Annotated in this window: 50 protein-coding genes; 18 read left to right on the top strand and 32 right to left on the bottom strand. The window is 72.5% G+C overall.

From position 1 onward, the window contains the following. Window positions 1-295 precede the first annotated feature (295 nt). Both AB0G28_RS28765 and AB0G28_RS28770 read left to right on the top strand, forming a co-directional pair. Entirely contained in the window at window positions 296-1969 is a 1674-nt protein-coding gene (locus AB0G28_RS28765) for a hydrogenase maturation protein (protein WP_361095611.1), read from the top strand. Between the two features lie 153 nt (window positions 1970-2122). Then, a complete protein-coding gene (locus AB0G28_RS28770) occupies window positions 2123-2608 on the top strand; it encodes an MFS transporter (RefSeq protein ID WP_361095614.1) in 486 nt (161 codons plus the stop codon). 377 nt (window positions 2609-2985) lie between these two features. On the opposite strand, the gene AB0G28_RS28775 is transcribed toward AB0G28_RS28770, so the two are convergent. Beyond that, the gene (locus tag AB0G28_RS28775) at window positions 2986-5934 is read right to left on the bottom strand and encodes a BTAD domain-containing putative transcriptional regulator (RefSeq protein ID WP_361095617.1); all 2949 of its coding nucleotides are present in this window, start codon (window positions 5932-5934) and stop codon (window positions 2986-2988) included. Window positions 5935-6212: 278 nt separating this feature from the next. Here AB0G28_RS28775 and AB0G28_RS28780 point away from each other — a divergent pair, with 278 nt between their 5' ends. Next, entirely contained in the window at window positions 6213-7427 is a 1215-nt protein-coding gene (locus AB0G28_RS28780) for a hypothetical protein (RefSeq protein WP_361095620.1), read from the top strand. A 209-nt stretch (window positions 7428-7636) separates the two neighbouring features. Here AB0G28_RS28780 and AB0G28_RS28785 read toward each other — a convergent pair whose 3' ends face one another. Continuing rightward, window positions 7637-9685 (bottom strand): tetratricopeptide repeat protein, encoded by a 2049-nt coding sequence (locus AB0G28_RS28785; protein WP_361095623.1) that lies wholly within the window; start codon window positions 9683-9685, stop codon window positions 7637-7639. Window positions 9686-9805: 120 nt separating this feature from the next. After that, window positions 9806-10168 (bottom strand): helix-turn-helix domain-containing protein, encoded by a 363-nt coding sequence (locus AB0G28_RS28790; protein ID WP_361095626.1) that lies wholly within the window; start codon window positions 10166-10168, stop codon window positions 9806-9808. Between the two features lie 448 nt (window positions 10169-10616). Between AB0G28_RS28790 and AB0G28_RS28795 the strand changes: the two genes are divergently transcribed. Continuing rightward, window positions 10617-11189, top strand: a complete 573-nt coding sequence (locus tag AB0G28_RS28795) for a DM13 domain-containing protein (protein WP_361095629.1) — start codon at window positions 10617-10619, stop codon at window positions 11187-11189. Here the strand turns inward: AB0G28_RS28795 and AB0G28_RS28800 are convergent. Beyond that, complete coding sequence (locus AB0G28_RS28800; RefSeq protein ID WP_361095632.1) at window positions 11186-11794, bottom strand: TetR/AcrR family transcriptional regulator; 609 nt, start codon at window positions 11792-11794, stop codon at window positions 11186-11188. The two genes, AB0G28_RS28795 and AB0G28_RS28800, sit on opposite strands and share 4 nt — an antisense overlap. A gap of 94 nt (window positions 11795-11888) precedes the next feature. Between AB0G28_RS28800 and AB0G28_RS28805 the strand changes: the two genes are divergently transcribed. Genes AB0G28_RS28805 through AB0G28_RS28820 form a run of 4 tightly spaced genes read left to right on the top strand, consistent with a single transcriptional unit; the run spans window position 11889 to window position 15147 of the window. After that, window positions 11889-13061 (top strand): acyl-CoA dehydrogenase, encoded by a 1173-nt coding sequence (locus AB0G28_RS28805; protein WP_361095634.1) that lies wholly within the window; start codon window positions 11889-11891, stop codon window positions 13059-13061. Then, complete coding sequence (locus tag AB0G28_RS28810; protein WP_361095638.1) at window positions 13058-14047, top strand: phosphotransferase family protein; 990 nt, start codon at window positions 13058-13060, stop codon at window positions 14045-14047. The genes AB0G28_RS28805 and AB0G28_RS28810 overlap by 4 nt, the downstream gene beginning before the upstream one ends. A gap of 8 nt (window positions 14048-14055) precedes the next feature. Next, the gene (locus AB0G28_RS28815; protein ID WP_361095641.1) at window positions 14056-14787 is read left to right on the top strand and encodes a glucose 1-dehydrogenase; all 732 of its coding nucleotides are present in this window, start codon (window positions 14056-14058) and stop codon (window positions 14785-14787) included. A 21-nt stretch (window positions 14788-14808) separates the two neighbouring features. Continuing rightward, entirely contained in the window at window positions 14809-15147 is a 339-nt protein-coding gene (locus tag AB0G28_RS28820; protein ID WP_361095644.1) for a hypothetical protein, read from the top strand. On the opposite strand, the gene AB0G28_RS28825 is transcribed toward AB0G28_RS28820, so the two are convergent. From AB0G28_RS28825 to AB0G28_RS28925, 21 genes are all read right to left on the bottom strand, one after another. Beyond that, a complete protein-coding gene (locus tag AB0G28_RS28825; protein ID WP_361095647.1) occupies window positions 15137-16153 on the bottom strand; it encodes an MBL fold metallo-hydrolase in 1017 nt (338 codons plus the stop codon). The two genes, AB0G28_RS28820 and AB0G28_RS28825, sit on opposite strands and share 11 nt — an antisense overlap. Further along, window positions 16150-17619, bottom strand: coding sequence for a class I adenylate-forming enzyme family protein (locus tag AB0G28_RS28830; RefSeq protein WP_361095650.1), 1470 nt, complete (start codon window positions 17617-17619; stop codon window positions 16150-16152). Before AB0G28_RS28830 ends, AB0G28_RS28825 begins: the two co-directional genes overlap by 4 nt. Beyond that, window positions 17616-17936, bottom strand: coding sequence for an EthD family reductase (locus AB0G28_RS28835; RefSeq protein ID WP_361095653.1), 321 nt, complete (start codon window positions 17934-17936; stop codon window positions 17616-17618). Before AB0G28_RS28835 ends, AB0G28_RS28830 begins: the two co-directional genes overlap by 4 nt. Next, window positions 17929-18306 (bottom strand): nuclear transport factor 2 family protein, encoded by a 378-nt coding sequence (locus tag AB0G28_RS28840; RefSeq protein ID WP_361095656.1) that lies wholly within the window; start codon window positions 18304-18306, stop codon window positions 17929-17931. Before AB0G28_RS28840 ends, AB0G28_RS28835 begins: the two co-directional genes overlap by 8 nt. Continuing rightward, window positions 18299-19546 carry an FAD-binding protein gene (locus tag AB0G28_RS28845; protein WP_361095659.1) on the bottom strand — a complete coding sequence of 416 codons (1248 nt, stop codon included), beginning with the start codon at window positions 19544-19546 and terminating at the stop codon, window positions 18299-18301. The genes AB0G28_RS28840 and AB0G28_RS28845 overlap by 8 nt, the downstream gene beginning before the upstream one ends. Beyond that, window positions 19543-19908, bottom strand: a complete 366-nt coding sequence (locus AB0G28_RS28850) for a nuclear transport factor 2 family protein (RefSeq protein WP_361095662.1) — start codon at window positions 19906-19908, stop codon at window positions 19543-19545. The genes AB0G28_RS28845 and AB0G28_RS28850 overlap by 4 nt, the downstream gene beginning before the upstream one ends. A 24-nt stretch (window positions 19909-19932) precedes the next feature. Continuing rightward, complete coding sequence (locus AB0G28_RS28855; RefSeq protein ID WP_361095665.1) at window positions 19933-21120, bottom strand: ABC transporter substrate-binding protein; 1188 nt, start codon at window positions 21118-21120, stop codon at window positions 19933-19935. 237 nt (window positions 21121-21357) lie between these two features. Next, window positions 21358-21984 carry a TetR/AcrR family transcriptional regulator gene (locus AB0G28_RS28860; RefSeq protein WP_361095847.1) on the bottom strand — a complete coding sequence of 209 codons (627 nt, stop codon included), beginning with the start codon at window positions 21982-21984 and terminating at the stop codon, window positions 21358-21360. Window positions 21985-22046: 62 nt separating this feature from the next. After that, on the bottom strand, window positions 22047-22778 hold the full coding sequence (locus tag AB0G28_RS28865; protein ID WP_361095668.1) for an enoyl-CoA hydratase/isomerase family protein: 732 nt from the start codon (window positions 22776-22778) through the stop codon (window positions 22047-22049). Continuing rightward, window positions 22775-23491: an SDR family oxidoreductase gene (locus tag AB0G28_RS28870; RefSeq protein WP_361095671.1), complete on the bottom strand. Its 717-nt coding sequence runs from the start codon at window positions 23489-23491 to the stop codon at window positions 22775-22777. The genes AB0G28_RS28865 and AB0G28_RS28870 overlap by 4 nt, the downstream gene beginning before the upstream one ends. Beyond that, window positions 23491-24261: an SDR family oxidoreductase gene (locus tag AB0G28_RS28875; protein WP_361095674.1), complete on the bottom strand. Its 771-nt coding sequence runs from the start codon at window positions 24259-24261 to the stop codon at window positions 23491-23493. The genes AB0G28_RS28870 and AB0G28_RS28875 overlap by 1 nt, the downstream gene beginning before the upstream one ends. Further along, the gene (locus AB0G28_RS28880) at window positions 24258-25472 is read right to left on the bottom strand and encodes an acyl-CoA dehydrogenase family protein (protein ID WP_361095677.1); all 1215 of its coding nucleotides are present in this window, start codon (window positions 25470-25472) and stop codon (window positions 24258-24260) included. The genes AB0G28_RS28875 and AB0G28_RS28880 overlap by 4 nt, the downstream gene beginning before the upstream one ends. Window positions 25473-25474: 2 nt before the next feature. Then, on the bottom strand, window positions 25475-26368 hold the full coding sequence (locus AB0G28_RS28885) for a phosphotransferase family protein (protein WP_361095680.1): 894 nt from the start codon (window positions 26366-26368) through the stop codon (window positions 25475-25477). After that, window positions 26365-27549 (bottom strand): acyl-CoA dehydrogenase family protein, encoded by a 1185-nt coding sequence (locus tag AB0G28_RS28890; protein WP_361095684.1) that lies wholly within the window; start codon window positions 27547-27549, stop codon window positions 26365-26367. The genes AB0G28_RS28885 and AB0G28_RS28890 overlap by 4 nt, the downstream gene beginning before the upstream one ends. After that, complete coding sequence (locus AB0G28_RS28895; protein WP_361095687.1) at window positions 27546-28679, bottom strand: thiolase family protein; 1134 nt, start codon at window positions 28677-28679, stop codon at window positions 27546-27548. Before AB0G28_RS28895 ends, AB0G28_RS28890 begins: the two co-directional genes overlap by 4 nt. Continuing rightward, window positions 28676-28942 (bottom strand): OB-fold domain-containing protein, encoded by a 267-nt coding sequence (locus AB0G28_RS28900; RefSeq protein WP_361095690.1) that lies wholly within the window; start codon window positions 28940-28942, stop codon window positions 28676-28678. The genes AB0G28_RS28895 and AB0G28_RS28900 overlap by 4 nt, the downstream gene beginning before the upstream one ends. Window positions 28943-28945: 3 nt before the next feature. Continuing rightward, window positions 28946-29734 (bottom strand): enoyl-CoA hydratase/isomerase family protein, encoded by a 789-nt coding sequence (locus AB0G28_RS28905; protein ID WP_361095693.1) that lies wholly within the window; start codon window positions 29732-29734, stop codon window positions 28946-28948. A 77-nt stretch (window positions 29735-29811) separates the two neighbouring features. Then, complete coding sequence (locus AB0G28_RS28910; RefSeq protein WP_361095696.1) at window positions 29812-30801, bottom strand: acyl-CoA dehydrogenase family protein; 990 nt, start codon at window positions 30799-30801, stop codon at window positions 29812-29814. Further along, window positions 30801-33302 (bottom strand): ATP-binding cassette domain-containing protein, encoded by a 2502-nt coding sequence (locus tag AB0G28_RS28915; protein ID WP_361095699.1) that lies wholly within the window; start codon window positions 33300-33302, stop codon window positions 30801-30803. The genes AB0G28_RS28910 and AB0G28_RS28915 overlap by 1 nt, the downstream gene beginning before the upstream one ends. An 8-nt stretch (window positions 33303-33310) precedes the next feature. Beyond that, entirely contained in the window at window positions 33311-34180 is an 870-nt protein-coding gene (locus tag AB0G28_RS28920) for a branched-chain amino acid ABC transporter permease (RefSeq protein WP_361095702.1), read from the bottom strand. Between the two features lie 77 nt (window positions 34181-34257). Then, on the bottom strand, window positions 34258-35055 hold the full coding sequence (locus AB0G28_RS28925) for an SDR family NAD(P)-dependent oxidoreductase (RefSeq protein ID WP_361095705.1): 798 nt from the start codon (window positions 35053-35055) through the stop codon (window positions 34258-34260). Window positions 35056-35064: 9 nt separating this feature from the next. On the opposite strand from AB0G28_RS28925, the gene AB0G28_RS28930 reads away from it, so the two are divergent. From AB0G28_RS28930 to AB0G28_RS28940, 3 genes are read left to right on the top strand one after another with little or no spacing between them, the layout of a single operon-like run. Then, the gene (locus AB0G28_RS28930; protein WP_361095708.1) at window positions 35065-36105 is read left to right on the top strand and encodes an NAD(P)-dependent alcohol dehydrogenase; all 1041 of its coding nucleotides are present in this window, start codon (window positions 35065-35067) and stop codon (window positions 36103-36105) included. A 38-nt stretch (window positions 36106-36143) separates the two neighbouring features. Then, window positions 36144-36809 (top strand): HEAT repeat domain-containing protein, encoded by a 666-nt coding sequence (locus tag AB0G28_RS28935; RefSeq protein ID WP_361095711.1) that lies wholly within the window; start codon window positions 36144-36146, stop codon window positions 36807-36809. After that, the gene (locus tag AB0G28_RS28940; RefSeq protein ID WP_361095714.1) at window positions 36803-37786 is read left to right on the top strand and encodes a HEAT repeat domain-containing protein; all 984 of its coding nucleotides are present in this window, start codon (window positions 36803-36805) and stop codon (window positions 37784-37786) included. Before AB0G28_RS28935 ends, AB0G28_RS28940 begins: the two co-directional genes overlap by 7 nt. A gap of 95 nt (window positions 37787-37881) precedes the next feature. On the opposite strand, the gene AB0G28_RS28945 is transcribed toward AB0G28_RS28940, so the two are convergent. Continuing rightward, entirely contained in the window at window positions 37882-38250 is a 369-nt protein-coding gene (locus tag AB0G28_RS28945) for a VOC family protein (RefSeq protein ID WP_361095717.1), read from the bottom strand. A 122-nt stretch (window positions 38251-38372) separates the two neighbouring features. After that, complete coding sequence (locus AB0G28_RS28950; RefSeq protein ID WP_361095720.1) at window positions 38373-39578, bottom strand: Ig-like domain-containing protein; 1206 nt, start codon at window positions 39576-39578, stop codon at window positions 38373-38375. A gap of 534 nt (window positions 39579-40112) precedes the next feature. Between AB0G28_RS28950 and AB0G28_RS28955 the strand changes: the two genes are divergently transcribed. From AB0G28_RS28955 to AB0G28_RS28980, 6 genes are all read left to right on the top strand, one after another. Next, window positions 40113-41108, top strand: coding sequence for a DUF2278 family protein (locus AB0G28_RS28955; RefSeq protein WP_361095723.1), 996 nt, complete (start codon window positions 40113-40115; stop codon window positions 41106-41108). A gap of 24 nt (window positions 41109-41132) precedes the next feature. Beyond that, a complete protein-coding gene (locus AB0G28_RS28960) occupies window positions 41133-41687 on the top strand; it encodes a M12 family metallo-peptidase (RefSeq protein WP_361095726.1) in 555 nt (184 codons plus the stop codon). Window positions 41688-41700: 13 nt separating this feature from the next. Next, a complete protein-coding gene (locus tag AB0G28_RS28965; protein WP_361095730.1) occupies window positions 41701-42765 on the top strand; it encodes a hypothetical protein in 1065 nt (354 codons plus the stop codon). Window positions 42766-42830: 65 nt separating this feature from the next. Continuing rightward, entirely contained in the window at window positions 42831-45563 is a 2733-nt protein-coding gene (locus AB0G28_RS28970; RefSeq protein WP_361095733.1) for a hypothetical protein, read from the top strand. Between the two features lie 13 nt (window positions 45564-45576). Continuing rightward, the gene (locus tag AB0G28_RS28975) at window positions 45577-47622 is read left to right on the top strand and encodes a PQQ-binding-like beta-propeller repeat protein (protein WP_361095736.1); all 2046 of its coding nucleotides are present in this window, start codon (window positions 45577-45579) and stop codon (window positions 47620-47622) included. Continuing rightward, window positions 47619-51083: a hypothetical protein gene (locus AB0G28_RS28980; RefSeq protein WP_361095739.1), complete on the top strand. Its 3465-nt coding sequence runs from the start codon at window positions 47619-47621 to the stop codon at window positions 51081-51083. The genes AB0G28_RS28975 and AB0G28_RS28980 overlap by 4 nt, the downstream gene beginning before the upstream one ends. A gap of 99 nt (window positions 51084-51182) precedes the next feature. On the opposite strand, the gene AB0G28_RS28985 is transcribed toward AB0G28_RS28980, so the two are convergent. The 4 genes from AB0G28_RS28985 to AB0G28_RS29000 all read right to left on the bottom strand — a co-directional run bounded on the left by AB0G28_RS28985 (window position 51183) and on the right by AB0G28_RS29000 (window position 53906). Then, a complete protein-coding gene (locus AB0G28_RS28985; RefSeq protein ID WP_361095742.1) occupies window positions 51183-52061 on the bottom strand; it encodes a hypothetical protein in 879 nt (292 codons plus the stop codon). Window positions 52062-52073: 12 nt separating this feature from the next. Next, window positions 52074-52778, bottom strand: a complete 705-nt coding sequence (locus tag AB0G28_RS28990; protein WP_361095745.1) for a hypothetical protein — start codon at window positions 52776-52778, stop codon at window positions 52074-52076. 66 nt (window positions 52779-52844) lie between these two features. Then, window positions 52845-53504: a response regulator transcription factor gene (locus AB0G28_RS28995; RefSeq protein WP_361095748.1), complete on the bottom strand. Its 660-nt coding sequence runs from the start codon at window positions 53502-53504 to the stop codon at window positions 52845-52847. Between the two features lie 69 nt (window positions 53505-53573). Continuing rightward, window positions 53574-53906 carry a response regulator gene (locus tag AB0G28_RS29000; protein WP_361095751.1) on the bottom strand — a complete coding sequence of 111 codons (333 nt, stop codon included), beginning with the start codon at window positions 53904-53906 and terminating at the stop codon, window positions 53574-53576. Between the two features lie 119 nt (window positions 53907-54025). On the opposite strand from AB0G28_RS29000, the gene AB0G28_RS29005 reads away from it, so the two are divergent. Then, complete coding sequence (locus tag AB0G28_RS29005) at window positions 54026-55024, top strand: hypothetical protein (protein WP_361095754.1); 999 nt, start codon at window positions 54026-54028, stop codon at window positions 55022-55024. Here the strand turns inward: AB0G28_RS29005 and AB0G28_RS29010 are convergent. Further along, the gene (locus tag AB0G28_RS29010; RefSeq protein ID WP_361095757.1) at window positions 55014-56741 is read right to left on the bottom strand and encodes a sensor histidine kinase; all 1728 of its coding nucleotides are present in this window, start codon (window positions 56739-56741) and stop codon (window positions 55014-55016) included. The two genes, AB0G28_RS29005 and AB0G28_RS29010, sit on opposite strands and share 11 nt — an antisense overlap. Between the last annotated feature and the right edge of the window lie 129 nt (window positions 56742-56870).

The raw sequence follows: 56870 nt of genomic DNA on the forward strand, positions 1-56870 counted from the left end.
CCGCTCCCCCACCCCGCCCGGCGGGGCTTTCCCTTAGCGTCCACCGGCTTGCGCGCCTTTGGCCGGGCTGGGGCGGTCCCATCGCCGAGCACGAGCCACGAAGAAATATCTCCAAACAATCGTCATAATTGTTTGTTCCGGACGAATAATTCACTCAGAGAAATGGATCAACCAGCCGAAGAGCCCGGTTGGCCGAATGCACTTACACCTTTGGCAGCGTCGCATCCGTCGCCGCTTCGGGTACCGTCGACCGGTCGTATCGTCGACCATTGTCGAATAGCCGGACGGAGGCCCGGTGAAAATTCTGCTGTTGTGCTCGGCGTTCAACGGACTCAGCCAGCGCGCCTGGCTCCACTTGCGCGCCCGCGGCCACCGCGTCGCGATCCGGATCGTGCGCGATCCCCAGGAAATCGCCGCCGCGGCGGTGGCCACCGATCCCGAACTGATCATCTGCCCGTTCCTGCGGCGCCGGGTGCCGGAGGTGGTCTGGCGCCGCTACCGCACGATCGTCATCCACCCCGGCCCGGAAGGGGACCGCGGCCCGTCCGCGCTCGACTGGGCCATCATGGACGCCGAGCCCACCTGGGGGGTGACCGCCCTGCAGGCCACCGGTGACCTCGACGGCGGGCCGATCTGGGGCACGCGGACGTTCCGGATGCCGGCCGATCCGCCGCGCAAGAGCACGCTCTACAACACCGAGGTCACCGACGCCGCGATGAGCCTGATCGGCGAGGTCGTGCGCAAAGCCGGGGACCCCGGGTTCACCCCACGGCGTCAGGACCCCCGGGCCGGCGTGGTCCGCCCCTTGGTCCGGCAGGCCGACCGGGCCTTTTCGTGGGGTGACCCGGCCGACCACATCCTGCGCCGGATCCGCGCCGCGGACGGCCGTCCCGGCGTGCACACCGAGCTGGCCGGGGTGCCGGTCGCGGTGTTCGACGCCCACTACGGGGACGCTTCGCCGGGCGAACCCGGCACCATCGCGGGACGCCGTCAGGACGCGGTCCTGGTCCGCACCGGCGACGGCGCGCTGTGGATCGGGCAGGCGCGGCGGCTGGCGCCCGACGCGACGGTCAAGCTCCCCGCCGCGCTCGCTCTCGGCGGCAGCCTTCCCCGCACGCCGCGGTCCACGATCCCGTCGTCCCTGCGGGAAATCAGCTACCGGCGGGTGGGCAAGGTGGGGTTGGTGCGGTTCGCGTTCTACAACGGCGCGATGTCCACCGCCCAGTGCCGCCGGCTCACCGCTGCCGTGCGCCACGCCGCCGCGCAGGACACCGCCGTCCTGGTCCTGGCGGGCGGCGAGGTGTTCTCCAACGGCCTGCACCTGGGTGTCATCGACGCCCATCCGCATCCGGCGGCGGAAGCGTGGCGGAACATCACCGCGATCGACGACCTCTGCCGGGAAATCATCGCCTGCACGAGCCAGCTGGTGGTGTCCGCGCTCACCGGCGACGCGGGCGCGGGCGGGGTGATGCTGGCCCTCGGCGCGGACAAGGTGATCGCCCGCGACGGCGTCCTGCTCAACCCGCACTACCGGAAGATGGGCCTGTACGGCTCGGAGTACTGGACCTATGTGCTGCCCCAGCGGGTCGGCGACGAAGAGGCGGACCGGTTGACCACGCGCTGCGAGCCGGTCACCGCCGCCGAAGCGGCCGAGATCGGGCTCGTCGACCACCTCGCCGGGAACGACCGCGCGGAATTCGTCTCGGCGGTCCTGGACTACGCCACCGAACTGGCCGCCGGCGGGCAGGCTCTGCTCGACCGCAAACGCACCACCCGGGAAGCCGACGAACAACGCAGGCCCCTGGACACCTACCGGGTCCGGGAGCTCGCCGAGATGAGCCACGACATCTTCGACGACCGCCGCGGCTTCGCCCAAGCCAGGCACGCCTTCCTCACCGGGCAGCCCACCGGCCCGGGCGAACCGCAGTCACCTCGGCTGCCGGATCCACGGCTGGCCCCCGTCAGCTGACCACCGGCGGGGTTCGAAGAGCCGCTTCCGGCCCGCGGCCCGAGCGGGCCGGAAGCGGACGTGTCACTTGCCCTGGCAAACCGTGAAGCCGGCGGGGATGGACGCCGTCAGCGGCTGCGACGACACGCGCTTCCGAAGCTCTACGGTGACCGCATGTACGTGACGCCGTCGCCACCGCATGTCACTCGCCCGGGTGCCTGGTGGCAGGTGTTCGGGCCCGGGGCCGCCGCACTGATCGGATTGTTCATGCTGACCGTGATCTACCGGTTCGACGGCCTGCCGGAGATCCAGCACGCGCTCCACCTGTCCGACCAGGGCCTACTCCTGATCGGGCTGGTCGCCTACCTGGTCGGGACGGCGCTGACGGTGCCCGCCGGCCTCCTGCTCGGCGCCCGCTTCCCCACGGCGGTGACGATCCCCGCGCTCGGCTTCCTGTTCTTCGGCGTCCTGTTGGCCGCCTTCGCCAACGCGGGCGGGCTCCTCATGGCCGGTCGCGCCTTCGCCAGCCTCGGCACCGGCGCCGCCGCCGCGACGGTCGCGCTGATCCTGAAGCTCCGCGAACGACGCGGCGTCGTCCTCGGCGTGACCGCCGCACTCGCCGTGCTCGCCTGCCGCTGGGGCCGGTCATCGGCCGGCTGATTTCCGAAGCGACCGGGTTCCGGACGGTCCGGCTGGCCGCGGGCAAGCGGTAGCCGCGAGGTGCCCGGCGTCGCCGGGCACCTCGACCGCACTAACACCAAAACCAAAGAAAATAAAACACCTATTTCCTTCCGCGTCGCACACGTCTAGAAAATAATTCGAATCGGGATGCAATGGGGGATCCCGTGTTGACGCGGAGGCTAGAGGAGGCATCCCCTCCGGCGCAACCCCGCTCGACGACCTCTACTTACGAACAGTCGTGTCGGTAAGGCCACCCGCGGGATCAAGCCTCTCGATCGTGGTCAACACCTGCATGTTTGACCTTCGGGACACCTAGTGAGAGTGCGCCAACGGTCGGTAATTCACCCTTTAGAGCGCTATGAAGAGTGACGGCCGGGCGGGGCCGGCAGGGCGACCGTGTCCTCGTCACCGACCCGGGCGTCCGGAATGTCGGGGACGGCCGCCAGCTCGGCCAGCTGCCGCTCGACCCGATCGGCGCGGCGGTGGCGTTCCCGGTCGCGGTACAGCCCCGCGGCACGGCTCCAGGCCGTCCGTGCCGGTTCCACTTCGCCCCGGCGCACCAGGACGTTTCCGAGAGCGGTGAGCGCCCGGGCTTCTCCGGTGGCGGTGTGCGACCGCTCGGCGAAGACCACCGCTTCCCGCGCGAACCGCAGCGCCTCGCCGAGCCGGCCTTCGGCGAGGGCCAGGTTGGCCCTCGCGGTGTGCAGCCGCATGACCGCCGTCAGGTCGCGGACCCGTTCGAGGAGGGGAATCGCCGCACGGCAGTGCGCGTGTGCCGCACCGAACTCGGCGAGGTCGGTGTGGACGCCGACGAGTTCGATGTGCGTCTCCACGAGCCCCGGCGCATCACCGAGCTTGCGCCGCAAGAGCAGAGCCTGCTGCAGGTGCTCGAGCGCGCGGAACGGCTGGTCGAGCTCGGCCAGGGTCTTGGCCAGGTTGTGCGCGGCCTTGGCCTGGCGCTCCTCGTCCCCGATCTCGCGGGCGGTGACGGCGCATTCCTCGTACAACGCCGCCGCCTGAGCGAGCCGGCCCGCGTGCCGGTGCCGGTGTCCCATGTTGAGCTTGGCGGAGAGCACGGCGACCGGGACGTCGTGCGCCGTGGCGAGTTCGAGGGCCTGCCGTAGGTGCGTCTCCGCGATCGCGTCGTGCCCGGTGAGCAGGTGGAGGTAGCCGAGGTCGTTGAGGCAGGCCATCCGGGCCAGGTCGTCGCCCGAAGCGGCGGCAGACCGGACGGCGACGGTCAGGGTCGCGATCACGTCGTCGAAGAATCCGAAGCGGTTCAGGATGGGTCCGGTGACGTGCGGAAACCGCCAGGCGAGCTCATCGAGGCCGTGAGCGGCCGCGTAGCCCGCCATCGCCGTGAGGTTCGCGCGTTCGCGCAGGCACCAGCGCATCGCGGCGAGCGGATCGGTGAACCGGTCGGGCCGGCACCCCGGTTCGACGGGCGGCATCTTCGGCGCGCCCTCGCGCGGGTGGACGATCCGGTGCGCGTTGTGGGCGGTGTGCAGGTAGTAGGAGACCATCCGCCGGCGCGGCCCGTCGACCGGTGTGCCCGGCGTGTTCAGCGCGCGGGCGAAGTGGTGGAACAGGTCGTGGATGCGGTAGCGGTCGCCGTCGCCCGGTTGCTGGACGAGGTGGGCCGCGACGAGCAGGTCCAGGGCCCGCCGGCCCTCCGTCACCGGGACACCGGCCGCCGAGGCCAGCACCTCGACGCCGGCTTCGGGCCCGGGATGCAGGCCGAACACCCGGAAAGCCTGCTGCGCGGCCGGTTCGAGGCACTGGTAGGACCACGAGAACGCCAGGTACAGGTTCATCTCTTCGCCGTCGCCGTCGTCCCCGATCGTCAGCAGCGTGGCCGGGTCGCGAACCTGCTCGACGATGGTCTGCAACCGGCTGCCCGCCCGGCTGGCGGCCCGTTCGGCGACGATCGTCAGGGCCAGGGGCAACCCGTTGCACAACGAGGCGAGCCGGGCGGTCGCGTCCGGTTCCCGCGCCGACCGCTCGCCCAGCCGGCGGCGGAGCAGCTCGGCCGACACCTCGTCGGAGAGCGGGGCGAGGGTGAGCGTCGGGCATTGCTGCCGCCGGGCGAGGGCCTTCAGCCGTCGCCGCGCGGTGACGATCACCGCGCAGTCGGACAGGACACCGAGCAGCGGCTCGACGTGCGTGGTGTCCTCGGCGTTGTCCAGGACGACCAGCATCGGCCGATCGCTCAGGAGACTGCGCAGCCGGGCGGCGCGTCCGGCCGCGCCGACGATCTGGTCGACCGGGTAGTTCAGCGCGGACAGCAGGGCACCGACCACGTCGGCGGGCTCCACGCGCGGCGCCGGGCCGACCCCGTGCAGGTCGATCAGCATGACGCCGCCGGGGAAGCGCGAAGCCGCCTTCGTCGCCCAATGCACGACCGTGCTGGTTTTCCCGACTCCCGGGGGTCCCGTGACCACCAAGACGGTCGGCACGAAGGCCTCGCCCGCCGGGGTCAACGCGGAGTCGAGGTCCGCGAGGACGTCCGCGCGGCCGGTGAAACCCGCCACGTCACGCGGGAGTTCACGCAACGGCGCGGGTGGGGCGCCGGACCGGTTCACGGGCACCGGATCCGTTCCCGCGGCCAGCGGTTCGGGCGCACGCAGGTGGTCCTGCAGGGCACGGAGGTCTTCGGCGGCCTGGTCGTCCCCGGTCCGGCGGAAGTACCGGTACATGTCGAGGTAGTACTCGTTGCGAGCCGCGTACCGGCCGACCGCGGTGAGCGCCTGCAACCGCAGCATGGCGAACCAGAGCTCGGTGGCGCACTCCTGGCTCAGCTCGTCCAGCAGGAGCAGTGCCTCGTCCGGGCGCCCGACCGCGAGCAGTTCCGAAAGCAGGAACGTATTGGCGGGAATCCAATGATTCGCGGTCACCGAGGTCCGCCAATTCCGCGCCGGTTCGGACGTGATACCGGCCAATGGTTCGTCACGCCACAACGCCAGCGCGGCCCGGGCCACCTCGCACGCTTTCCGATGCTCGTCCTGGTCACTCAGTTCATGGGCGCGCCGCATTGCCGAGCGGAAAGCGTGGAAATCGATCAGCTCGGGGTCGATCTCGAGCTGGTATCCCCCGCTGATCGCGACGATCTTCGCGGGCGCGCCGGCTTGGTCGAGCGCCTGGCGGATCCGGCCGACGCACTTGTAGAGCGCGCCCCGCGGCTCCCGCGGCCGGACTTCGTCCTCGTTCCAGGCCCAGTCGACCAAGGCGCCGATCGACATCCGCCGGCCCGGCTGGGTCAGCAGCGCGGCGACGACGTTGCGTTCGCGCCGGTGCGTCCACCTCACGCTCAGATTCCCGTGCATTCGCATCGTAGTCTGCCCGAGAATTCCGAACGTGATCTCCATTCTGCGTCCCCTCCCCGCAGAGGTGGCACGACGGCCGCTTCCCTGACGAGTTTTGCACCCGAGGACCGGGAACGCCATGACAACCGGATAACAACGGGCACCGAAAACGGTCCGTCGAGTGGTTGTCAGTTTTTTGTCCGAAGTGCGCGCGGGCCTTGTCGAACCGCCGCCGCACGCTGTGCTTCATGGTCGCGACGAATACGGGAGGGTGCGCGAACATGGACAGGTGGATTCGTGGGCCGATCGGGCTGGACGCCGACCGCCGGGTCACCAGACCCGGCTGCCGGAACGCGGTGGTGGTCGTGCCCACCATGACCGCGGGCACTCGCTTGCTCGACGTCCTGCCGCTGCTGGAGGCGGATCACCGGGTGCAGACGGTGTTCACCGTGCCGCACACCGGGGACGGCTGGCACGGCGTCGAGGAGTTCGTCCGGGCACAGCACGGGCTGGTGCTGCCCTGGCACCAGGCCGTGCAGCACCGCTTCGACCTGGTGCTGGCCGCCAGCCACCGGCACCTCGACGAGCTGCACGGCCCGATCCTGCTCCTCGCCCACGGAGCGGGGACGGCGAAATCCCGCCGCTACAGCCGGAAGGCCGGCGCCGCCACGAACCCGGCGAGCGGGCTGGACCGTGAGCTGCTCACCTACCGCGGGCGGATCCTGCCCGCCGTGCTCGGGCTGGCGACCGACGCGGAACTCGCCGCGCTGCGGCGGTCGTGCCCGGAGGCGCTGCCGCGGGCGCTGGTGGTCGGGGACATCTGCCTGGACGACATGCTCGAGAGCGTCGCGCTGCGCGAAACCTACCGGCACGAGCTGGGCGTCAGGCCCGGGCGCCGTCTGGTCACCGTCAGCTCGACGTGGTCGGCCGACTCGGTGTTCGGCCGGCTCCCCCGGCTCTGCCGTGCGTTGCGGGACGCGCTGCCGTCCAGCCGCTACGCCGTCGCGGCCGTCCTGCACCCCAACGTGTGGACCGTGCACGGCCGTCGCCAGGTCACCGCGTGGTTCGCGGACTGCCTCCGCGACGGCCTGCTGCTCATCCCGCCCGACCAGGGCTGGCAGGCGACCATGGTGGCGTCCGACTGGGTGATCGGCGACTACGGCTCGACCACCGCCTACGCGGCGGCGCTCGGCCGCCCGGTCACCGTCGCCGCCGACGGCGGCTCGGCGATCCGTTCCGGCAGCATCGCGGACCTGGTGCGCCGCAACGCTCCCGGGCTGCGGTACGACATGGCGTTGCCCCTGCAGGAGGAAATCGCTTCGAGGGCGAGCGCCCGGCTGGCCCGGGTCGTCCGGGCGGCGATCACGTCCCGGCCCGGGCAGGCCGCGGCCATCCTCCGGCGCGCCATGTACGAGCTCCTCGCGTTGCCCGAGCCGGACGGCGCGGCAGGCACCCGGTTCCTGCCGTCACCGGACCCGCTCGGGGACGTCGCGTGACCGGCCGGAGCGTGCTCGCGGTCGTGGTCCGGCGCGAGCGCCGGGTGCCGGGCGTCGCACACCTGCACCTGACCCGGCCGGGCTGGGCCGCCGACGTGCTGGTGGTCGCGGCGGACGCGCCCGTCGCCTGGTGGGAGGCGGGTGACGTGCTGGTGTGCCGGCCGTCCCGTGACCGGGCGGCCGCGACCCTGGCCGCACCACGGGCGTTGTCATCGGCCGCCGGAGCCGAGGCCGCGATCGCCGTGTTCCCCGGGGGCTGCGTCTGGGCGGCCCGTGGCCGCGATTTCGCCGGCACGGGGGTCGCCGAGCTTGAGGTAGAGCTCGCGGGCCTCGGCCTGGTGGCGGCGGCCGTCCTCCTGGTGGCCGGCTTCCAGCTCGGCCTGGCCGAGGGCCGACAGCACCTCGGCCGTGTAGTAGGGCGAGTCGAGATCGCGGACGACCTGTAGCGCGTCCACGAGGACCCGCCGGGCTTCGTCGTGCCGGCCCTGCCGCGATCGCAGCGTGGCGGCGGCGGTGGCGGCCCTGGCGTGCTGGACCGGATCCCCGAGCTCGGCCATGGCCTTCGCGGCCGCGGCCAGCTCGGTGATCGCCTCCTCGTCACGGCCGAGTTCGGCCAGCACCTCGCCGGACCTGCGCCGGCACAAGGCCACTCCGCGCGGGATGCCGAGGTCTTCCTGCAGCTGTGCGGCCTGCCGGTAGTACCCGAGCGCGGCGGGGAGGTCGCCCTGGCCGCGAGCCGCGCGGCCGAGCTGGGAAAGCGCGGTCGCACGGGTGGGACCGTGCGCCTGCTGCTCGCCGAGGCGCAGGGCGATCCGGTTTTCCGCGACGGCGTCGTCGAAGCGGCGCAGTTTCGCGTACGCGAAACCGAGCTGCGAACGCAGCCTCGCCTCCACCAGCGGGACGTCGCACCGCTGGGCCGCGGCCACCCCCGCGGTCTGCATCGCCAGCCAGGGTTCGTAGTCCCGGTGGTGCAGGAAGAATCCCCACGACGCTTCGCAGAACTGCCAGAGTTCTTCGTCCCAGTGCCGCCGGGCGGCCTCGGCGACCACCGCCCGGATCGAGCGGCGATCACGCCGCCACCAGGCCACCGCGGCCGCGCGGTCCGGGAACGCCTGGCGATGCGCGCCGGGCGGGGTCACGCCGAACCGGGGACGCTGCGGATGGATCAGGTCGTCGGCCGCCTGCGCCCGGGCGAGGTACCACCGGGTGAAGCCACGGACCACGGCGGCCTGGTCGGCGGGTTCGAGTTCCCACTCGGCGCGCAGGCGGGCGTCACGGCGCAGCAGGTCGTGCTGGGTGACGCGGTCGTCCGCGGCATCGGTGAGGAGGTTGACCGACACGAGCGCGTCGACGGCGTCTTCGACCTGGGCGACCGGCTCGCCGAGGACGTCGGCGAGCGCGTCGACCGAGACGTCCGGGCCGGGGTGCAGACCGCAGGTGCGGTACACCCGGGCGGCCCTGTCGGGCAGTTCGGTGTACGACGTGTCGAAGACCGCCCGCACCTCGAGCACGTCGTCGGGTGCGCCGGCCCCCGTGCCGAGGTGACGCGCATAGGTGTTCGCCTCCCGGGCCACGCTGCGCAACGGGCGGGCCCGCAGCCGCGCGCCGATGATCCCGAGCGCGAGCGGCAGGCCGCCGCAGATCTCGACGATCGCGCCGGCCGCTTCCGGTTCCGCGGCGATCCGCTCGTGTCCGGCCAGCTCGCCCAGCAGCCGCCGTGCCTCGCCGGGGGTCAGCGGGGCGAGGTCGAGCAGTTCCGCGCCGTCCATCGCGAGGCCGGTGAGCTGCCGCCGGGTCGTCACCACGACCATGGCGGAGGCGGACGCGGGCAGCAGCGCACGCACCTGGCCGGCGGAGACGGCGTCGTCGAGCAGGATGCCGACGAGCCGGTCCGCCACGGCGGCCCGGAACATGGCCGACCGCTGCCCGGCCTGCGGCGGGATCGTGTCGGCGGGGACGCCGATGGTGACGAGGAAGCCGAACAGGACCTCGCCGGTGGGCACCGGATCGCCGCCGGGCTCGGTCAGCCGGGTGTAGAGGAGACCGCCGGGGAACCGGTCGCGGTGATCGCTCAGCCAGCGCACGGCGACCGCCGTCTTCCCCACCCCGCCGATGCCGCTCAGGACGACGACGGGCGGGCGGTCCGCCCGGCGCTGCCAGGTGCGGTCCAGCAGGTCGAGTGCCGCCTCCCGGCCGACGAAGCCGTCCACCGGAGCCGGCAGCTGAACCGGCGGCGGCCGCTCGTGCGTGTCGTCCATCCGAGATCTCCCCGTAGGTCTCGAACTTTTCATTCTACCGTCGCGTGCACGCGGACTTAGCGGACAGTATCGAAAACAGCGAAATCACTATACGGAACGTTTTGTGATTCCGGGCACATTTCAGCCGTCTTCGGGCTTGGCTCGCGTCGACGGTCGTAGCTCGACGCCTTCCCGCAGCAGAATTTCCCGGACGCGCTTGTAGTACAGCCCGTACTTCTCGGCGAGAGCGAGGATGCTCGCCCCGGCGCGGTACTCCTCGACGAGGATTTCCGCGGGGACCGGGGATTCCCGCGGTCCCGGCCTGGAGCGCAGCTCGACACCGGCCTTGAGCAGCCGTCTGCGCAGCCAGGAGTAGCTGAGCCCGGTCAGGCGCGACAATTCGGCGAGCGAAGCACCGCGCGCGTAGACCTCGGCGAGCAGGTTGTCCTGTTGATCGTGGGTGAGATCGGCGAACGCCCGATACCGCGGTGTCCTTTCGTCCATGATGTCCCCGTCGCATCCTGGTGGGTGAGGCCGATTGCAACAGTCCCATGTCACATCGCCGGAACACCTGGTTTGGTTACGACGCGTTCCGGTGAATGGCCTCGAAAATCCTCCGAAATCGGCCGCGGATACGACCGATGGCAACACGAATTTCACCGGTTCGCCGGAGCCGGAGGCCTGCTTCCGGACCTCCGCGGGCTCGAGGTCGTAGTGCGGCGCCCCTCGCTCCACCGCCCCGCGATCATGATCGGCGAACGGGCCGCGGCGTTCATCAAGGCGTCCTGACCAGGACCTCCAGCCCCCGGCGGTTGACGAGCCGGCGACCCGGGTAACCCATCCGGACGGCCGAAGCAGCCTGCCGCGGCGTAAGAGATCGGTAACCGCGCACCGGACGTCGCTGGGCGATTCGTCCCGTTGACTGGAAGAGACGAAGACGGAGGAGAACCACATGAACCGCGCGCGGCGCCTGCTCACCCGGCCTTGGATACTGGCCGTCCTGGTCACGGGCCTGGTCGCCGTCGCGGCGGGGTTGTACTGGTTCCAGCCGTGGCAGCTGGTGGTGGACGAGACCGTGCAGGAAGCCCCGCCCGCCGCCGCACCCCCGTCGCCGTCCGTGCCGTCGCCGTCCGGACCGTCGTCGCCGTCCGCCGTGGCCGCGCCCGCCGAACTCGCGAGCGGCAGGCTGATCAGCCACGAGCACCACACCACCGGCACCGTCCGGATCCTGCGCGCCGCCGACGGGTCGCTCGTGCTGCGCCTGGAGGACCTCGCCACCAGCAGCGGCCCCGACGTGCACGTCTGGCTCACCGACGCCCCGGTCAAACCCGGCAAGGACGGCTGGGACGTCTTCGACGACGGCAAGCACCTCGACGCGGGCGAGCTGAAGGGCAACAAGGGCAACCAGAACTACCCGCTGCCCGCCGGCACCGACCTGACCGGCTACACCAGCGTCAGCATCTGGTGCGAACGCTTCAGCGTCTCCTTCGGCGCGGCGGAACTGGCCCGGCAGCCGCGGCCCTAGCGGCCGACGATCCGCAGGGCCAGGTCGCCGTACTGGTACGCGAGCTGGTCGACCGAGAACTCGCCGCTGTCGTGGAACCAGTTCGCCACACCCATGCCCATGTCGAGGATGGAGTACGACGCCAGCCGGGCCGAGCGGACCGTGAAGACGCCCTCCGCCACCCCCCGTTCGATCAGCTCGCGGAACCCGCGCTCGTAGGCGCTGCGCAGCCGCAGGACCCGGCCGGGCTGCTCGAGGCTGCCGATCTCGCGGTTGCCGACGAACGCCTCGAGGCGGTGCCGGGCGTGGTAGCGGACGTGGGCCTCCACCGCGCGGCGCAGGCGTTCCGTCACGTCGGTGACGCCGTCGACCGCCTCGGCGTGCATCGCCAGCAGCGTGTCCATCGTGCCCAGCATGATCTCCGCCAGCAGCACCTGCTTGCCGGACACGTGCTTGTACAGGCTGGGCCCGCGGATGCCGACCGCCGCGCCGATGTCGGCCATCGTCGTCGCCCGGTAGCCCTGCGCGGCGAACAGCCGCAGTGCCGCCAGGCGGATCGCCGCGGCGCGGTCCGCCGGCAGGCCGGCCGCGACGTCGCCGGGGCGATGGGGACGTTCCACCTTCATGCCGTCAGGCTAGCGCTGATTAGCCACATCGTCTTGACTTCGGTCCAGATCATGCGTTCTCCTGGCTAATAGTCATTAGCCAACGGAGGCGCCGATGCCGATCGAGTTCACTGTGGACGACCACGTCGCCCGGCTCGCCGAACGCGTGCGGGAGTTCGTCCGGGACGTCGTCATCCCCGAGGAGCAGGCCTGCGACGGCGTGCTGCACGACGGGCCGGAACCGCTCCGGCGGCGGCTCCAGCAGGCCGCGCGCGACGCCGGCGTCTTCGCCCCGCAGCTGAGCCTGGACCTGCGCGGCCAGGCCGTGGTGTTCGAAGCCGCCGGCTACTCCCTGCTCGGCCCGCTCGCCCTGAACATCGCGGCGCCCGACGAGGGCAACATGCACCTGCTCGCGAAGGTCGCCGGCGAAGACCAGCGGACGCGCTACCTCGCCCCGCTCGCCGCCGGCGAAGTGAGGTCCTGCTTCGCGATGACGGAACCGGCGCCGGGCGCGGGCTCGGACCCGCGGGCCCTCAGCACGACGGCGACCCGGATCGCCGGCGGCTGGCGGATCGACGGCCGGAAGTGGTTCATCAGCGGCGCCGACGGGGCCGCCTTCGCGATCTGCATGGCCCGCACCGGCGGCGACCCCGGGGACGCCGGCGGCGCGACCATGTTCCTCGTCGACGCCGGCAATCCGGGCATGAAGATCGTCCGGAACATCGCGACCCTCGACGAAGGCCTCTTCGGCGGCCACAGCGAAGTCCTCTTCGACGGCTGCGAGGTCGGCGACGACGCCGTGCTCGGCGAGGTCGACCGCGGCTTCGACTACGCCCAGGTCCGGCTCGGGCCCGCGCGGCTCACCCACTGCATGCGGTGGCTGGGCGTCGCCCGCCGGGCGCAGGACGTCGCCCTCGACCGCGCCGCGAGCCGCTCGGCGTTCGGGCGCCCGCTCGAGGAGCTCGGCATGGTGCAGCAGCTGATCGCCGACTCGGAGATCGACCTCGAAGCGGCTCGCGCGCTGCTGTGGCGGGCCTGCTGGGAGCTGGACCGGGGACGTCCCGGCGCGCAGCACACGTCGATGGCCAAGACGTTCGTGGCCGAGGCCGTGCACCGGGTGGTCGACCGTGCGGTCCAGATCTGCGGCGCGCTCGGCATCTCCGCGGACGCGCCGCTTTCCCGGCTGTACCGGGAGGTCCGGCCGTTCCGCATCTACGACGGCCCGTCGGAGACGCACCGGTGGGCGATCGCCCGGCGCGCGTCCAAGGCCCGCGCGGCGCTCCGATGACCGTGGACGTCGAGTCCTTGCGACGCTACTTCGAGCGCGAGGTCCCGGAGTTCGGCGGCGAGCTGGCGGTCGAGCTGATCCACGGCGGCCGCTCCAACCTCACTTACGCCGTGACCGACGGGACGCACCGCTGGGTCCTGCGCCGGCCGCCGCTGGGCCCCCTCACGCCGACCGCGCACGACGTCGGGCGGGAGTTCCGCGTGATGGCGGCGCTCGGCCCGACGGACGTCCCGGTCCCCCGCACGGTCGTCTCGTGCGAAGACCCGGCGGTGCTCGGGGTCCCCTTCACCGTCGTGTCGCATGTGGACGGGCCAGTGCTGCGAGACGGCGCCGCGTTGCCGGAGATCGACGTCCGCCGGTACACGACGGCGCTGGTCGACGAGCTGGTGAAGCTGCACGCCCTCGTCCCGGCGGAGATCGGCCTCGGCGCGTTCGGCCGTCCCGAGGGCTTCCTGGACCGCCAGCTCCGGCGCTGGCGCGGCCAGTGGGACCGGGTGGCCACGCGTGATTTGTCCACAGTAGACGAACTTCACGAGCGGCTCGTCAAGGCGGCGCCGGCGGAGAGCGGCGCGGCCTTGGTGCACGGCGACTACCGCTGGGACAACACGATCCTCGGGCCGGATTCGGGCATCGCGGCGATCGTCGACTGGGAGATGGCCGCGCTCGGCGATCCGCTCACCGACCTCGGGCTGCTGCTGGTGTACTGGGACCCGCGGGTGGCGCCCGTCCTCGGCGTCCGGCACGTCCCGACCGCGCACCCCGGCTTTCCCGCCGCGGCGGACCTCGCCGGGCGGTACGCCCGGCACAGCGGCCGCGACCTCACGGAACTGGCGTTCTACCAGGCACTCGGCTGGTTCAAGCTCGCCGTCATCGCCGAAGGCATCCACGCCCGCCACCGGGCCGGGCAGTCCGTCGGCACCGGCTTCGACGACGTCGGCGCGGCCGTGCCCGGCCTGATCGACGCGGGTCTCGACCTGCTCACCTAGGAGGATTCATGCGGTTGTCCGGAAAGGTCGCGCTGGTCACCGGCGCGACGGGCGGCATCGGCGAGGCGATCACGCGCCGGCTGGCCGAGGAGGGCGCGCGGGTCGTCGTCACCGACGTCGATGCTTCACGGTGTGAGGCCCTGGCTGCCGAGTTGCCCGACGCGCTCGGCCTCCCGCTCGACGTCACGTCGGAAAAGGCCTGGCAGGCGGCGGTCTCCCGGCTGGACGGGCTGACGATCCTGGTGAACAACGCGGGCATCGGCGAGCCCGCGACGGTCGAGACGGAAACCCTGGAGTCCTGGGAGAAGGTCATCGCGGTCAGCCAGCGCGGGGTCTGGCTCGGCATGAAGCACGCGGGCGCGGCGATCGAACGCGCGGGCGGCGGCTCGATCGTCAACATCGCGTCGATCTTCGGCACGGTCGGCGGGTTCGGGACGCACTTCTCCTACCACGCCGCGAAGGGCGCGGTCCGGCTGATGACCAAGAACGCGGCCCTGCACTGGGGAAAACGCGGCGTGCGCGTGAACTCGGTGCACCCCGGCTTCATCGAGACACCCCTGTCCCGGAAGCTGTGGGAAGAGGGATCGCCGCGCCACACGGCGATGGTCGACGGCACCCCGCTCGGCCGCCTGGGCCGCACCGCCGAGGTGGCGGGCGCGGTGGCGTTCCTGGCGTCGGAGGACGCGAGTTTCGTGACGGGCTCCGAGCTGTACGTCGACGGCGGCTGGACCGCCCGCTGACGTCTCCGGCATGATGACCGGATGCCCCGCCGAGAGCTTCGCCCCGACCAAGTCTGGCTGATCGGAGTTCCGCTCAACCTCCTCCTGGCCATCCCCTGCGCCTTCCCGGTCGCGCTGGGGATGTTCGGTCTGCAGATCCTCGCGGGCGAGCTCGGCTTGGCCGAGGCCGAGGCCGCCGGTGAAGCGGACGTCAAGATCTTGTTCGGCCTGGTCGCGTTTCTGCTGGCCGGGCTGGTGGTGTTCGGCCTGAACGCCTTGTTCGCCTTCCGCGCACCCCAACTGAAAGCAGGCCCTTACTGGCTCGCGGTGGCCCTGCTGATCATCGTTCCCGACGTCCTCTACTGGACCGTCATCCGGTGAGCGCGTACCGCGCCACACCCTCCACTTCGGACACCGTGGCCCGGCCTCGCGCGACCAGGACGTCCAGGTGGGCGACGGTCTCGTTGACCGCGAGCATCCGGTTGAAGTCGTTCAGGTCGCCGAACGGGACCGCCCGCCGTGTCCACGAGAGCCGCTCCGCCACGGCGTAGCCGCTGCGGGCTCCGGCGCCGAGGGCGTCTTCCGTCTCGGCGAGCCGCTTGTCGTGGTGATCCAGGAGTTCCTCGACGCGCGTGTGCGTGCTGGCGGCGACCGGGCCGTGCGCGGGGAGCAGCCGCGTGTCCGGGAACGCCGTCATCAGGTCGAGCGAGTCCAGGTAGTCGCCCAGCGGCAGGCCCGGCTCCCCCAGCTCGAAGCCGATCGACGGGGTGATGTGCGGCAGCACGTGGTCGCCGGAGAACAGCAGTCCGCGGCCGGCGTCCCGGTACACGACGTGCCCGCGCGTGTGGCCGGGTGTCGGCAGCACTTCCAGGGGGTGTCGCAGCGGCACCGTGCCCGCGTGGAGCCAGCGGTCCGGCGGCTCCCAGCCGGACGCGTCGAACTCGCCGTACCCCTCCGCCATCCGCGCGGCCAGCTCGGGCGCGCCGCCGCGGCGGAGGACGTCCAGCGACGTCACGGGGACGTCCGTGCGCAGCGTGGTCAGCAGCTCGAGGCCGGGCCGTTCGCCCACCCCGAGGTGCACCCGCGTCCCGTACCGGCGGCGCAGCTCCACGGCCTGCGTGTAGTGGTCGCGGTGGATGTGGGTGACGTAGACGTCGGTGATGTCGTGGAGCCGGTGTCCCAGCCCGATCAGCGACGCCTCCAGGACGGTCAGGGACTCACGAATCGACCAGCCGGCGTCGATCAGGACCAGGCCGTCCGGCTGCTCGAGGGCGTAGACGTTGATCGCGCGCAGGCCGTCGTTGGGCAGGGGCAGCGGGATCCGGTGCACGCCCGGCGCGACCGTCTCCGGCCCGGCGGTGGCCCACTTCCCGCGGTCGAGACTCATGAGACCCCCATGTGCAGGCCTTCGGCGAGCTCGCGCGCGCCCGCGCGGTCGAGCTTGCCGACCTTCGTCTGCGGCAGCGCGTCCACCAGGTACACGAACTCCGGCCACTTGGTCTTGGACAGCCCGGCCTCGCGCAGGTAGCCGGTGACGTCGTCGAGCGCGACGGACGCGGCGTCACGCGGGACGGCGAGCAGCGCCACCCGCTCCCCCAGGACGTCGTCGCGGACCGGCACCACGCAGGCCTGTTCCAGCCGTTCGTAGCCGGCGACGGCCCGCTCGATCTCGGTGACGTCGATGTTGCGGCCGCCGCGGATGATGACGTCCTTCTCCCGGCCCATGATCGTGATCAGGCCGTCCACATCGGACACCACGAGGTCGCCGGTCGGGAAGAACCCGTCCGCGGTCAGCTCCGGCGGCTCGACGCGGCCGCCGCGGGCGTACCCGAGGAACAGCGACGGCCCCACGACCTGCGCCCGGCCGGTCTCGCCGGGACCGAGCACGGCGCCGTCCGGCGACACGGCCCGGACCTCGGTGCCGGGGAACGGCCGTCCGTCGTGGCCCAGCCGGATCTCCGCGGGCTCCTCCGGCAGGGGCGAGGTGTGGCCGAGGCACTCGGACATCCCGAACACGCGCAGGATCTTCGTGCCCAGCGCGGTCTCGGCCCGCATCAGGGCGACGCGGTCCATCGGCCCGCCGCCCACGGTGATCGACCGGACGCCCGGCAGCGCGCCTGCGGCCGCCAGCTGGAGGGCCATCGTCGGGACGCACATCGTCCAGCGGGTGTCCGTCTCCGCCAGCCGGGCGACCACGGCGGGCGGGTCCCACTTGGCCGTCAGGACCAGCGGACCGCCGAGCAGCAACGAGCAGTAGACGCCGAAGCAGAACGCCGCGGTCGAGGACAGCGGCACGATCGCCGCGACGGCGTCGCCGGGCCGGAGGCCGTTGATCTCGATCGTGCACGAGCAGGCGTAGCGCAGGGCCTCCTCGGACTGGACGACGCCCTTGGCCCGGCCGGTGGACCCGGACGTCAGGCCGATGAACACGCCGCCGTTCCACCGGGCCGGGTCGCCGGTGCCGGCACCCGACACGGCGGACCAGTTGTCGAGCGCGGGCCGGACGCCCCCGGGCCGCACCGCCGTGACGTCCCACTCGTCCAAAGCGGACGGTTCGGCGACGACCACGTCCGGCCGGATGTCGTCGCACGCGGCCGCGAACTCGGCGCGGGTCGTGTGCCGGTTGACCACGGCGAGGACCCCGCCGGTCAGGCCGGTGGCCAGCGCGGCGACCACCGTGCGCCAGGTGTTGTCGGCCTGGACCAGCGCGGTCGCCCCCGGGCCGAGGACGTCGGCGAGGACTTCGGCCTGGGCCAGCAGTGCGCGCGCGGTGTGCTCGCCGTCGTCGTCGATGACGGCGACGAAGTCGGCCTGCTCGGCGCGTTTGCGGAAATCCTGGACGGCTTCCTTCATCCGGCGAACATCTCCCGTTCGGTGCCGAGGACGGCGATCCGGCGGCCGCGCATGTCGCCGACCTGGGCGACGGCGTCGGCCCATTCCTGGCTGGCCAGGGCCTTGCGCAGGTCCTCCTCGGTGTCGAAGCCGAGGATCGAGACGCCGTCCCAGCCCTCCGAGCGCGGCTCCAGGGCCGCCTCGACCTCGGTGTGCCGCCACGACCGCAGGCCCGGCAGCCGGTAGGTCAGCTCGGCGTGGTCGGTCCGCCACCAGGTGATGAACCGCTCGTGGGTCCAGTCCGGCGGCTTGGCGGCCAGCAGCACCAGGTTAAACATCGGCACCTCCTTCGAAACGGACGGCGGGCGAGCGGCCGATGATCAGGCGTTCCAGCCGGCCGGACGCGCCGACCTGCCCGGCGGCCACGTAGTTGGCGACGACTTCCCCGCCGCGGCGGACCTCGCCGAGGTAGAACTCGGCGCGCCCGGCCGAGCTCACCTCCAGGGGGTGGTGGGTGAGCGTGCCCTTCTCGCGCTGCGCGAGGTAGCCCTCCATCGCCTCGCGGCCGCCGGCGAAGTCGGTCGCGCGGCCGTCGGTGGAGAACAGGATGGAGAACGTGAAGTCGTCGTCGATGAGGTCCAGGATCCGCGACGGCGTGTCGCTGTCCATGATCTCGAACCACTTGGTCAGGAACGGCGCCTCAGACACGCTGGGCCTCCTTGCCGGTTCGGAGGGCGGCCAGCCGCCCGGCCCGGCGGCCGGACACCACGGCGAGGCACAGACCGCCGCCGTAACCCTCGTTATACACATCGGACAGGTCGGCGCCGGCTGGGTGGAGGCCGTCGATCGGCGTGCCTGTGCTGTCCAGGGCGGTGCCTTCGGTGTCGGCTTCGATGCCGCCGAAGGTGAAGGTGATGGCCGGGACGACGTCGGCGTGGAAGACGCGGCCGGTGCCGAGGCGGGCGCGGGCTTCGGGGTCCAGGTGCACCGGCAGTGCGTCGACGTTGTCGGCGACGCCGACGCGGCCGCCGCGGTCGCGGGTGAAGGCCCAGCGGTCGAGGCGGGGGCTGCCGGGGACGAACGGGGCTTCGGCGGCGGCGTGCTGGACGGCTTCGGACCACAGGAGCAGGCCCCGGCCGCCGTGGGCGGCGAGTGCCATGGCGTTGTTGTGGTCGCCGCGGGTCTCGTCGGTGAACCGGTGGCCGGCCGGGTCGAGCAGGACGCCGTCGTCGCTGTGGTAGAGCGCGAAGGCGATGTGGTCGATCGGGCTGAGGGGCTCGGCGCCGTCGGCGAACAGGTGGCCGTAGAAGCCGGTGTTCGCGGTGTTGACCGACGCGCCGAGCCCGGCCGCGAGGGCCGCGCCGGTGCCGCGGGACCACGGGTTGCCGCGCAGGGGCGGGACGAACCCGCCGCCGACGAGTCCGGCCCGGACGTCCGGGTCGGCCTGCCGTCCGCCGGTCGCGAGCACGACGGACCGCGCGGTGATGCGGCGTGGCCCGGCCGGTGTCGTCACGTCGGCCCGGTAGCCGCTGCCGTCCCGGGTCAGCTGTTCGGTCTGCGCGTCGACGAGGACATGGCCGCCGGCCGCGGTGACCGCCCGGGTCAGGTGGGCGAGCAGGACGGGCATGTCGAACTTGTGCCCGCGCCCGGCCAGCGCCCGTTCGACACCGGTCAGGGGCGGCGCGAACGACGACAGCCACGCGATCGCGTCGTGGTAGCCGTCGACGACCAGCATGCCGTGGCGCTGGTACGGGCCGGGGTCCTCCCGGCGCAACGCGGCCTCGTCCTCGATGGCCCAGACGTAGCCCCCGGAGATCGCCGCGGAGCCGCCGATCACGGGCGCGCGTTCCACGACCAGCGTGCGGGCTCCTTCAACCGCCGCCGTGACGGCCGCGGACAACCCGGCGAGTCCGGCGCCGAGCACGACGACGTCGAAGTCTTCCGTCATCGGCGTGCTCCTTCCGGCCAGTCGATCAGGGCGAACGTCGTGCTGAAGAAGGCCTGGTAGCGGGCCAGCAGGCCGTTCGGCGACAGAACCGCGGCCGAGTGGAAGGCGCCGATCGGTTCACCCGCCTCGGTGACGACGCCGTAGACCATCTCGGTGTCGCCGTCCGCGCAGTAGCGGAGGATTTCGTGCACCCGGTCTACCGGGTTGCGGCCCTCGATGTAGGCCGCGAAGTCCGCTTTGGACGTTCCGGCGACCTCGCCGGAGGGCAACGCGATCAGGAACCGCAGGTCCGGTTCCATCAGCTCGAGGGCCTTCGCCGGGTCCTGGCCGTCCATACAGGACAGATATTCTCGCAACGCCACGGACACTCTCCCTTGAGTGGTGGTTCAGCGGGCGGGCGGGGTGTAGAAGTCCCCTTCGGAGGTCCACTTGCCGTTCTTGACGACGACCCGCTGCACGTCACGCGAGCCCATGTGGCGGTCCGGGCCGAAGCTCATCACGGGAGCGACGCCGGGATCGACATTCTTCGCCTGTTCGTAGGCTTTCGCCAGCGCTTCGGACGTCACTGAGCCCTTGACGGTCTGCGCGATCTGGGCGAAGACCTTCGCCCCGGCCCAGCCCCAGAGCGCGATGAAGTCGGCCGGCTGCCCGGGCTCGTACTTCGCCATGGCGTCCCGGAACTCCTGGACGGCCGGGTCGGTGTCGTTGGGCGACTTGACCAGCTGCACGGCGCGGGCGCCTTCGGCGGCGGGGCCGGCCAGGGTGAGCGTGGACTGCGCGGCGACCGGCGCGTAGCTGTACGTCGGGGCGGTGAGCCCCTGCAGCTTGGCTTCCTTCATGAACGCGGCCGCCTCGGGCGAGGCGAGGATCAGGATGATCGCGTCCGGCGCCTTGCCCTTCACCTGGCTGACGACCGGGCTGTAGTCGGTGGACTGGAACTTCACCGGCTGCAGGCTGACGTTCATCGCCGGGTCGGACTTCTTGGCGACGCTCTGGGCGGCCTGGGCGACCTTGACGAACGCGGCCGGGTCGCTGTGCACGACGACGACGTTCTTGCGGCCGTCCTTGGCCACCCAGTCGCCGAGCGCGGCGGCCTGGTCCTCGTAGAGGGTCTGCGTGCCGAAGAGGTTGGCGCGCGGCGGGTTGTACCAGGAGTCGAGGCCGCCGAGCTCGTTGAGGATCGGCACCTTCGACTGCTGGAGCACGAACGGGAAGGCGGCTTCGGCCTGCGAGGTCCCGTTGGCGGCGACGATGGCGGAGACCTTGTCCTGGCCGATCAGCTCGCGGGCGATCTGGACGGTCTGCTGCGGGTCGAACGCGTTGTCCTTGACGATCCAGTTGACCTTGCGGCCGTTGATGCCGCCGCGGTCGTTGATCATCTTGAAGTAGGCGTCCGCGCCGGCGCGCTGGGGGACGCCGGAGGCGCTGACCGCGCCGGAAAGCGGGTACCACGCCCCGATCGTGATCTCTTTGTCGTTGGCTCCGGCCGAGTTCGCGCTCGCACAGGCGGTGGCGGCGAGAACGAGGGTCGCGGCGACGGCGGCAACTTTGACGGGCGTCGAGCGGAGGCGCATGACTGCTCCTAGCAACCTGAGTTCAGTTCAGTTTGACTGTAGCCGCCGGTTCACGGGCGGACAAGGGACGCGGAGAACTATCCGAAAGGGAGACCCGGCGGGCAGGACTTGGCAACGGTCCTCTGTGGACCAGTGGGCGCGGCTTCCGCTGTTGACCGGTCGCCAGCACCCCAATGTGGCATTGGGTGCGTTGGACGCACCCAACGCCACATTGGGGCGTTTGGGGCCGGAGCGGGCTTACTCCGTGACCATGCGGATGCAGCAGCCTTCGATGAGCTCCCGCACCTCGGCGAGCGGCGTCGAGCCGGTCGGCCGGTACCACCGCCAGACGCTGATGATCATGCCCAGCATGGCGAGCGCGAGGGTGTGCGCGTCACGGACCGGGAACGCGCCCTGGGACATGCCCTGGGTGAGCAGCCGGGTCCAGTCGCGTTCGATGCTCTGCACCAGCTCGCGGGCCGCGCGGCGCTCGGTCTCCTCGCGTTTGGACGCGCGGGGGCCGGCCAGCAGCACCATGTTGTTCTGCAGGATCCGCATCTGGAGGATCTCGGACTCCGACACCGCGAACGCCGCGCGCACCGCGGCCCGCAGCGCCGCCACCGGGTCGGTCTCGCCTTCGGTGGCCTCGAGGAACTGGTCCCGCGAGCGCTGCAGCTCCAGCCGCATGATGGTCAGCAGGCAGTGCGCTTTGGACTCGAAGTAGTGGTAGAGCGCGGTCTGCCCGATCCCGACGCGGCCGGCCACGGCCGACCACTTGGTGGCCTCGTACCCGGTCTCGCCGAAGTACTCGACCGCCGCGGCCAGGATGGCGCCCCGCTTGGACCGGGGTCCTTCGTCCGGTTCCACGAGCCTCGCCCCCGTCATCGCCTGCCCTCTCGTGCGCGTCACGTTGCGACCCCCGAGCGTAGTCCTCACCTGAATTCATGTCACAACCGCCGCGCGAGGAAGGCCGCGACGCCGTCCCGGCCGGCCGGGGAAACCGCCGCCTCGGCGATGGCCCGGGCTTCAGTGTCCAGGTGCTGCGCGAAGGACGCCGACCGCCCGTCCCGGACCAGGCGCTTGGTGACGCCGAAAGCGGCTCCGGCCAGCCGTTCCGCGAGCGAGGCCGCCGTCTTTTCCGGGTCCGCCGCGACGCTCGTGACCAGGCCGGCGGCGCACGCCTCCGCCGCGGTCAGGCGGCGGTTGGTCAGCAGCAGCTCGAGGGCCACGCGCGGCCCGACCAGCCGGGGCAGCGACCAGGAGACGCCCGCGTCGGGCGTGTAGCCGATCCCGGTGTAGGCCGCGGTGAAAGTGGCGTCCTCGGACGCGACGACGAGGTCGGCGACGCCGAGGAGCCCGAGCCCGGCTCCGGCGACCGCGCCCTGCACGGCGGCGACCACCGGGGCATCGAGGCCGGCGAAGATCCGCAGTGCCTCGTGCAGGGCACCGGTGACCCGGTCCAGGTGGGCGCGCAGGTCGGCGGCCGCGGCGAACTCGCGCAGGTCACCGCCCACGCAGAACGCCGGTCCGGCTGCCGTGAACAGGAGTGCTCGGGCACCTTCGCAGCGGTTGGCCGCTTGGTGGAGGCCCTCGGCGGTGGCGAGGTCGATGGGGTTGCCGCGGCCGCGGGTCAGCCGGACGTGGGCGACGCCGTTCTCGACGGCCACCGACACGCTCATCGCGCCGTCCAGCCGCCGTCGACCACCATGACCTGGCCCGTGTAGTACGACGAGGCCTCCGAGGCCAGGAACAGCAACGCGCCGTCGAGCTCGCCGACGTCACCACCGCGGTTCAGCATCGTGTTGCGCTCGACCCACCTGCGGGAACGCTCGTCGGCGAACAGGTCGTCGGTCATCTCCGACCGGAACCAGCCCGGCGCCAGCGCGTTGACCCGGATCCCGGCGCCACCCCACTGACCGGCCAGTTCCCGGGTGAGCCCGATCAGCCCGGCCTTCGACGCCGCGTAGCTCGCCCCGCCCAGCGGCGCGGCCGACACCAGCCCGAGGATCGAAGCGACGTTGACGATGCTGCCGCCGTCGCCGCTCTCAGCCATCAGCTGGGACAAATGGAACGGCGCCACCAGGTTCACCGCCAGGACATCCGCGAAGTCCGCAGGGCTCTCCTTCGTGGCCTCCCGCTCCCCCGGCACCCCCGCGTTGTTGACCAGGATGTCGATCCGGCCGGCCGTCTCGGCGAGCCGCTCCCGGTCGGTCGCGACCGAAACGTCGCAGGTCACGGCGTGGATGTCCGGGCCGAGAGCCGCCAGCCGATCGGTCCGGCGCGCGGCGGCGAACACCGTGGCCCCCGCCGAGGCCAGGACCGACGCGAACCGCGCGCCCAGGCCCGAAGACGCCCCGGTCACCACCGCGGTCTTCCCTGCCAGGGAGAACATCACGCGTCCACGGCGATCGGGAGGGCGGTCGCGCCGCCGTCCAGGACCAGGGCCTGCCCGGTCATCCACGACGACGCTTCGCTCGCCAGGAACAGCGCCGCGTTGGCGACGTCCTCGGTGGTGCCGAGCCGGCGCAGGGGCAGCTTGGCCGTCAGGACCGGCTCGCGGGCCTCCCACACCGCCCGCGCCAGTTCGGTCTTGATCACCCCGGGGGCGATCGCGTTGACCCGGACCTTCGGGCCGAGCTCGTAGGCGAGCTGGCGGGTCATCAGCAGCATCGCGGCCTTGGTGGCGTTGTAGTAGCCGATCTGCGGGTCGACGATCAGCCCGCCGACCGAGGCGATGTTGACGATCGTGCCGCCGTGCTCGCTCATCCACGCGTGCCAGGCCGCGCGGCTCCACGCGATCATGCCGTACTGGTTGACCCGCACGGTCTTCTCCGCGCGCGGCAGGTCCAGTTCGAGCAGGTCGCCCATGTACGGGTTGGTGGCCGCGTTGTTGACCAGGACGTCGACGCGTCCGAAGTGGACCATCGTGTCGGCGACGCAGCGCTCGGCCTGCTCGGGCTCCCCCGCGTTGGCGACGACGTCCAGGACATCGCCGGTGCCTTCGCCTCGGAGCAGCTCGGCGCGGGCGTCCTTGAGGCCCTCCGCCTTGCGCGCCGCGATGACGACGTGCGCCCCGGCGGCGCGGAACGCGCGCGCGATGCCGAGGCCGATGCCGCGCGAGCCGCCGGTGATCACGGCGACCTGTCCGTCGAGAACCTTCATCGGGCCTTCTCCTTGTACCGGGCCAGTTCCTGGCGGGCGACCGTGCGCAGGTGAACCTCGTCGGGGCCGTCGGCGATCTTCAGCGCGCGGGTGATCGAGAACAGCCGGGCCAGCACGGTGTCGTCGCTGACCCCGGCCGCGCCGTGGGCCTGGACCGCGCGGTCGACGACGCGGTGGGCGACGTCGAGCGCGGCGACCTTGATCGCGGCGACCTCCAGCCGGGCGGCCGCGTTGCCGACGGTGTCCATCAGCCACGCCGACTTGAGGACCAGCAGCCGCAGCTGTTCGATCTCGATCCGGCTGCGCGCGATCCACTCGCGCACGACACCCTGGTCGGCCAGCGGGCCGCCGAAGGCGACGCGCGAGAGCGTCCGCTCGCACATGAGCTGGAGGGCGCGTTCGGCGAACCCGACCGCGCGCATCGCGTAGTGCATGCGGCCGGGACCGAGCCGGCCCTGGGCGAGCGCGAACCCCTCGCCTTCGCCGCCGAGCAGGCTGGACGCGGGCACGCGGACGTTCTCGAACAGCACTTCACCGTGGCCGAGCCGGTCGGTGTAGCCGAACATCGGCAGGTCGCGCAGCACGGTGACGCCCGGGGCGTCCCGCGGGATCAGGACCATGCTCTGCTGGCGATACGTCGGCGCGGCTGGGTCACTCACGCCCATCAGGATGATGAGCTCGCAGTCGGGATCGAGGATGCCGGAGGTGTACCACTTGCGGCCGTCGACGACGTAGTGGTCGCCGTCGCGGGTGACGCGGGTGCGGATGTTGCGGGCGTCCGAGCTGGCGACGTCGGGTTCGGTCATCGCGAAGCACGACCGGATCCGGGCGTCCAGCAGCGGCTTCAGCCACCGTTCCTGCTGTTCGGGACTGCCGAACAGGGCCAGCAGCTCCATGTTGCCGGTGTCCGGGGCGGAGCAGTTGAAGACCTCGTTGCCGATGATCGACCGGCCCATCAGCTCGGCCAGGGGCGCGTACTCGAGGTTCGTCAGCCCGGCGCCCCAGCCGCCGTGGGCGAGGAACAGGTTCCACAGCCCTTCGGCGCGGGCCTTCTCCTTCAGCTCCACCATGACCGGCGGCAACGCGTGGGGGTCGTCCGCCTCGGCGATCTGCCGGTCGTACACCGGCTCGGCCGGGATGACGTGCGTGTCCATGAAGGACCGGACGCGGTCCTGCAGTTCGGTGGCGCGGGCCGAAAACGCGAAATCCATGCCTAGCTCCTCAGAATGTCCGCGGCGGACCGGATCATCGCGGCGATGGTCGGGGGCAGCCGCTCCTGGTCCGGGTCGTGGTGCTTGCCTTCGCGGTGCCGGCGCAGGTTGTGGCCCATGATCGCGGCCATCTTCATCCGGCCGAGCGCCCGGAACCACGCCATGTCCGGCAGCGGGCCGCCGTAAACCTCGAGCAGCTCCGCCTCGCTCGGCAGGCCGGGCACCGGGGTGCCCAGGGCCGGGAAGTTGCGGTGGTCGGCGAAGAGCAGGAACCAGCCGAGGTCGGTGCGGGGGTCGCCGGTGCTCCAGATCTCCCAGTCCACGACGGCGGTGGCCCGCTCGCCGGCGAACAACACGTTGCCGAGCCGGAAGTCGCCGTGCACCAGCACCGGCGGCAGGTCGTCCGGCACGCCGCCGGCGAGCAGCCGCAGCAGCTCCTCCGCGCCCGGCCGCAGCTCGGCCGGCACGGCGTACATCGTGCGGCTCCAGCGGTCCAGCTCCCCGGCGGCCGTGGCGGGCGGCTCGCCGGGCACCGGCCCGGCGTCGTGGAGGAGCCGCAGGAGCCGGGCCGCCTCGAGCATCCGCGTGCGGCACAGCTCCGGGGCGAGGGTGTGCTCGTCGAGGACGGGCTCGATCGCCGCACCCTCGGCGAACTCCATGGCGAACCACGTCTCGTCCGTCACGATCACGCGCGGCACGGGGACCGCCGAATCCGCGAGGGCACGCAGGACCCGCGCCTGCCGCAGGACGTCGTTGCGCCCCACCGGTTTCTGGCCCGGCGGTACGGCCTTGACGACGTACTTGCCTCCGACCGTGTAGGTCAGCCCGGAATGCCCGCCCGGCAGGACTTCCAGCTCACCACCGAGGCGTTCGCGGACCTGGTCGGCGAGGCTCATCGCGACGGCTCCTTCGGCAGGCCGAGCACCCGCTCGGCGAGGATGGTCCGCTGGATCTCGTCGGAGCCGCCGGCGATGCTGTAGCCGGGCGCGCCGAGCAGGTGCTCGGTCCAGGCGAAGGTGCCCCATTCGCCGGTGTCCGCGACCAGCCGCGGGCCCAGCAGCTGCACCACGAGGTCACTGGTCCGCCGCATGGTCTCGGTCGCGTACAGCTTCCCGACCGACGCCTCCGCGCCCGGCTCCCGTCCCGCCGCCAGCGCCGCGGTGACCCGCAGGCCGATGAGCCGCTGGACGAGGGTGCGAACGTACAGGTCCGCGGTCTGCTGCCGCTCGACGTCGGTCAAGCTGCCGTGCCGGGCGAGTTCGATCGCCCGGTCGGCGTTGTCCAGGCCGAGCGACCCGGAGTCCAGGCGTTCGGCGGCCAGCACGCTCAGCGTGACCTTCCAGCCCTGGCCGACCGGGCCGAGCCGGTCGGTGTCGGGCACGACGACGCCGTCGAGGTAGACCTCGTTGAAGCTGGCGCCGCCGGTCATCTGCCGGATCGGGCGGACGGTGACGCCCGGAGCGTCCATCCGCACCAGGAACACCGTGATCCCGGCGTGCTTGGGTGCCTCGGGATCGGTGCGGCACACCGCGACACCCCAGGTGGCGACCCGGGCCCCGGACGTCCACACCTTGTGGCCGTGCAGCACCCAGTGGTCGCCGTCGCGGACCGCTTTCGTGCGGACGGCCGCCAGGTCGGACCCGGCTTCGGTTTCGGAGAAGAGCTGGCAGGCCAGCTCGTCGGTCCGCAGCATCGGCCGCAGCCAGCGCCGCTTCTGCTCGCCGGTCCCCCAGATCTCGATCGCCGGGGCGACCAGGTGCTGGGTGACGGGGAAGATCTCGCTGCGGCGCGGGACGTCGAACGCGGCTTCCTCGGTCCGGTAGAGCTGTTCGTAGAACGCGGGCAGCCCGCGGCCACCGTGTTCGGGAGCGCGGCTGAGCGCACCCCAGCCGGCGTCGAAGCGGGTGCGCTCCCACTCCTGGCCCCGCGCGGTGTGCGCGCGTTCCTCTTCTTCGGTCCAGTTGTCGAACACCGCCACCGAGTCGTCGCCCGTTCCCCAGGTGGCTTCGGTGCGCGGTCGCGCCACTGTGGACAGCCACGCCCGGACCTGGGCGCGGAACTCCGCCGGGCCGGTCATCGGGCCAGCACCGTGCACGCGCTGACCCCGGGCGCGCCGTAGACGTGGGTGAACCCGATCCGCGGCTCGCCCGGCACCTGACGGGCACCCGCCCGGACGCGCAGCTGCTGCACGACCTCGTAGACCTGCCGCAGCCCGGACGCGCCGATCGGCTCGCCGTTGGCGATGCAGCCGCCGTCGGTGTTGACCGGCAGCGTGCCGCCGATCTCGGTGGCGCCGGAAGCGATCAGCTTCTCCTGCTCGCCGTCCTCGCAGAACCCGCATTCCGCCAGGTGCATCACTTCGGCGCCGCTTTCGGTGTCCTGCAGCTGAGCCACGTCCACATCGGACGGTCCGACGCCGGCCGCTTCGAACGCCGCCGCGGCCGCGTCCCGGCTGACGCTGGTCGGCTCACCGGCTTCCAGCACCGGGCTGAACACCTCGAACGAGCCACGGCGGCGGGTCCGCACGACCGCCGAGCGCAGCGTGACCGCGTCGCGGGTGGGGACCGAAGGAGAGCACAGGACCAGTGCCGCCGCGCCCTCCCCCGGAGAACAGAACATGAACCGGGTCAACGGGTCGTTGACCATGCCCGACGCCAGGATCTCGTCGGCGCCGATCTCCTTGCGGCGCCAGGCTTCCGGGGTCAGGCTGCCGTTGCGGTACGCCTTCTCCGCCACCAGGGCGAGGGTCCGCGGCGTGATGCCGAAGTCGTGCGCGTACCGCTGGATCTTCATGCCGAAGAACTGCGTGGTCACCATGAGCCCGTCACGGCCGTAGGCGTCGTCCAGGCCCCAGTCCGCGGGACGCGGGTCGAACGCGCCGCGCGGGTGCTTGTCGAACCCGACGGCGAGCACGACGTCGGCCATCCCGCCGCGGATCGCGTTGACCGCCGAGACGAGCGCGCTGCCGCCGGTCGCGCAGCCGTTCTTGACGTTGACGAACGGCAGCCCGGTCAGCCCGAGGTCGGCGACCAGGGTGTCGGCGAGCCCGGCGGCGTCACTGCCGCCGAACGCGGCCCCGACGCGGGACCACGGGATCCCGGCGTCGGCCAGTGCCGCCGTCGCCGCGGCGACGGCGTGCTCCCGGCCGGACCGCTCGGACCGGCCGAACGGCGTCCGGGCGGCGCCGCAGATCAGGACGTCGGTCACGAATCCTCCTCGACCGGCTTCGCGTGCGGCACCCCGGTCGTCTCCTCGACGCGGAACCGCATTCCGATATGGACACCCGCCGGGTCGGGCACGTCGAGCACGGCGGCCACGCGCGGCCCGCCGTCCAGCTCGACGTACCCGAGCGCGAACGGCCGGAAGCCGTCCGCCGGCGGGACGTACGGGGGCGACTTCGGCGCGAACCGCTGCACGGTCCAGCTCCACAGCACGCCCTCGGCGGGCAGGGTCACCCCCGTCGGGTTCATCGCTCAGCGCCCCGTCCACTTGGGTTCGCGCTTCTCCAGGAACGCCGCGACGCCTTCGGCCGCGTCGTCGGAGTTCAGCGTCACGCCCACCGCGAGGTGCTCCATGACCATCAGCGACTGCGTGTCGGCGTCGAGGCTGCGGTCGATGGTCATCTTGGTGATGCGCATCTGGAACGGGCTCTTGTCGGTGAGGTGGCTGATGAACTCCTCGACCGTCTCGTCCAGCTTGTCGGCCGGCGCGGACTTGTTGATCAGGTCGAAGTCGGCCGCCTCGACACCCGAGAGCAGCTTGCCGGTGAGCATCAGCTCCTTGGTCTTGCGGATGCCGATCATCCGCGGGACGCGGTAGATCGGGCCCGCCCCGCCGAACAGCCCGCGGCGCATGTGGAAGTCGCCGATCTTGGCGTCGTCCGAAGCGATCGCGAAGTCGCACGAGATCATCAGCTCGAACCCGCCGGCGGTGACGTAGCCCTCGAGGACCGCGACCGACGGCGTGTTCATCGAGTACAGGCGGTCGCAGATCTTCGCGGAGATGACGGCCACCTCCATCGCCGTCGAGCTGCCGATGTACTCGGCCTGCAGGCTGTCGAGGTCGAAGCCGGAGCAGAACGTGCCGCCGCGGCCGCGCAGGACCAGCACCCGCAGGTCCGGGTCCTTGTCGACCTCGGTGATGATCTCGTCGAGCCGCTCCAGGATCGGCACGGTGACGCAGTTCTTCTTCCAGGGCCGGTTCAGCCACACCCGGGCCACGTGCCCGTCGCGCTCGAACTGGATCTCGTCTTCCACGGCCATCTCGTTCTCCTAACTGAACTGACTTCAGTTTGATTGAATAGGTCGGGCAGGTCCGCTGTCAACCCGCGTCCGGGTGGCTAAAGTCCCAATGCGACGGCGATTCGCGCGGCGTGGTCCTGCGGGGTGCCGAACAGCACCTCGTCCGCACGGGCACGACGGACGTATCGGTGGGCCGGGTGTTCCCAGGTGAAGCCGGTTCCGCCGTGCAGCTGGACGTATTCGGCGACCGCCAGCCGGTAGGCGCCGGTGCACACGGTCGCCGCCGCGGCGGCCGCCACCGGCAGTTCCGGGGAATCGGTCGCGACGCAGGCGATGGCGTACGCCGCGGCCGAGCGCGCGGCCTCGTACTCGACCAGCAGGGCGGCCAGCCGGTGCTTGACCGCCTGGAACGACCCGATCGGACGGCCGAACTGCCGACGTTGCTCCACATAGGACACGGTCGCCTCCAGGGCGTGCCCGATGCCGCCGAGCTGCTCGGCGGCCAGCGCGGCCCGTCCGATGTCGAGGACCCGCGGCACGACGTCCGCGGACCCGATCGGCGTCGCCGGGGTGTCCCGGAACTCCAGCCGCGCCTGCGGCCGGGTCTCGTCGAGCACGCGCAACGACGTCCGCGTCCCGCCCTCGCAGGCGTACAGCCGGTCCCCCGCTCGCACGAGGACCAGGTCCGCGTCGGCGCCGTCGAGGACGAAGTCCGCCGTTCCCGACAGCGTTCCGTCGCGTGCTTGGACGTCGCCGTCGAAGGCGACCGTGGCACGGAGGGTGCCGTCGGCGATACCCGGCAGATAACGGTCGTCTCCGGAGAGCAGCAGGGTGTACCCGGCGAGGACGACGGTCGGGAGCAGCGCGCCGGCGCACAACGCGCGGCCCGCCTCCTCGATCACCACCGCGAGTTCGGCGAACGAATACCCGGCGCCGCCGTGCTCCTCGGGGATCGCCAGGCCCTGGACGCCCAGCTCGCCCGCCATCCGCTTCCAGTCTTCCCCGTGCGCGACGAAGAAATCCCTGGTCACGGCCCGGAGCTCGCCCTGCTCCGGCGTTTCGGTCAGCAGGGCCGGATCGATCAACATCACGCCTCCAACGTCGTCACGTCACGCACGCCCAGCGCGACCGCGTGCTCGCCGCCGAAGTAGGCGGACTCGGCCTTGGTCGCGAACGCGGGATCGGCCGCCGAGCCGTGCGCGGCCACCACGCCTTCGTGCAGCACGACCACGTCGTGGCAGGTCGCCATCGCGCGGCTGAGCAGCTGTTCCAGCAGGACGACGGTCAGCCCGCCCTCGGCGAGCTCGCCGAGCCGCCCGTACACCTCGTCGACCAGGGCCGGGGCGAGCCCGAGCGCCGGTTCGTCGACGACCAGGACGTCCGGGCCGGCCATCAGGGCACGGGCGATGGCGAGCATCTGCTGCTCACCGCCGCTGAGCCCGGCGGCCTGGACCGAAAGCCGGTCCCGCAGCCGCGGCGGCAGCCACTCGGCCGTCTCGTCCAGCTTCGCCCGCAGCGCCGCGCCCTTGAGACCCACGGAGTACGCGGCCACTTCGAGGTTTTCGCGCAGGGACAGGGTTTTGAACAGCGCCCGGCCTTCCGGGACGAGACTGGTGCGAACCGTCCGGACGCCGGTGTCGCTCGCCTCGCGCGTCCCGCCCGAGGGCCGAAGCGAGCCGTGCAGGACGCGGCCGAGGGTGCTCTTGCCCGCGCCGTTCGCGCCGACGACGCCGAGGACGGCGCCCTCGTGGACGTCCAGGTCGATCCCGCGCAGCGCCGCGACGCCGCCGTAGTGGTGTTCGACGCCGGTCAGCCGGAGCACGACCGGGCTGTCCTCCGCTCGAGAGGGCAACGCGGCGCGGGCGGTCGTGGTGCCGAGGTAGGACGCCTGCACGGCGCTGTCGCGCAGCACCTCGTCCGGCGCGCCCTCGCCGATCGGCTTGCCGAAGTCGAAGGCGACGACCCGGTCGGCCACGGCGAACAGGTCGTCCAGCACGTGGTCGATGACCAGCACGGCGGCGCCGCCGTCGCGCAGGCGCTCGATCTGCCGGGCGGCGGTCGCGCGCTCGTCGGCGTCCAGGCCGCCGAACGGCTCGTCCAGGACGAGCAGCGCGGGTTCTTCGGCCATCGCGCGGGCGAGGTCCAGGCGCTTCTGCAGCCCGAAGGGCAGCTCGGCCGGGTACCGGTCGGCGACCTCGGCCAGGCCGACGCGAGCGAGCAGCTCGTTCGCGACCCGCCGCTGCCGGGGCGTGATCCGGCGGTGCGTGCACAGGACGTTCTCGGCGACGGTGAGCTCGTCGAACGTCTCCGCGTGCTGGAAGGTGCGGCCGATCCCGAGCCGCCGCCGGGCGGTGGCGCGGGTTTTCAACAGTTCCTTCCCGTCGTAGACCGCGGTCCCGCCGACGCGGCCGCCGCCGATCAGTCCGGAAAGGACGTTCATGAGCGTGGTCTTGCCCGCGCCGTTGGGGCCGATGACCGCCAGCACCTCGCCTCGGCGGACCGAGAGCGACGCGCCTTCGAGGGCCTTCAACCCGCCGAAGCGCACCGACACGTCCTTGAGGGTCAGCAACGGCGATCCGTCGAGAACCCGTTGCCCCACCGAGGGTTCCGGCACGGTCACCGGACGGGGACGCGGCGGCCGGGCCAGTTTCCGGGCGAGCTTGGCGAGCGACGGCACCACCCCGCTCGGCAGGAAGATGAGCGCGGCGATCAGGACCAGGCCCTGGACCACCGGCTGCGGCAGGCCGACGGACGAGGCCAGCGTCGGCGACCAGGCCAGGTAGCCGCCCCCGACCACGGCGCCGAGCACGCTGCCGACCCCGCCGAGCACGCAGGACGCGATGAGCGAGATGCCCAGGTTGAGCGAGAAGGGGTCGGGGCTGACGAACCCGCTGAGCAGGCCCAGCAACACCCCGGCGAACCCGGTGAAGGCGGCGCTGACGGCGAAGGCGAGCGCCGACTGGGCTTCGGGCGCGATGCCGATCGACTGGGCGACCAGCGGGTGCGACTTCGCGGCCACCAGCCGCATCCGCAGCGCGGACCCCTTGGCCAGCACGGCGATCGCGAGACACACCCCGGCGGCGGCGACGGCCAGGGTCTGCGCTTCCGTTCCGCCACTGGGCAGAACGCCGGCCAGAGTGTCCAGTTGCGACACCGGAACCCCCTGGTCGCCGCCGGTGACGTCGGTCCAGCGGTTGATCACCTCCAAGGACACCAGGCTGAACGCCAAGGTGAGCAAGGCGATGTAGAGCGTCGAGAACCGGGCGCCGGCGTAGCCGAGGAAGCCGCCGAGCACGGCGCTGGCCACGACCGTGCCGACCACGATCGTCTCCAGCGACCAGCCGTGGCCGCTGCCGTAGGCGGCGAAGTAAGCGCCGAGCGCGAAGAACGCCGGGTGCCCGACGGACCAGACGCCGGACCAGCCGGCCAGCAGGCCGACCGACAGCACGACGATCGTGTAGACGGCGGCCAGCGCGACCGAATAGGCCTGGTACGGCGGGACCGCGCCGGAGTTCAGCAGCGCGATCAGGGCGACCGCGGCGAGCGGCCCGAGCAGCGCGAGCGGCACGCGGGAGCCGAGGAAGGACATGGCGTACCTCAAACCCGTTGGAAGGTGCGCGTGCCGAACAGGCCCTGGGGCCGGATCAGCAGCACGAGGACGGTGAAGGTGAAGACGAAGGTGTCGCGGAAGCTCGCCGAGACGTAGCTCGCGCCGAGGTTCTCCAGCACCCCGACGGCCAGGCCGCCGACGACCGCGCCGTACATGCTGTTCAGCCCGCCGAGGAAGATCCCGGCGAAGGCCCGGAACAGGGGCGCGGACAGCACGGCGGGTGCCAGGCCGACCTTCGGCGCGTAGAGGCACGCGGCGAGCGCGCCGAGCCCGAGGCCCAGCGCCCACGCCAGCCGCGCGATCCGCTGCGCGCTGATCCCGACGACCTGGGCGGCGTCGGCGGACTCCGCGACCGCGCGCATCGCCGAGCCGGTGGTGGTCCGGCCGAACAGGAACGCGACCAGGCCCATCGCCACGCCGGCCACCGCGATGGTCAGCAGGCTCTGCGCCGGGATCGCGAGGCCGCCCAGGCGGACCGTGCCGTCGACGATGCTGGGGAACGACTTGGGCTGCGTGCCCCAGATCGAGCCGGCCACGCTTTCGGCGATGAGCGCGACGCCCATGGTCACCACGAGGGCGGCGAACAGCCGGCCCTGGCCGAGCGGCCGGATCACGACCTCGCGGACCAGCAGCCCGGCGACGACGGTCACCACCACCGCGCCGAGGACGCCGACGAGCACCGCCGCGCCGTTGTCGTGGAACGTGATCGCCGCGTACAGGCCGAGCGTCGCGAGACTCGCGAGCGCGAAGTTCACGACGTCCGTGGCCCGGTAGACGATCACCAGGCCGAGGCCCATCAGGCCGTAGATCGCCCCGCTGGCGATCCCGCTGACGAGCACGAGCAGGAATTGATCCACGTCGACCCTCTCCCTTGAGGACAAAGTGAACTCAGTTCAGGTGACGGTAGCCGCCCGGCCCGAGCCTGGCAACCCCGTCAGGCGGTGAAGCGGCCGCCGTTGGCCAGCACGACCGCGCCGGCCAGGTTGGCCGCACCCTCGCCGGCCAGGAACAGGGCCACGTCCGCGATCTCGTCCGGGGTGGCGTAGGCACCGCCGCCGGACTCGGTGAACGCCCGGCGCAGGGCGTCCGGCGTCCGCGCCGCCATCCCGGTCTCCGTCGGCCCGGGCGCCACGACGTTGACCCGGACCCCGAACGGCACCACTTCCTTCGCCACCGCCTGGGCCAGCGCGTGCACCCCGGCCTTCGACGCGGAGTAGTGCGGATAGCCGGCCGGGGCGTCGAAGGCGGACGACGAGCCGACGACGACCACCGCACCGGACCGCCGCGGCACCATGACCCGCACCGCCGCGCGCAGGACGTGGAACGTGCCGTCGAGGTTCACGCTCATGACCCGCCGCCAGGACCGCACGTCCAGTCTTCCGGTGATCTCCGGCGGCCGCCCGGTCTCCCAGGCATCCGCGATCCACTGCTTGGCCTGCGGATCGTCGACGCCGGCCGCGTGCACGACGACGTCGAGCCCGCCGTGGTCCCGCTCGATCCCGGCGACCAGCCAGTCGATGCGATCCGGGTCCGAGACGTCCACTTCGGCCGCCTGGGCGTTGGCCAGCGGCGCGGCGACCTTCTCCGCGGCGACGAGGTCCCGGTCGGCGAGCACGACACGCCCGGCACCGCGGTCGGCCAGCTTCCGCGCCACCGCCGCGCCGATCCCCGAGCCCGCGCCCGTCACGAGCGCCACCTTGCCCTCGAACCACGCTTCCTGAACTGAGTTCATTTCTGTAGAATGAGCGCTGTGAGTACGGTGCGCAAGACCCCGGCCCTGCGGCTCCGCGCGTGGGGCGAACCGCCCACGCTCACCGACCTCGAGGTGCCCGAACCCACGGGGAGCGAAGTGCTGGTGCGCGTCGAGGCGGCCGGGATCTGCCATTCCGACCTGCACGTCCTCGACGCGGCGCCGGGCGCCCTCCCCTACCGGCCGCCGTTCACGCTGGGCCACGAGATCGCCGGGCAGGTGGTGGCGGGCACCGGCGTCGAAATCGGCGACCGGGTCGCCGTGCACGGCCCCTGGGGCTGCGGCACGTGCCGCAGGTGCACGGCCGGCGAGGACAACTACTGCGACCGGCGCGCGGAGCTGGCCTGGGCCGGCGCGGGGCTCGGCCGCGACGGCGGCATGGCCGGCCACGTGCTGGTCCCGCACGCCCGCCACCTCGTGCCGATCGGCGACCTCGACGCCACCCAGGCGGCGCCGCTGACCGACGCCGGCCTGACGCCGTACCACGCGGTGGCCCGGTTGCGCCTGGCCGGCGACGCGTCCGTGGTGGTCGTGGGCGTCGGCGGGCTCGGGCACGTGGCGATCCAGATCCTGCGCGCGATCACCCCGGCCCGGGTGATCGCCGTCGACGTCCGCGAGGACGCCCTGGCCCTCGCCGACCGGTCAGGCGCCCACCGCACCCTGCTCGCGCGAGCCGACACCGAGACGGTCCTGCGGCGCGAGACCGGCGGCGCCGACGCGGTGCTCGACTTCGTCGGCAGCGACCCGACGCTGCGCCTCTCCGCGGGCGTCCTGCGGCCGGGCGGCGACCTGGTGCTCGTCGGCAGCGGCGGCGGCAAGCTCACGGTCACCAAGCCGGGCCCCCTCCCCCAGGGCGCGTCGGTGTCGCTCCCGTTCTGGGGCGCCCGCCGCGAGCTGACCGAGGTGATCGCGCTGGCCGGGGCGGGCAAGATCCGGGTGGAGACCGAACTCTTCCCGCTGGCGGCCGCCGGCGAAGCGTTCGAGCGGCTGCGGGCGGGGCGCATCCAGGGCCGGGCGGTCCTCCTGCCTTGACCTTGACACTGTGACAAGGTCTTCACTGCGGGGAGGAGGTGGTCACCATCGAACACACATCGGACACGCACCTGCTCGCGGCGCTGGGCGCAGCGAACTCGTCGACGCGGCTCCAGGCCGCGCTGGCGGCCGGTACGGGGGCCGACCCCGGGCTGGCCGGCGCGCTCGTCGAGCGGTGCGCGGTCGAGCCCGACTTCTTCGTGCGCGACATGCTCACCTGGGCGCTGACCCGGCTCCCGGCGGACGTCACCGTGCCCAGGCTCGTCACGGAACTCCGGTCCGCACGGGCACAGGCCCGCAGCCAAGCGCTGCACACGCTGTCCAAGATCGGCGTCCGGACGGCGTGGCCCGCGATCACGTCCTCGCTGCTGCACGACGCCGACGACGAAGTCGCCCGGAGCGCGTGGCGTGCCGCCGTCGTCCTCGTGCCGCCCGGGGAACGCGCGGAACTGGCCGCGGACCTGGCTCGCCAGCTGGGCCGGGGCGACCGGGACGTGCAGCTGAGCCTCAGCCGGGCCCTCGTCGCACTCGGCGACGCGGCCGAACCCGCGCTGCGGACCGGGCTGGCGAGCGCCGACCCGGCCGTGCGCGCCCACGCCCGTGCCACGGAACGGCTCCTGCAGGACCCGGACGCCGGCTTCGACCTGGCCGTCGACGAGGCGAAGCGGATCGTAGCGCTCGGCCCGGAAGCCGCGGCGTGCTGATCGGCGAGGTGGCCCGCCGGTCCGGGGTGAGTACGCGGATGCTCCGGCATTACGACTCCCTCGGGCTGGTGCGGCCGACCGGCCGGACCGTCGGCGGCTACCGCGAGTACTCCGAAGCGGACATCCGCCGGATCTTCCACGTCGAAGGCCTGCGGTCGCTGGGGATGTCGCTGCGGCAGATCGGCCGCGCCCTGGCGGACCCGGCCTTCACACCGTCCACTTTGGTCGGTGATCTCATCAGGCGGACCGAGGACCGGCTGAAGCGCGAACAGGAGCTCCTCGAGCGGCTCCGGGCCATCGACGCCTCGGAACCGGCAGGCTGGGACGGCGTCCTGCACGTCGTCGAGCTCCTGCACGAGCTCGATTCGCCGAGCCCTTCCCGCCGTCAGCAGGCCGCCTTGGCGCCGGTCGAAGACGTGCCGTCGCTGGCGAAGGCGGTCCTGACCGAAGCGCACCCGAACGTCGCCGGAGCCCTGCGCTGGGCCCTCGCCCGCGCGGGCGAGGACGGCGTGGCGGCCGTGGCCGCCGGGATGCGCTCGCCCGACGTCGACGTCCGGCGCCGCGCGGTGCGGGCGATCGCCGAGCTCCCCGGCGACGAGGCGACCGCGGTGCTCGCCGCCGCGCTCGAGGACCCGGACCCGCAGGTGCGCCGGCAGGCGGCGCTCGCCGCCGGCCCGCGCGGCACGACCGCGGCCGTGCCGGTGCTCGTCGCCATGGTGATCGAGGGCGTGAACGACGTCGAGGCGGCGGAAGTCCTGGGCACGCTGGCCCTGGACCCCGGGCACGGCGAGCGGATCCTGAACGCGCTGGCCGGGGGACTCGCCGGAGATCCGGCGGTCCGGATCCGCGTGGCCCAGGCGCTGGCCGAGCTTCCGGGCACGCTGGCCCACGACCTCCTGCGGCACCTGTCGGGCGACGAGGACCGCGCGGTCGCCGTCATCGCCTCGGCCCTGCTCGGCGACCAGTCCCCGGGCTGATTCGTCCGGCGGCGGCGGTTGCGATGTCTTGAACGAGTCGTTCAGGACATCGGACGTCCTGAACGAGTCGTTCAAGACATCCGGCGCCGGGCTGATCAGGTGCGGTCGTGGAGCGTGACGTGGTAGCCGTCGGGGTCGGCGAAGGTGAACGTGCGACCGAAGGGGCCGTCGATCGGGGCGGAGACGATCGGGTGGCCGTCGGCGGCGAGGGCGTCGTGAATCGCCTGGACCTCCGTGGCGTGGAGCCAGATCGCGGCACCGATGCCGGGCTGGGCCACCGACTCGAGGTCGGTGCCGGGAATGACGTCGCGGAGGGCGAACGCGATCGGCTTCGTCTCGAAGACGACGGCGTGCGGGGGTCCGGCCGGCGAGCGGACGAGGCCGAGGTAGCGCTCGTAGAACGCCTGTGAAGCGGCCAGGTCGCGGGCCTGGAGCGAGATGAAGTCGGGGCCGGTGGCGGGCATGGTGCTGCTCCTTCGTGGTTCATGTCAGGTTCCTGACATGAACCACCGTATGTCAGGAACCTGACACACGTCAAGGCGGCAAAAGGGGCCTCCGGCGAACCGGAGGCCCCTTCGAAGAGCACTCAGCCGCGCAGGGCGCTGCCGGCCTGCCAGGCGCTCCAGCTGATGGCCCAGTCGCCGTGGCCGTTGTTGATGGCCAGCTGCGGGCCGCCGGAGTTGGTGACCTCGACGACGTCGCCGACGTCGAAGGTGTCGAAGAACCACTTGGCGTTCTCGGTGTTCATGTTGAGGCAGCCGTTGGAGACGTTGTCGCTGCCCTGCACGCCGACCGTCTTCAGGTTCTCGTGCAGGTACTCGCCGTCGCTGGAGATGCGGACGTTCCAGTTCTCCGGCGCGCTGTAGTAACCGGGGTCGCCCTCGCACACGCCGTAGGTGCAGGAGTCCATGATCTTGTGCGCCTCCTTCCCCAGCACGACGTGCGTGCCGTTGAAGGTCGGCGTCGGGCCCCGCGGCGGGGTGTTGGCGGTCTTGCCCATGCTCGTCGGCGCGGTCTTCACCAGCTGCCCGTTGTGGTACGCCTTGATCTGGTGCGTCTTGCCGTCCGCCTTGGCGATCCACGAGTCGTGCACCTTGTAGGTGGCCGAGACGTCCTGGCCGCCGTACAGGCCGCCCCCGATCGGCGTGCCGAAGGTCGTCGTCTCGAGCTTCACGGTCGAGCCGGCCTTCCAGTACTCCTGGGGCCGGTAGTGCACTTCGCGCTTGTTCACCCAGTACCAGCCGCCGTCCTGGGCGGGCGAGGACGTCACCTTGAAGGACTTCTCCACCGTGGCCTTGTCGGTGATGTCGTGGTCGAACTTGAGGCCGATGATCAGGCCGACGCCGAAGTCGCCCGACGCCGGCTGGAAGAGCGCGGGAGTGGCGACCCCGGACGGCTTGAGCGTGTGCACTTCCCCGCGCTGCTCGGTCGCCGCACCCGCCTGGTTCACCGCCGTGGCGACCACCTGGTACGTGGCCGCGTACCGGAGGTGGTCCTTGCTGGTCCACGTCGTCTTGTCCGGCGAGAGGTCGCCCTTGACGGCGTTGCCGGTCTGCGGGTTCGTCACCGTGACCGCCTGCAACGTGCCACCTGAGGCCTTGACGACGATCGGGTCCTTCGGGCTCAGCTCCTCGGAGGCGAACGCGACGGTCGCGGCCGGTACCCCGGGTACGGTCGCCGTCCCGGCCGCTCCGACCGCCCCGACCGCTTGCGCGGTCCCCGCGGTCTCGGTTTGTCCACTACACGCAGCCAGCAACAGGCCCACCAAGCCGAGCCCGGCGATACGGATCACTCTCACGATCATCAGACGCCCCACCCCGCCCGAAGTTGTGTAACGATCCGATCTCCCGGCCCGCCGGGGAGGGCAAGCTGTCCGGGAACCCGCGCGCCGTCCCACCTGGCGGTCAGGTGGGCGATCTTGCCGCGGCCAAGCTCGGAGCCGTCTCACGCACCGAAGCCGCCGCCGCGTACCACGCCGGCGCCGGATGGCACCGCGCGTCGCAGGTCGTGGGACCGAGCGCCCCGATGAGGTTTTCTCACTGCGGGCTGCGTGGGGGCGGGCATGGCAGGCCACTCGGCCTGCCGCGGCCCCCTCATGTCTTGAACGAGTCGTTCAGGACCTGGGGCGTCTCGAACGACTCGTTCAAGACACTGACAAAACCCCAATGTGGCGTTCGGTGCGTCCAACGCACCCAACGCCACATTGGGGCGCATCCCGACCCACTGCCGACCGGCACCCCGTGTCATCAGGGCTAACCCTGATGACACGGGGGCGCGCGGGCGGCGAACCTGGCGAGGTGGCCCACCGAGCGGGAGGGGACGAACAGTGCCGTTGAAGTCCTATGGCGTGCTTTCCGGCGCGGTGGTGGGCACCCAGCGCGAAGGAAAGACCGATACGCCGCACTACCAGATAGAACTCGCCGCCGACGATGTCCGCTACCGCGTCGCGGTGAACGTCGAATCCCAGGAAACGCCGTCCGAACTTCGGTACTGCGTGGTCGAAGACTTCCGGCACCCGGTCACGGCGGCGTTGCCCGCGGGAGCCGGGTGGACCCCGCTGCCGCCCGGTCCGGGTGGCGCCGGGCTCGACTTCATCCGGGCGAACCTGTTCGATCCGGCGACGCTCAGGGTGCTGCCGCCGGACGTGACCGGCCCCGACAACGATCTCGCCGACCTGCTCGACCACTACGTTCTCCGGGCCCAGCGCGACCCGGACGTCCGGCTCTACGCGTTCGGCGAGCGCTGGGGCCCGGAGGACGGCGTCCCGGACAAGGTCTTCGGCTTCCTGCCCGGCAACGGCGTGCACGACGTGCACATGAATCAGGGCAACAGCGGAGCCTTCCGTCGCGACGACGGCGTGTGGCAGGACGGCGGGCTGCTGCTCCACTTCGGCGCCGAGTCGCGGTGGGTCGCGATCTTCCTCGCGTTCCAGAGCCAGTCGTGGCACACCGACGACACGACCGGCCACGCGATCGACGGCGGGCCCGGCCCGCAGGAGCAGATCCCGGTGCGCGTCGTCGGGGCACTGGTCAACCCGGTCGGTCCCGCGCCCGAGGCGGAGCAGGTCACCTTGCTGAACGCCTCGCCGGCGGAGGTCGACCTCACCGGCTGGCGGCTGGCGGACCGGGCGAAGAAGACCTGTGCGCTGCCGGCGACGCGGCTCGCCGCCGGGACCACCCTCGCGGTGCCTCTCACCGACGGGGTCCAGCTGGGCAACAACGGCGGCGCGATCACCCTGCTGAACCCGCAGGGGCTGAAGGTGCACGGCGTGTCGTACACGGCCGAGCAAAGTCACGACGAGGGTTGGACGCTGGTGTTCTGACCCGGACGGCACCGGAGGTTCCCGATGGCCCCGCACGTGGATCTCAACGTCATCGCCGTGGGCGAGGACCGGTTCGCACCCGGGAAGTCCCAGCAGCTCACCGACTCCCTGGCGATCATGACCGGCATCTTCGCCGTGCACGGGCCGGTGATCGGCACGATCCGGCGATTCCGGATCAAGTCCGCCGACGCGGGCGCCCTGACGACCGTCCGCAGTCTCGCCGACGCCCAGGCGCTGGCCGACCGGTGGGGCGTGGCCAACGACGCCCTCGACTTCTTCGTCGTCGCCGTGATGTCCGATCCGAAAGCCGACGGGTGGTCGCCGGTCGGGGGTTCGTGCACCAAGCGCCGCACCAAAGGACTGCGGGCACCGGTGGTCTCCCTGAACGGCACCACCGCGAACAGCGGGAACACGTTCGCGCACGAGCTCGGGCACTTCCTCGGGCTGCCCCACTGCGAAGCGGACACGTCGCTGTGCACCGACCCGGTGAACTTCATCAAGGCGTCGTCGAACTCCAACACCAGTGTCACGCAGGCCCAGGCCGTCCGGATGCGCGGGCACTGCCAGGTCAGACCGTGAGAATCGAGGCGACGTGCCGCTGCCCCAGCTCATCGACGAACTGCTCGCCGCCAAGGACGGGTTCGGCCAGGAACGGCTCCGAGAACTCGACGAAGCCGACCGCGCCGAAGCGCTCCGCCGGGCCCTCGACCCCGCCGACCCGGACCGGATCCGGACGATCGGCCTCCTCGCGGCGCTCGCCGCGACCGACCCCGACACGCGCCCGCCGCTCGGCGCGGCGATCGGCAGCGTCCTGGCCACCGGAGACGCCGATCCGTTCGACGTGGCCGCGGCGATCTGCCTGGCCACTCCCCTGGGTACCGACGCCACCGCGCTGATCCAGGGCGCCGCGTCCGCCGGCGATCCCGTCGTCGCACTGGCCGCCTGGCGCACGCTCGGGCAGGTCGCCACGTCCGACGTGCTCGACGAACTCGCACAGGTGGCACCGCCGCCCGGCGACGTCGTGGGCGACCAAGCCGCCTTCACACTGTCGGTGATCGCCTACCGGGCCGGCTTGACCGGGTTCGAACTTCCCGTCCTCGACGACACCGACATCATCGCCATCGCGGACGGCGCGGAGACCCGATCGATCACCCGGTCGGACACCACCGACGCGGACTTCGAGCTGCTCTCGAACTCCTCGATCGGCGACCTGTACCTGCTGACGCCCGCCCGCGAAGCGACCACGACCGTCGACTGCGGTGACGACCACCTGCTCGTCTGCCTGGATCCGGACGTGCTCGCGGCAGTCCCGGAGACGCTCCTGCAGGCACCGGCGCTGGCCGGGGTCGTCGCGGTGCTCGACCCGTCGGGGACCGGGTTCTCGGTCCGGTACCTGATCCTCACCCAGCCCGACGGCGGCGACGGGGTCCACGTGACGCTGTACCAGCCCGACGGCCGGCCGGTCTTCACCGGCCATCCCGACGGCGGCGAAATCGACGGCGGCCGGATCAGCATCCCGCTGTTCGCCGTCGACCGGCCGGGCGTCGCGCCGATCTCGCTCACCGTGGAAGCCGATACGGACGGCGTCCGCCTCGCCGGCGACAGCGTGGGCGCGACCGAGATCGCGACCGACCGGCTGGCACCGGACGAGACCTGATCAGGGCTAGCCCTGATGACAGACGTCGATCAGCTCGGCGAGCCTGGCGAGGGAGGTGACCGTCCATGCCGGAGCTGCTCCTGGTACGACCCGACGACCACGTCATCGCCGGGGTGAGCCTCCCGGGCTTCGGCGTGGGTGCGGGCCCCGACGGGTCTCCCCGGCTCGTCGCCGGCGAGAACGCCCGCCTGATCGTGACGTTCCCACCGCAGCACGTCGCCGAAGAAGCCTCCTTCCCGGACACGCCGGCGCCGTTCGTCCCGTTCGATCCGCCCGTTCCGGTGTGGCGGTCCGTACTCGCCGGCCGAAGCCGCGTCGCGTTCTCCGTCGAGCCGGGCACGACGATCGTGCCGACCGTCGCGGGTGTCCTGGACGCCATCGGCGCCGCGGCGGTCCGGCCGCCTTCGGTACCGCCGGGCGACGAAGACACCGCGATCGAGCTGCCGTGGCGGCTGGTCCTCGCCCCGCTCGACAGCGCCGGCGCGACTGTCCATTGTGTACAGGCAACGGCTCCGGTCACCGCCTCGGGGGTGACCGGCCTCTGGTGTGCGAAGTTCACCGGTTCCGCCGCGACGCCGCTGGACGCCGGGCTGAGCCTGCGGCCCGTCGACGGCGACCTGGCCGGGCGGGACGACGACCTCGGCTTCGAGGTGGCCCTGGCGGCGCCGGAACGGTCGCTGATCGTGCTCAACAGCGCGACCCACCCGGCGACGGCGAGCCGGCTCGAGCTCGGTGCCCTCGGCGGGACGTTGAGCGCGGACGGGGTGTGGGAGAACTTCCGGTGGCGGCAACGCACGGTTCTCGGGCGCGACCTGAGCGTGGAGACGGCCGTCACCGGCCGGCTCTACCCCTTGGGGCACCGCGCGGTCCTGGAGGTCTTCAGCGAGCGCCAGTTCGACCCGAACGCCGGGAACGCCGCCGTCCTGCGGCGGTGGTCGGTGCTGACGGTCACCGAACCGGTGCGCCGGCCGCCCGCGGACCTCGCCCTGCGGCGCGGTTTCCCCTTCGACGACGTTGAAATCCTCACCCGGGTGTACGCCGGGCTGGGCGAGCCCGACTGGCAGGAGCACGCCCCGCCGGACGGGCGCCCGCCCCTGCGGACGCACTTCTTCCCCACGAACCTGGCCGGCGAGTTCATCCGGTTCCCGCTGCGGGTGGGCAGCCCGGCCGGGGACCTGCGGTGCGACCTGCCGCTGATCTTCGTCGCCGACCTGTCCCCCGAATACGACTCCCTCACCGATCCGACCCTCGCCGACGCGCTCGCCGGGGCCTACGGGGCCGAGGAGGTGCGCTTGCCGGGGGCGAACCTCGATCTGGTGCGGTCGCCGAACCCGCGGGACGGCGACGTGCACGAGGTGCACGCGCTGGACATCGCGGGACGGCTGACCGGCGACGGCTACCGGCCCGCGCTCGCCGGCCTCGAAGTCCGGGTCCCGGCCCTGCGCTCGCTGACCGGGTTCGACGCGCCCACCCCGGTCCGGTTCGCGGCGAACTACCTGGCCCGCGGGGACACCGAAGACGTGCTGCTCGAGCTGACCGGCGCCGCGATCGGCGTCGACTTCACCCGCTGCGCGCAGCGGTCCGGTGGCCTGGTCTCGCCCGCTTTCGCGGCGAACGGCCTGTCGCGGTCGTTCGGCCCGGTCAACCTGGCCGGGCTGCCGAACCCGGTCACCGGTCTCCTCGACCCCAAGCGGGTGTTCCCGCCGGAGGCGACCATCCTCGGCTTCCCGATCCGCGACCTCGTCTCGCAGGTGCGGGTGCCGCCGCAGATCACGTCGGTCGTCCGGACCGGCCGCCCGCCGGCGGTCACGATGCGGTGGGAAGACGTCAAGCTCTCCGCGCTCGGCCCCTTCACCCCGACCGCCGCGACGCGGATGAACCTCACTGTCACCACCGGGCTGGGGCCGGCCGGCGCCCCGCAGGCCCACACGACCTGCACCGTCAACGACTTCGCGCTCGTCCTGCCGCCGGGTCCACGGGCGCTGCTGGAACTCTCGTTCGCCAGGATCGAGTTCACCCAGGTCACCGGCCGGCAGCCGGACCTGCGGATCGACGGCCTGCGTGCGGAGTTCCTCGGGCTGCTGCAGCTGCTGGAGGAACTGCAGAACGCCGTCGACCTCGCCGGCGCCGCGCGCTTCCTGGACGTCACACCGTCCGGCATCACCGCGCGGTACTCCCTGCCGGTGCCCTCGGTGTCGGCCGGCGCCTTCTCCCTGCGCAACATCGCCGTGCACACCGCGGTCGAGGTGCCGTTCGACGCCCGGCCGGTGCAGGTGACGCTGGGGTTCAGCAGCCGGGCCAACCCGTTCAACCTCAGCGTGCTGATGCTCGGCGGGGGCGGCTACATCGAGGTCGTGCTCGACCGGAACGGCTTGCGGCGCCTGGAGGCCGCGCTCGAGTTCGGGGCACTGGTCGCGATCGACTTCCTCGTCGCGAGCGGCGAAGTGCACGCACTCGGCGGCGTCCGCTTCACCCTCGAACAGGACGGTTCGGTGTCCCTGGAGGGCTACCTGCGCATCGGCGGCTGCGTCGAGGTGCTCGGCCTCGTTTCGGTGTCGGTCGAGATGCGCATCGGGCTGACCTACCACTCCGACCGCAAGGCCCTGGTCGGCCGCGCGACCCTGGTCGTCGAGGTGGACCTCACGCTGTGGTCCGAAAGCGTCGAGCTGGACAGCGGCGAGTGGGTGCTGGCGGGCGGCACGGCCGCGGTGCCCGGGCCGCGGGGACTGCGGCAGCTCGACGGCCCGGCACTGGACCTGCAGCGGTGGCGCGACTATCGCGCGGTTTTCGCGCACTGACCGAGGAGTGAGCATGGGTGTGCCGGGCACGCGGCTGCACGAGGTGATCTTGCCGATGCCGGTGAGCTCGCTGGGCTGGACACCGGACGGCAAGCACCTCGCCGTGTCCGGGACGAACTTCGCCGGGGACTCCAGCGGCGGGAAGGTCGCCATCGTCGACGCCTCGCACGGCACGGTCGACTTCGTGCTGAACCAGGCCGACCCGGCCACGGACAGCGTGTCGGTCAGCGCCGACGGCCTGTGGATGGCGGTGTCCGGGCAGGACGCCAAGGGGGTGCTCGCCGTCGAGGACGCCAACCCCCGGTGCACCAACCCGGAGTTCGCCGTCGCCGACCAGGTCCTGTTCGGCCCGGACGGGCGGTTCGTCGCGGCCGTGGGCTCCAGCACGGGGTTCGTCGGCGGCCTGCAGGTCTGGGTGTTCGACGCGGCCACGGGCGAGACGAAGTGGCGGAGCACGGGACCGTTCGACGAGTTCCGGCAGTTCGGCAAGCTGGCCTACAGCCCGGATTCCCGCCTGCTCGCCGCGATCCGCGGCGGCGAATCCTTCGTCTTCGACGCGGTCGGCGGCGACCTGCTCCGCGCGTTGCCCGACTTCGTGGAGTCCGTCGCCTTCACGCCGGATTCGAAGACGGTGGTCGCCGGGATGACCGACGGGACGGCCCGGATGATCGACGTCGCGTCCGGGGCCACCGTGGTCGCCAAGGTCCACGACGTCGTCGGGCTCGGCTCGGTCGCGGTCAGCCGGGACGGCCGGTGGGCGGCGGCGGTCGTCGAACCGGGGCCCGCGGTGTTCGGCACCGCCACCGGTGAGCTCCGCTTCGGTCCGCTCCCCGACCTTGGCGAGTGCACCAAGGTCGTCTACGGCCCGGACCTGAGAACCATTGCGGTGAACCAGATCCCGGGCGACACGCCGCGGCCGGGCATCGCCGTGCTGAGCGCCGCGACCGGCGCCGTGCTGTGGTCGGACGAAGGCCCGGACATCGCCCGCGACCTCGCCTACAGCCCCGACGGCAGCCGGATCGCCGTCGGCGGGATCATCGATCCCGGGCAGGGGTATCTCCGGCTGTACGAGGTCGGCGGCGAGCTCCTCCGCATCGACCACGGCAGCACGATCACGCAGCTCGCCCTGGCCCGGACGGCCCCGGTGGCGGTGACGGGGACCGCCGACCAGAACGTCCGGATGTACCGGGTGGACGCGAGCGGGGATCCGCTCGTCGAAGGCCCGCACCCCAGCCCGGTCACCTCGGTCGCGATCGGCGCGGACGGCCTGTCCGCGGTCAGCGGCTGCCTCGACGGCCACGCCCGGCTCTTCAAAGCGCTGTTCGGACTGGTGTGGAAGATCGACCACGGCCAGGCGGTCAACGCGGTGGCGATCAGCCCCGCCGGGGACCTGGTCGCCACCGGCTGCGCCGACCGGACGGCCCGGGCGCTCGAGTTCGCCACCGGCGCCGAACGCTGGCGGTGCCCGCACCCGAGCGGCGTCACGGCGGTGGTGTTCAGCCCGGACGGCTCGGTCCTGGCGACCGCGAGCAACCGGTCGACCGTCCTCGTCGACGCCGGGACCGGGCAGGCGGCCCACCGGATCGACGGCGACGGGAAGGTGCGAGCTCTCGCGTTCGGCAAGGACGGTCTCCTCGCGATCGCCGACGAGAACGGGCTCCGGCTCGTCGACTCCCGCTCCGGCACGGTCACCGCCACGGTGCCCCATCCCCGGGCGCTGACCGCGGTGAGCTTCAGCACCGATGGCCTGCTCCTCGCTTCGGGCGGCGTGGACCGGCAAGTCCGGATCTTCCCGCTGACCGGCGCGACGCCCGGCGAGCCCCGCGTCCTGGACTGCGACGCTCCGATCAGGACAGTGGTCTTCCGCGCTGGGGACAAGACCATCGCCGTGGCCACGGAAAGCGGCATGGTGACGGCCTTCGAGGTCGCAACGGGGTTCGAGCAGTACCGCGTCGCGCATCCCGCGCCGGTCCGGGACCTGGCGTTCACCGCCGACGGCGGACTTCTCGTCACCGCCTGCGACGACGGGATCCTGCGCGTGGTCGGGGGCAGGCCGTGAGCGAGGTGCTGTGGGTGCCGGTCCCCGGCGGGCTCGACGGCACGCAGGCCGTCGTCCAGGTGCTGGTCGTGCCGCGGCTGCAGGGCGGCCGGCTCGCCGACTTCGGCATGCAGGACTGGCCTGCGGTGCTGGAATCGGCGGCCTTCGAAGTCCGGACGAAGACGTCGGAGGGCATCCAGACCGTCGACGCCGCCGTGACGTACCGGAACGTCGCCGAATCCGGCCTCTGGCAGGCGTTCTTCGACGGGGACGCCGGGCTGGTGAACGAGTTCGGCCAGAAGACCTATCCCGCGCCGGACGTCGCCGACACCTACCGGGACGCGAGCGACGTCGTCGGCACGTACCAGACGTCGGCGAAGGCACTGGCCGTCCCGGACGCGAACACGCCGGCCATGGTCCGGCAGCAGCTGGACACCTGGTTCGACCCGGCGCCGCTGCCGCCCCCGCCGCCGTCGCCGCCGATCCCGCCGCACACACCCGCCGACTTCCACGGCACGGTCGCGATGCTGCGCGAGCACCCCGCGGTGCTCCGGAAGCTCGGCCTGGTCTTCGACGTCACCCTCGACCGGTCGGCGCTCGACGTGGGCGCGCCGGACACCCGGTTCCTGTCGGTCCGCTGCCCGGACCCGCCGCTCAGCTTCCTGGTCACCGCGCCGTGGACGCACTACCTGCTCACGTCGGGCCAGTTCGTGCCGGCCCCGTCGCCCGGCGCGGCCGCGGACATCCGCGCGGGCCTGCTCGACCTCGGCCGGGCCTCGGCGATCGTCGCCCCGCCCGCGCCGGACGAGCAAGAGCCGCCGCCCCCGCCGCGCTGGGCGGTGTCCACCTTCGACGTCGACGGGATCGTCGGCCGGCTCCGGGACGCCGCGAAGTCCGCCCATGAGAGCGACGCCGACGACGCGCCGGCGTTGCCGCACATCCGGACCGGCGGGCTGATGCTCGTGCGGCCGGGCCGGGCGGACGACTTCGCCGGGCGGGTCGCCACGGCGGCCGCGAACGCCCGCCTCGAATCCGCCGCGGACGCGGAGTTCCACGCCGAGGACCTCGTCCTCGGCTACCGCGTGGACGTCCGCATGGGCGACGATCCCCACTGGCACCCGCTGTGCGCGCGGCAGGCCCGCTACGGCGTCAACGGCCTGCCGATCGCCCCGGTCGAAGCGGCCGGCGGCGACGGCTTCCACGACGAGGAAGGCCACGTGAAGGCCAACGCCGCGATCCGGGACCCGGACCGGACCCTGCGCGCGGACCAGGTCGTCGTGCGCTGGGACGGGTGGAGCCTGGCCGTGCCGCGGCCCAACCTTCTCGACAACACCGCGGGCGCCGCGCGCAAGCCGGGCGTCGAGCTGCCGTACGACTTCGAGTGGAGTTACCGCCTGCGGCCGGCGAGCCTTCCGCCGCTGCGCTTCTCCCGCCGCTACAGCATGCGCGCGCGGATCGCCGACCTCGCCGGCGGCGGTCTGGGCGCCGACCACCAGAGCACCAGCTCCGACACCACCGAGACCATCCTCTACCTGCGGCACGAACCCCTCGCGGCCCCCGTCCTCCAGGCGCGGACGGAGTTTGCCGCCGGCGCGGCCGTCGACCGGCTCGTCATCCGCAGCGACTTCGGCAAGAGCGTCGCGGAGACCTCCGCCGGCAACCCGGGCTACCCGGCGGCCGACCGGCGCGAACTGCTCCCGCCGCAGACGACGTTCGCGATCGCCGAGCAGCACGGCGAATTCGACCACCCCGAAGACGAGCGGACCCGGGACTGGGCGGAACGGGCGCTGACCGTGTTCTCCGAGACCGGCGACGCCGCCGAACGCGGGCTGCCCGACCCGGCGGTGAACGGTGTCAACGCCGTCCTGGCCGCCGAGCCGGGCGGGGTGGCGGAACCGCTGAGCGAGCGGTCGGCCTGGGCACCGGCCTGGCCCGAGCAGGCGGACAAGGCGATCGAGCTCGTCGAGGGACCGGCCGACGACCCGATTTCCCTGCACTGGGCAGGAGACCGGCTCGTGGTCCGGCTGGCCCAGGCCGAGCAGGTGCGGATCGCGCTTTCCTCGACCATCCGCGACGGCTACATCGACCACTTCGCGATGTTCGACTGGCTCGCCCGCGCCGACGTCCCGGACGTGTCCCTCGTCGAGGCCCAGAACGGCGGGCACCCCCTGCTCTCGCCGCCGCGGGTCCTGCACCTCGTGCACGCGGTGCGCCGTCCGCTGGCCGAACCGCAGTGGCGGCTGCCGCCGGACGCGATCTCCCGCGACGAGAACGACACCACGGCCGTGCTGAGCCCCCGGTTCGCCGCGGACGGCCTGAACACCGACAGCACGGTCGCCCTGGACGTCGCGGCCCAGTGGACCGTCCGCTCGGATTCGGGCGTCGACCAGGTCACCGTCGACCACCTGCACACCGAGCCGATCGCCCGCGGCGAGCCGGCGTTCTCGCCCATGCGGCACTCCTTCGGGGACACCAGGCACCGGGTGGTCACCTACACCCTGACCGCCGTCAGCCGGTTCCGCGAGTTCTACGACGCGGGCGAACCCGACTCTGCGTTCCACGTCACCAAGGTCCAGCAGCCCGTGTCGATCGTGTCGAGCGCCCGGCCGCCGGCGCCGGTGGTGCTCGCGGTGCGGCCGGCGTTCCGGTGGGAACGCACCACGGCCGCCGGCCGGATCGAGCACGTCCGCCGGGGCGGCCTGCTGCGGGTCGAGCTGGCCCGGCCGTGGTTCGAGACCGGCGACGGCGAACAGCTCGCCGTCGTCGCGGCGATCGAGGAACCACCGGAGGAGCACGCCGGGCTCGTCACGCGCATCGGCCGCGACCCGCTCTTCGCCTCGCCGGAGCTGCCGCTGTTCCCGGCCGCGGACTGGTTCACCGGCCACGCCGGCGAAGTCTTCCTCCCGGAAATCCCCGCCCGGGTGCACGCCGTCCCGTTCGCGGTGACGGAGGCGGGCGACCGCTGGTTCGCCGACGTCGAGCTCACCTTGCCCACGCCGTCCTACAACCCGTTCGTCCAGCTCGCCGTCGCCCGGTACCAGCCGGAGAGCCTCCGCGGCCTCGAACTGTCCACAGTGGTCGCCACGGACCTGGTTCCCGTGCTGCCGGACCGGACTTTGGTCGTCACGAAGGAAGGCGACGTCGCCCGGGTCGAGCTGTCCGGCACCATGCCCGAACCGCGGACCGGGCTGGACGTGGTGGTCGAGGAGCACGTCCCCGCGGCCGGGGAGCACGACCTGATCCTGCTCGGCGGCGGCCCCGAGGTCCCGGGGTGGGTCCCGGTCCAGGGCCTCACCGCCACCGACGGCGTCACCACCACGGTCGACCTGTCCCGGCTCGGCGGCGCGGGCCCCCTGCGCCTGCGCGTCCGGGAGATCGACCTGCCCGGCGCCACCGAGGACGTCGTGACGCCGGAGCTGAACGAGCGCTCGCCGTTCGTCGACCTGGTGCCGCTGCCGGCGGAATGGCTTCCGCCGGCGTGAAGCCTCCGCTGCCGCCTGCCCGCGGCTCCGAAGGTCGCGAATGGGTCATCGGGGACCTCGCACGTCCCGAATGAGTCATTCGCGACACCGGCCTGAGCCTCACAGGGAGTAGAACTCGACGGCGACGAACGCGGGAGTCTCGCTGGTCGTGTAGCCGTCGTGCACGGCCTGCTGGCTGCGGAAGCCGTCCCACGACCACCAGAGGCGCTCGTCGGCGCCGGCGCCCTTCCAGACCATCACCACGCGGTTGTCGACCCGGCCGAGCGCGGGCCCGTGGCTCGACCGCCCGACCGCGGGCTGCTGCGGCGACCAGGAACCGCCGCCGTAGGTGGCCCGCCAGAGCTGGTCGTCGCCGCCGGAACCCTTCCACGCCATGACGAGCCCGCCCGGTGAGGACGCCAGGGCCGGGCCGTGCGTCGAACCCCCGGCGAAGGGCTGGGGGTCGGTCCAGGAAGAGCCGTCGTAGGTGCACCAGTACAGCTGCTCGTTGCCCCCGGACCCTTTCCAGGCCAGGAAGAGCCGGCCGTCGTGGCCGGCCAGCGCGGGGCCGTGCGTCGAGCTCGCCGTGCCGTTGCCCGCGAGCCGCTGCGGGGTCCACCCGCCCGGCCCGAGTTCGGAGTACCAGATCATCTCGTCCGGGCCGGTGCCCCGCCAGGCCATGAACACGCGGTCGCCGACCACGCCGAGCGCCGGGCGGTCGTCGGTGCGGGGGCCGTCCGCCGGGTTCGACTGGTCGCTCCAGGAGCTCGTGTCGAAGTGGGCGGTGGCCGTCCAGATCCGGCTGTCGTCGTCCGCGCCGCGCCACGCGGTCAGGATTCCGTGGTCCCCCGGCTTCACGACCGCGGCGATCCCCCGGCTGGTGGCGAAGTAGCTCACCCGCCGGGCACCGCCGATCTCCTGGTCGAAGTCCCGCCGGGCCGCGTAGATGGCCTGATCGGATCCTTGTCCTTTCCAGAGCAGGAAACCGCGCTGGGTCATGGCTCCTCCAAGTCAGTACACGAGGTCGGGCTCGCCCTGCGCGCTGGTCGAGACCGTCCCGGTCGCGACGTCCACCTGGATCTCGCCGGACTGGAAGTCGACGCCACGGGTCGCGTCGTCGATGTCGTGCTCATCGCCGAGCGGCGCGCCGAAGGTGTGGAACCGGTCGAAGTAAGTGCCGAGGATCGGCTGCCGGACGAGGAACACGCCCAGGCCGGGATGGTGGATCAGGGCCGCGGCGACGCCGTCGAGGGTCAGGTTGCGGATCGTGATCCGCGTCCGGGTGAGGATCCCGTTGCGGTGCTGGTCGGTGATCACCGACCCGGCGGCGGTCAGGTCGGCGATCCGCTCGTCGATCGCCACGGAAGCGGCGTCGAAGGCGACCATGTGCTTGTCCAGCAGGTCCATCGTGCGCGGACCGGCGAAGCCGTCGAGGATGCTCGGGCTCTGGCCGGGTGGGAAGCGGAGCCGGAAGACGAACTTGTACGCCTTGACCGTCCGTTCCGTACCGGCCCCGAACACCCCGTCCGCGAAACCGTCCACCGGCAGCGGCGGATCGGTCTGCGCCGGCCACAGCAGGTCGGCCAGCGCCTGCTGCACCCGCAGGACCGACTCCGCCGGGCTGCCCGGCCCGAGCTTGACCTGGCCGGTGTCCGGGTCGTTCAGGATGTCCAGCAGGTGCTGGTCGCCCTGGAACCGCGGCGACGAGAACTCCATGACGGCCCCCTCCGTGTCGACGGCCGATCGTGAGCCGATGATGCGGGCGACGGCCGCCGGCTGTCATCAGGGCTGGCCCTGAGCGCGCAGGAACGCCAGCACCGCCAGGACACGGCGGTGGTCCGCGGGCTCCGGCTGCAGGTCCAGGCGCAGCAGGATGTGGCGGATGTGCGTCTCCACGGTCTTCTTCGTCAGCACCAGCCGGTCGCAGATCGCCTGGTTGGACCGCCCTTCCGCGATCAGCGACAGGATCTGGCGCTCACGCTCGCTGAGCCGGGCGAGCCGGTCGTCGCCGGGCCGGGTCAGCAGCCGGGCGATCTCCGGGTCCAGCCGGCAGCCCCCCGAGGCGACGTCCCGTGCCGCCTCGACGAAGGCGTCGATCCCGCAGACCCGCTCCTTCAGCAGGTAGCCGACGCCGCGCGCGGACCCGCCGACGAGCATGCCGACCAGCCGGGTTTCGACGTGCTGGGACAGCACGAGGACCCCGACCCCGGGGTGGTCGCGCCGGATTTCGACGGCGGCGCGCAGGCCCTCGAGCTCGTGGGTCGGCGGCAGCCGGATGTCGACGACCGCGAGGTCCGGCCGCACCCGCCCGACCGCGTCGTGCAACGCCGCCGCGTCACCCACCTGAGCGCGGATGTCGAAGCCCGCGGTCCGCAGCACCTCGGCCACCGCTTCCCGGAAGAGGACGGCGTCGTCGGCTAGCACGACACTGAACCCGGTCATGTCCCACCGCCCTCGCCCGACAGCCGACATACCGTGACTCGCGTGGCGGGCTCGCCGCGTTACCGCCGGTCAACGGGACTTTTCGCCGAAGACCCGCCGGAGTTCGTCGGCCGACAACCGCTCTTTCGGGAGGACGGCGGTGCCGGCCGGATAGTCGCGCACGGAGCAGAGCACGGCCGGGATCCCCAGCCCGGCCAGGACGCGGGCCACCGCGAACCCGTCGGTGTCGGGGAGCTGCACGTCCAGCAGCACGCCGTCGGGACGCAGCGAACCGGCGGCGGCCACCGCCTCGGCGCCGGTCCCGGCCTCGCCGACGACCTCGATCTCCCCGGCCTCGAGCACCCGGCGGGCGAGCCGGCGGAAGCCCGCGTCGTCGTCGACTATCAGCACGCGCAGGGCCATCCCGCGATGGTGCGGCCCCGCCCCGGCCGGGCACATCGGTGCCTGCCCTGATGACGGCGGCGCCGCCGGCCGGGACCCTGGCACCCAGGCGCACGCAGGACCGGGGACGAGGAGCGATGATGACACCACCGCCCGAGCTGATCGCGGCCGAGGAAGCGCTCGAGGCCGTCGTGTTCGCCCTCCCCGAGGTCACCGGGATCGACGTCGGCGTCCGCGACGAGGAGCAGCCGGACGCCGACGATCTCGTCGTCCGCGTCTTCGTGCAGGACCTCGGCGCGGTCCCCGAGCTTCCCGCCGACGCCCAGGGGTTCCCGATCGTCGTCCTGCAACGTTCGTTCCGGCCGGCCTGGCTGCCCGACACCGGCAAGTACCGGCCGGTCGTCGGCGGCGTCTCGGTGATGAACGAACGGTGGCTGCACGCCGGCCGCACGGGCGGCTCGTCCGGGACGCTCGGTGCCGTCGTCCGGCACCGCGTCGAGCCGGGCTGGTACGGGCTCAGCAACCACCACGTGCTGTGCGGCGACCTGAACCGGGCGCAGGGCCAGGAGATCCTCCAGCCGGAGACCCTCTTCGGCGCCCGGCACGAAGGTGACCACCTCGGCGTGCTGTCGAACTGGGCGTTCCCCGAAATCACCAAGTCCGGGCGGGTCGACGCCGCTCTCTGCGCGCTCGACGTCGACGCGGCCCAGGAGATCGCCGACCTCGGCGCCACGGCGGGACCGAACTACCTGCTCGCGCCGGGCGACATCGTCCGGAAGCGCGGCCGGACCACCGGCCTGACCCACGGCTGGGTGTCGGGCACCAACGGGTCGTACAAGGTGCCCTACCCCGACCTGCCTCCGGTGGCGCCGCCGCCGCTCGTCCCCGGCTTCCCGCCGGACCGGCCCGCGGACATCCTGCGGTATATGACCGGCCAGATCCAGGTGCACGTCGACTTCCCGCAGTCGATCACGTTCGTGGAAAGCGGCGACTCGGGGTCCGTCCTGCTCGACTCGGACAACCGCATCGCCGGGCTGCTGTACGCCTCGGGCGACTGGGACAACGACCCGGCCGCGCCCACCTACGCGCTGGCGAACCCGATCGCCGACGTCGAAGACCAGCTGAACATCACCGTGTGACGCCCTCCGGTGCCGCGTCCAGGGGGATCTCGGCCCAGACGGTGGTGCCCGCCCGCTGTCCGCCGTGGATCTCCAACCGGCCGTCCAGTGCCCGGACGCGCTCGGCCAGACCGTCCAAACCGGACCCTCCGCGCGGGGTCGCACAGCCGGCACCGTCGTCCCGCACGGAAACGGTCAGCCGGCCGGCATCGGCGGCGAGGCGGATCCCGATCCGCGTCGCGCCCGCGTGCTTGAGCACGTTCGTGATCGCTTCGGCGACGACGAAGTAGGCGGTCGCCTCCACCGCCGCCGGCAGCCGGGGCAGTTCCGCCGCGGACACCGACGCCGGCACCGGGCAGCGTTCGGCCAGCGAGGTGACGGCGGGCACCAGCCCCGCCTGGGTCAGCACCGCCGGGTGGATCCCCCGGGCCAGGTCCCGGAGCTCGCCGATGGCCGTCTCGAGGCCTTCGGCCCCGGCGGCCAGCAACCGGTCAAGCGCGGGCTCGACGTGCCCTTCGAGCCGCCGGCGCGCCAGCCGCAACCCGATCGCCACGGCCACGAGCCGCTGCTGGGCGCCGTCGTGCAGGTCGCGCTCCACCCGGCGGCGCTCGGCGTCGGCGAGCTCGACCAGCCGCACCCGGGACCGGCGGAACTCCGCGAGCTGCCCTTCGATCTCCTCGTGCAGGCGCAGCCGGTCGGCGACCATCCCGACGACCGTCCCCGCGGCCCGGATCACCCGGGGGTCGTCCCACGTCGTGTCGCGGCTGAGGACCGCGGTGATCGGCCTGCCCGCGCACTCGGCCAGGACCACCGTCCGCTCCCCCGGCCCCGCACGGTCATCGGCGTCCGGCTGGTGCCAGCCGACCAGCCGCAGGGACGGATCACGCAGGACGCGGCCCAGCAGGACGCGCAACTCCGCCGGTGAACAGGGCTGCCGGACCGCGGCGAGCAGGTCCGCGACGCCGCCCACGCGCGGCGCCAGCCCGACGACACCCACCGCGAACGTCACCGGCCACAGGCAGAAGACGATCTTGTAGCAGGTCAGGACCACGGCATGGGCGGGGTGCCCCGAGCCGAGCAGGCTGGCGACGGCGGACAGCGCCGCGCCCGCCAGCGCGACCGCGACGACGAGCCCGAGCGGCCAGCGCACGCCGGCCGTCCGGGCGCCGAGCCGGCGGGCCAGCAGGACGAGAAGGGCGACGCCGACGACGGCACCCGCCAGCTCCAGCGTCCTGCCGACGGCGTCGCCGACCGCGGGCGCGTCCACGACCAGCAGGAGGTTCGCCGGCTTGCCGGGGAACCTCGCCGCCCAGTCCACGAAGGGCACTCCCACGGCCGGGACACCGAAACCGACCGCGTAGGCGCAGCCGACGATTCCCTTGGCGAACCGGCCGTCCAGCCGTCCGGCCGGGAAACTCGCCATCAGGTGGACGACCAGCGGGGCCGAGGCGTGCGCGAGCAGCAGCCCGGCCGTGAACACCACGGCGTTCGGCGACAGCTGGAGATCCTCGGCGAAGAGCCCGAGTCCCACGAGGACCATCAGCAGGCCGCTCCGGTTCGACGGCGCGCGGCGGTCGGCGATCAGCCCGGCGGCCACGAAAGCCGTGCCGGCCGACGACGTCAGCAGGACGTCGGCCATCGGGTGCGCGCCGTCGCGGATCTTGAGAAGGACCGCGGCCACGCCGAGCGCCACCGCGAAACCGGCCAGGACGACTACGACGGCGCGATGACGGGTCACCTCCACACCCCTCACCGCCCTCGGAGAACGCGATGCCGACGGCCGGTCAGTCGCCCGTCGGCGGGAACGCGTTACGAATCCGGCCAAAAGTAGGCCGCCCCCACGCGGCACGTAACCGTTGCTCCGAAG

It is taken from the genome of Amycolatopsis sp. NPDC021455, assembly GCF_040640995.1.
In the GTDB taxonomy this organism is placed as follows: Bacteria; Actinomycetota; Actinomycetes; order Mycobacteriales; family Pseudonocardiaceae; genus Amycolatopsis.

Coding starts and splice junctions, on each gene's coding strand:
- AB0G28_RS28770 (WP_361095614.1), top strand. CDS start 2,123: ATGTACGTGACGCCGTCGCCACCGCATGTCACTCGCCCGGGTGCCTGG.
- AB0G28_RS28780 (WP_361095620.1), top strand. CDS start 6,213: ATGGACAGGTGGATTCGTGGGCCGATCGGGCTGGACGCCGACCGCCGG.
- AB0G28_RS28785 (WP_361095623.1), bottom strand. CDS start 9,685: ATGGACGACACGCACGAGCGGCCGCCGCCGGTTCAGCTGCCGGCTCCG.
- AB0G28_RS28790 (WP_361095626.1), bottom strand. CDS start 10,168: ATGGACGAAAGGACACCGCGGTATCGGGCGTTCGCCGATCTCACCCAC.
- AB0G28_RS28795 (WP_361095629.1), top strand. CDS start 10,617: ATGAACCGCGCGCGGCGCCTGCTCACCCGGCCTTGGATACTGGCCGTC.
- AB0G28_RS28800 (WP_361095632.1), bottom strand. CDS start 11,794: ATGAAGGTGGAACGTCCCCATCGCCCCGGCGACGTCGCGGCCGGCCTG.
- AB0G28_RS28805 (WP_361095634.1), top strand. CDS start 11,889: ATGCCGATCGAGTTCACTGTGGACGACCACGTCGCCCGGCTCGCCGAA.
- AB0G28_RS28810 (WP_361095638.1), top strand. CDS start 13,058: ATGACCGTGGACGTCGAGTCCTTGCGACGCTACTTCGAGCGCGAGGTC.
- AB0G28_RS28815 (WP_361095641.1), top strand. CDS start 14,056: ATGCGGTTGTCCGGAAAGGTCGCGCTGGTCACCGGCGCGACGGGCGGC.
- AB0G28_RS28820 (WP_361095644.1), top strand. CDS start 14,809: ATGCCCCGCCGAGAGCTTCGCCCCGACCAAGTCTGGCTGATCGGAGTT.
- AB0G28_RS28825 (WP_361095647.1), bottom strand. CDS start 16,153: ATGAGTCTCGACCGCGGGAAGTGGGCCACCGCCGGGCCGGAGACGGTC.
- AB0G28_RS28830 (WP_361095650.1), bottom strand. CDS start 17,619: ATGAAGGAAGCCGTCCAGGATTTCCGCAAACGCGCCGAGCAGGCCGAC.
- AB0G28_RS28835 (WP_361095653.1), bottom strand. CDS start 17,936: ATGTTTAACCTGGTGCTGCTGGCCGCCAAGCCGCCGGACTGGACCCAC.
- AB0G28_RS28845 (WP_361095659.1), bottom strand. CDS start 19,546: ATGACGGAAGACTTCGACGTCGTCGTGCTCGGCGCCGGACTCGCCGGG.
- AB0G28_RS28855 (WP_361095665.1), bottom strand. CDS start 21,120: ATGCGCCTCCGCTCGACGCCCGTCAAAGTTGCCGCCGTCGCCGCGACC.
- AB0G28_RS28860 (WP_361095847.1), bottom strand. CDS start 21,984: ATGACGGGGGCGAGGCTCGTGGAACCGGACGAAGGACCCCGGTCCAAG.
- AB0G28_RS28865 (WP_361095668.1), bottom strand. CDS start 22,778: ATGAGCGTGTCGGTGGCCGTCGAGAACGGCGTCGCCCACGTCCGGCTG.
- AB0G28_RS28870 (WP_361095671.1), bottom strand. CDS start 23,491: ATGTTCTCCCTGGCAGGGAAGACCGCGGTGGTGACCGGGGCGTCTTCG.
- AB0G28_RS28875 (WP_361095674.1), bottom strand. CDS start 24,261: ATGAAGGTTCTCGACGGACAGGTCGCCGTGATCACCGGCGGCTCGCGC.
- AB0G28_RS28880 (WP_361095677.1), bottom strand. CDS start 25,472: ATGGATTTCGCGTTTTCGGCCCGCGCCACCGAACTGCAGGACCGCGTC.
- AB0G28_RS28885 (WP_361095680.1), bottom strand. CDS start 26,368: ATGAGCCTCGCCGACCAGGTCCGCGAACGCCTCGGTGGTGAGCTGGAA.
- AB0G28_RS28890 (WP_361095684.1), bottom strand. CDS start 27,549: ATGACCGGCCCGGCGGAGTTCCGCGCCCAGGTCCGGGCGTGGCTGTCC.
- AB0G28_RS28900 (WP_361095690.1), bottom strand. CDS start 28,942: ATGAACCCGACGGGGGTGACCCTGCCCGCCGAGGGCGTGCTGTGGAGC.
- AB0G28_RS28905 (WP_361095693.1), bottom strand. CDS start 29,734: ATGGCCGTGGAAGACGAGATCCAGTTCGAGCGCGACGGGCACGTGGCC.
- AB0G28_RS28910 (WP_361095696.1), bottom strand. CDS start 30,801: ATGTTGATCGATCCGGCCCTGCTGACCGAAACGCCGGAGCAGGGCGAG.
- AB0G28_RS28915 (WP_361095699.1), bottom strand. CDS start 33,302: ATGTCCTTCCTCGGCTCCCGCGTGCCGCTCGCGCTGCTCGGGCCGCTC.
- AB0G28_RS28925 (WP_361095705.1), bottom strand. CDS start 35,055: ATGAACTCAGTTCAGGAAGCGTGGTTCGAGGGCAAGGTGGCGCTCGTG.
- AB0G28_RS28930 (WP_361095708.1), top strand. CDS start 35,065: ATGAGCGCTGTGAGTACGGTGCGCAAGACCCCGGCCCTGCGGCTCCGC.
- AB0G28_RS28945 (WP_361095717.1), bottom strand. CDS start 38,250: ATGCCCGCCACCGGCCCCGACTTCATCTCGCTCCAGGCCCGCGACCTG.
- AB0G28_RS28960 (WP_361095726.1), top strand. CDS start 41,133: ATGGCCCCGCACGTGGATCTCAACGTCATCGCCGTGGGCGAGGACCGG.
- AB0G28_RS28970 (WP_361095733.1), top strand. CDS start 42,831: ATGCCGGAGCTGCTCCTGGTACGACCCGACGACCACGTCATCGCCGGG.
- AB0G28_RS28975 (WP_361095736.1), top strand. CDS start 45,577: ATGGGTGTGCCGGGCACGCGGCTGCACGAGGTGATCTTGCCGATGCCG.
- AB0G28_RS28985 (WP_361095742.1), bottom strand. CDS start 52,061: ATGACCCAGCGCGGTTTCCTGCTCTGGAAAGGACAAGGATCCGATCAG.
- AB0G28_RS28990 (WP_361095745.1), bottom strand. CDS start 52,778: ATGGAGTTCTCGTCGCCGCGGTTCCAGGGCGACCAGCACCTGCTGGAC.
- AB0G28_RS28995 (WP_361095748.1), bottom strand. CDS start 53,504: ATGACCGGGTTCAGTGTCGTGCTAGCCGACGACGCCGTCCTCTTCCGG.
- AB0G28_RS29000 (WP_361095751.1), bottom strand. CDS start 53,906: ATGGCCCTGCGCGTGCTGATAGTCGACGACGACGCGGGCTTCCGCCGG.
- AB0G28_RS29005 (WP_361095754.1), top strand. CDS start 54,026: ATGACACCACCGCCCGAGCTGATCGCGGCCGAGGAAGCGCTCGAGGCC.